Source organism: Cyanobium sp. Cruz CV13-4-11 (genome assembly GCF_024346055.1).
In the GTDB taxonomy this organism is placed as follows: domain Bacteria; phylum Cyanobacteriota; class Cyanobacteriia; order PCC-6307; family Cyanobiaceae; genus Cyanobium.
The window spans coordinates 108990-165114 of record NZ_JAGQCH010000002.1; the positions used below are offsets into that span (position 1 = coordinate 108990).

At 68.7% G+C, this 56125-nt stretch carries 55 protein-coding genes (2 of these 55 only partly in view); 30 read left to right on the forward strand and 25 right to left on the reverse strand.

Annotated elements, in window-relative coordinates; translation table 11 throughout:
• Positions 1 to 909: the 3' portion of a fatty acid desaturase gene (locus tag KBZ12_RS02550; RefSeq protein ID WP_254956153.1), read on the forward strand. It extends 195 nt beyond the left edge of the window; only the last 909 of its 1104 coding nucleotides appear in the window; its start codon lies off the left edge, out of view; its stop codon occupies positions 907 to 909.
• Here KBZ12_RS02550 and KBZ12_RS02555 read toward each other — a convergent pair.
• Positions 902 to 1591: a hypothetical protein gene (locus KBZ12_RS02555; protein WP_254956154.1), complete on the reverse strand. Its 690-nt coding sequence runs from the start codon at positions 1589 to 1591 to the stop codon at positions 902 to 904. The two genes, KBZ12_RS02550 and KBZ12_RS02555, sit on opposite strands and share 8 nt — an antisense overlap.
• Before the next feature lie 118 nt (positions 1592 to 1709).
• Between KBZ12_RS02555 and KBZ12_RS02560 the strand changes: the two genes are divergently transcribed.
• The gene (locus tag KBZ12_RS02560; protein WP_254956155.1) at positions 1710 to 2153 is read left to right on the forward strand and encodes a thioesterase family protein; all 444 of its coding nucleotides are present in this window, start codon (positions 1710 to 1712) and stop codon (positions 2151 to 2153) included.
• Here the strand turns inward: KBZ12_RS02560 and KBZ12_RS02565 are convergent.
• From KBZ12_RS02565 to menA, 5 genes are read right to left on the reverse strand one after another with little or no spacing between them, the layout of a single operon-like run.
• Positions 2150 to 2341: a hypothetical protein gene (locus tag KBZ12_RS02565; RefSeq protein WP_254956156.1), complete on the reverse strand. Its 192-nt coding sequence runs from the start codon at positions 2339 to 2341 to the stop codon at positions 2150 to 2152. The genes KBZ12_RS02560 and KBZ12_RS02565 overlap by 4 nt on opposite strands.
• Positions 2341 to 2607 (reverse strand): TM2 domain-containing protein, encoded by a 267-nt coding sequence (locus KBZ12_RS02570; protein ID WP_254956157.1) that lies wholly within the window; start codon positions 2605 to 2607, stop codon positions 2341 to 2343. The genes KBZ12_RS02565 and KBZ12_RS02570 overlap by 1 nt, the downstream gene beginning before the upstream one ends.
• Before the next feature lie 15 nt (positions 2608 to 2622).
• Complete coding sequence (locus KBZ12_RS02575; protein WP_254956158.1) at positions 2623 to 3876, reverse strand: AMP-binding protein; 1254 nt, start codon at positions 3874 to 3876, stop codon at positions 2623 to 2625.
• Positions 3877 to 3932: 56 nt separating this feature from the next.
• On the reverse strand, positions 3933 to 4931 hold the full coding sequence (locus KBZ12_RS02580) for an o-succinylbenzoate synthase (protein ID WP_254956159.1): 999 nt from the start codon (positions 4929 to 4931) through the stop codon (positions 3933 to 3935).
• Positions 4928 to 5917, reverse strand: coding sequence for a 2-carboxy-1,4-naphthoquinone phytyltransferase (gene menA, locus KBZ12_RS02585; protein ID WP_254956160.1), 990 nt, complete (start codon positions 5915 to 5917; stop codon positions 4928 to 4930). The genes KBZ12_RS02580 and menA overlap by 4 nt, the downstream gene beginning before the upstream one ends.
• Positions 5918 to 5991: 74 nt before the next feature.
• Here menA and KBZ12_RS02590 point away from each other — a divergent pair, with 74 nt between their 5' ends.
• Positions 5992 to 7398, forward strand: a complete 1407-nt coding sequence (locus KBZ12_RS02590; RefSeq protein ID WP_396100513.1) for an isochorismate synthase MenF — start codon at positions 5992 to 5994, stop codon at positions 7396 to 7398.
• Here KBZ12_RS02590 and gshB read toward each other — a convergent pair.
• Entirely contained in the window at positions 7373 to 8362 is a 990-nt protein-coding gene (gshB, locus tag KBZ12_RS02595; protein ID WP_254956162.1) for a glutathione synthase, read from the reverse strand. The two genes, KBZ12_RS02590 and gshB, sit on opposite strands and share 26 nt — an antisense overlap.
• A complete protein-coding gene (locus tag KBZ12_RS02600) occupies positions 8359 to 8613 on the reverse strand; it encodes a glutaredoxin domain-containing protein (protein ID WP_315859411.1) in 255 nt (84 codons plus the stop codon). The genes gshB and KBZ12_RS02600 overlap by 4 nt, the downstream gene beginning before the upstream one ends.
• Positions 8614 to 8774: 161 nt before the next feature.
• Here KBZ12_RS02600 and KBZ12_RS02605 point away from each other — a divergent pair, with 161 nt between their 5' ends.
• From KBZ12_RS02605 to KBZ12_RS02635, 7 genes are all read left to right on the forward strand, one after another.
• Positions 8775 to 9587 (forward strand): FUSC family protein, encoded by an 813-nt coding sequence (locus tag KBZ12_RS02605; RefSeq protein ID WP_254956164.1) that lies wholly within the window; start codon positions 8775 to 8777, stop codon positions 9585 to 9587.
• A gap of 32 nt (positions 9588 to 9619) precedes the next feature.
• Positions 9620 to 10745, forward strand: a protein-coding gene (prfB, locus tag KBZ12_RS02610; RefSeq protein WP_254956165.1) for a peptide chain release factor 2 whose coding sequence is annotated in 2 segments (ribosomal slippage) — positions 9620 to 9694 and positions 9696 to 10745 — 1125 coding nt in all. Because the reading frame shifts where the segments join, the coding sequence is not laid out codon by codon here.
• A gap of 22 nt (positions 10746 to 10767) precedes the next feature.
• Positions 10768 to 10965, forward strand: a complete 198-nt coding sequence (locus tag KBZ12_RS02615; RefSeq protein WP_254956166.1) for a DUF3285 domain-containing protein — start codon at positions 10768 to 10770, stop codon at positions 10963 to 10965.
• Positions 10962 to 11498, forward strand: a complete 537-nt coding sequence (ybeY, locus tag KBZ12_RS02620) for an rRNA maturation RNase YbeY (protein ID WP_254956167.1) — start codon at positions 10962 to 10964, stop codon at positions 11496 to 11498. Before KBZ12_RS02615 ends, ybeY begins: the two co-directional genes overlap by 4 nt.
• Before the next feature lie 68 nt (positions 11499 to 11566).
• Positions 11567 to 12028, forward strand: coding sequence for a diacylglycerol kinase family protein (locus tag KBZ12_RS02625; RefSeq protein ID WP_254956263.1), 462 nt, complete (start codon positions 11567 to 11569; stop codon positions 12026 to 12028).
• A gap of 9 nt (positions 12029 to 12037) precedes the next feature.
• Positions 12038 to 12634, forward strand: coding sequence for an aminodeoxychorismate/anthranilate synthase component II (locus tag KBZ12_RS02630; RefSeq protein WP_254956168.1), 597 nt, complete (start codon positions 12038 to 12040; stop codon positions 12632 to 12634).
• 43 nt (positions 12635 to 12677) lie between these two features.
• Positions 12678 to 13451 carry an MBL fold metallo-hydrolase gene (locus KBZ12_RS02635; protein ID WP_396100483.1) on the forward strand — a complete coding sequence of 258 codons (774 nt, stop codon included), beginning with the start codon at positions 12678 to 12680 and terminating at the stop codon, positions 13449 to 13451.
• Between the two features lie 4 nt (positions 13452 to 13455).
• On the opposite strand, the gene KBZ12_RS02640 is transcribed toward KBZ12_RS02635, so the two are convergent.
• Entirely contained in the window at positions 13456 to 14613 is a 1158-nt protein-coding gene (locus KBZ12_RS02640) for a histidinol-phosphate transaminase (protein ID WP_254956169.1), read from the reverse strand.
• 76 nt (positions 14614 to 14689) lie between these two features.
• Between KBZ12_RS02640 and speG the strand changes: the two genes are divergently transcribed.
• Entirely contained in the window at positions 14690 to 15265 is a 576-nt protein-coding gene (speG, locus tag KBZ12_RS02645; RefSeq protein ID WP_254956170.1) for a spermidine N1-acetyltransferase, read from the forward strand.
• On the opposite strand, the gene argS is transcribed toward speG, so the two are convergent.
• Positions 15216 to 17021 carry an arginine--tRNA ligase gene (gene argS / locus KBZ12_RS02650; protein WP_254956171.1) on the reverse strand — a complete coding sequence of 602 codons (1806 nt, stop codon included), beginning with the start codon at positions 17019 to 17021 and terminating at the stop codon, positions 15216 to 15218. The two genes, speG and argS, sit on opposite strands and share 50 nt — an antisense overlap.
• Positions 17022 to 17421: 400 nt before the next feature.
• On the opposite strand from argS, the gene KBZ12_RS02655 reads away from it, so the two are divergent.
• Positions 17422 to 17700, forward strand: coding sequence for a hypothetical protein (locus KBZ12_RS02655; RefSeq protein ID WP_254956173.1), 279 nt, complete (start codon positions 17422 to 17424; stop codon positions 17698 to 17700).
• Between the two features lie 49 nt (positions 17701 to 17749).
• Here the strand turns inward: KBZ12_RS02655 and grrM are convergent, their stop codons facing one another.
• The 8 genes from grrM to mnmE form a co-directional block, all read right to left on the reverse strand.
• Positions 17750 to 18925, reverse strand: coding sequence for a cyclophane-forming radical SAM/SPASM peptide maturase GrrM/OscB (gene grrM, locus KBZ12_RS02660; RefSeq protein ID WP_254956174.1), 1176 nt, complete (start codon positions 18923 to 18925; stop codon positions 17750 to 17752).
• A complete protein-coding gene (grrA, locus tag KBZ12_RS02665; protein WP_254956175.1) occupies positions 18922 to 19311 on the reverse strand; it encodes a GrrA/OscA1 family cyclophane-containing rSAM-modified RiPP in 390 nt (129 codons plus the stop codon). The genes grrM and grrA (KBZ12_RS02665) overlap by 4 nt, the downstream gene beginning before the upstream one ends.
• Before the next feature lie 73 nt (positions 19312 to 19384).
• Positions 19385 to 20347 carry an extracellular substrate binding-like orphan protein GrrP gene (grrP, locus tag KBZ12_RS02670; RefSeq protein WP_254956176.1) on the reverse strand — a complete coding sequence of 321 codons (963 nt, stop codon included), beginning with the start codon at positions 20345 to 20347 and terminating at the stop codon, positions 19385 to 19387.
• 89 nt (positions 20348 to 20436) lie between these two features.
• Positions 20437 to 20835, reverse strand: coding sequence for a GrrA/OscA1 family cyclophane-containing rSAM-modified RiPP (gene grrA, locus KBZ12_RS02675; protein WP_254956177.1), 399 nt, complete (start codon positions 20833 to 20835; stop codon positions 20437 to 20439).
• Between the two features lie 13 nt (positions 20836 to 20848).
• A complete protein-coding gene (grrP, locus tag KBZ12_RS02680) occupies positions 20849 to 21859 on the reverse strand; it encodes an extracellular substrate binding-like orphan protein GrrP (RefSeq protein ID WP_254956178.1) in 1011 nt (336 codons plus the stop codon).
• A 116-nt stretch (positions 21860 to 21975) separates the two neighbouring features.
• On the reverse strand, positions 21976 to 22851 hold the full coding sequence (gene nadC / locus KBZ12_RS02685; protein ID WP_254956179.1) for a carboxylating nicotinate-nucleotide diphosphorylase: 876 nt from the start codon (positions 22849 to 22851) through the stop codon (positions 21976 to 21978).
• Positions 22852 to 22862: 11 nt separating this feature from the next.
• Positions 22863 to 23600, reverse strand: coding sequence for a DUF4079 domain-containing protein (locus KBZ12_RS02690; protein WP_254956180.1), 738 nt, complete (start codon positions 23598 to 23600; stop codon positions 22863 to 22865).
• An 88-nt stretch (positions 23601 to 23688) separates the two neighbouring features.
• Positions 23689 to 25098 carry a tRNA uridine-5-carboxymethylaminomethyl(34) synthesis GTPase MnmE gene (mnmE, locus tag KBZ12_RS02695; RefSeq protein WP_254956181.1) on the reverse strand — a complete coding sequence of 470 codons (1410 nt, stop codon included), beginning with the start codon at positions 25096 to 25098 and terminating at the stop codon, positions 23689 to 23691.
• A gap of 8 nt (positions 25099 to 25106) precedes the next feature.
• Between mnmE and KBZ12_RS02700 the strand changes: the two genes are divergently transcribed.
• Entirely contained in the window at positions 25107 to 25592 is a 486-nt protein-coding gene (locus tag KBZ12_RS02700; protein WP_254956182.1) for a DUF2062 domain-containing protein, read from the forward strand.
• 15 nt (positions 25593 to 25607) lie between these two features.
• On the opposite strand, the gene KBZ12_RS02705 is transcribed toward KBZ12_RS02700, so the two are convergent.
• Both KBZ12_RS02705 and KBZ12_RS02710 read right to left on the reverse strand, forming a co-directional pair.
• Positions 25608 to 25796, reverse strand: coding sequence for a hypothetical protein (locus tag KBZ12_RS02705; RefSeq protein ID WP_254956183.1), 189 nt, complete (start codon positions 25794 to 25796; stop codon positions 25608 to 25610).
• 113 nt (positions 25797 to 25909) lie between these two features.
• Entirely contained in the window at positions 25910 to 27175 is a 1266-nt protein-coding gene (locus tag KBZ12_RS02710; protein WP_254956184.1) for a YdiU family protein, read from the reverse strand.
• Positions 27176 to 27580: 405 nt separating this feature from the next.
• Here KBZ12_RS02710 and KBZ12_RS02715 point away from each other — a divergent pair, with 405 nt between their 5' ends.
• From KBZ12_RS02715 to KBZ12_RS02740, 6 genes are all read left to right on the forward strand, one after another.
• Positions 27581 to 28792: a DUF1254 domain-containing protein gene (locus tag KBZ12_RS02715; RefSeq protein WP_254956185.1), complete on the forward strand. Its 1212-nt coding sequence runs from the start codon at positions 27581 to 27583 to the stop codon at positions 28790 to 28792.
• On the forward strand, positions 28723 to 29055 hold the full coding sequence (locus tag KBZ12_RS02720; RefSeq protein ID WP_254956265.1) for a DUF1214 domain-containing protein: 333 nt from the start codon (positions 28723 to 28725) through the stop codon (positions 29053 to 29055). Before KBZ12_RS02715 ends, KBZ12_RS02720 begins: the two co-directional genes overlap by 70 nt.
• A 174-nt stretch (positions 29056 to 29229) precedes the next feature.
• Positions 29230 to 30708 carry a DUF1254 domain-containing protein gene (locus KBZ12_RS02725; RefSeq protein WP_254956186.1) on the forward strand — a complete coding sequence of 493 codons (1479 nt, stop codon included), beginning with the start codon at positions 29230 to 29232 and terminating at the stop codon, positions 30706 to 30708.
• A 315-nt stretch (positions 30709 to 31023) separates the two neighbouring features.
• The gene (locus KBZ12_RS02730) at positions 31024 to 32226 is read left to right on the forward strand and encodes a DUF1254 domain-containing protein (protein ID WP_254956187.1); all 1203 of its coding nucleotides are present in this window, start codon (positions 31024 to 31026) and stop codon (positions 32224 to 32226) included.
• 302 nt (positions 32227 to 32528) lie between these two features.
• The gene (locus KBZ12_RS02735) at positions 32529 to 33599 is read left to right on the forward strand and encodes a glycosyltransferase family 4 protein (RefSeq protein WP_254956188.1); all 1071 of its coding nucleotides are present in this window, start codon (positions 32529 to 32531) and stop codon (positions 33597 to 33599) included.
• On the forward strand, positions 33592 to 35709 hold the full coding sequence (locus tag KBZ12_RS02740) for a glycogen debranching N-terminal domain-containing protein (protein ID WP_254956189.1): 2118 nt from the start codon (positions 33592 to 33594) through the stop codon (positions 35707 to 35709). The genes KBZ12_RS02735 and KBZ12_RS02740 overlap by 8 nt, the downstream gene beginning before the upstream one ends.
• A 37-nt stretch (positions 35710 to 35746) precedes the next feature.
• Here KBZ12_RS02740 and KBZ12_RS02745 read toward each other — a convergent pair whose 3' ends face one another.
• Positions 35747 to 38023, reverse strand: a complete 2277-nt coding sequence (locus KBZ12_RS02745) for a RelA/SpoT family protein (protein WP_396100516.1) — start codon at positions 38021 to 38023, stop codon at positions 35747 to 35749.
• 193 nt (positions 38024 to 38216) lie between these two features.
• Here KBZ12_RS02745 and KBZ12_RS02750 point away from each other — a divergent pair, with 193 nt between their 5' ends.
• Positions 38217 to 39827, forward strand: coding sequence for an ABC transporter ATP-binding protein (locus KBZ12_RS02750; RefSeq protein ID WP_254956191.1), 1611 nt, complete (start codon positions 38217 to 38219; stop codon positions 39825 to 39827).
• A 33-nt stretch (positions 39828 to 39860) separates the two neighbouring features.
• Here the strand turns inward: KBZ12_RS02750 and KBZ12_RS02755 are convergent, their stop codons facing one another.
• Positions 39861 to 40355, reverse strand: a complete 495-nt coding sequence (locus tag KBZ12_RS02755; protein WP_254956192.1) for a DoxX family protein — start codon at positions 40353 to 40355, stop codon at positions 39861 to 39863.
• Between the two features lie 143 nt (positions 40356 to 40498).
• On the opposite strand from KBZ12_RS02755, the gene glgX reads away from it, so the two are divergent.
• Positions 40499 to 42628 (forward strand): glycogen debranching protein GlgX, encoded by a 2130-nt coding sequence (gene glgX, locus KBZ12_RS02760; RefSeq protein WP_254956193.1) that lies wholly within the window; start codon positions 40499 to 40501, stop codon positions 42626 to 42628.
• Here the strand turns inward: glgX and KBZ12_RS02765 are convergent.
• Entirely contained in the window at positions 42567 to 43541 is a 975-nt protein-coding gene (locus KBZ12_RS02765) for a VOC family protein (protein ID WP_254956194.1), read from the reverse strand. The two genes, glgX and KBZ12_RS02765, sit on opposite strands and share 62 nt — an antisense overlap.
• Positions 43538 to 44434, reverse strand: a complete 897-nt coding sequence (locus tag KBZ12_RS02770) for a DMT family transporter (RefSeq protein ID WP_254956195.1) — start codon at positions 44432 to 44434, stop codon at positions 43538 to 43540. The genes KBZ12_RS02765 and KBZ12_RS02770 overlap by 4 nt, the downstream gene beginning before the upstream one ends.
• Before the next feature lie 239 nt (positions 44435 to 44673).
• Here KBZ12_RS02770 and KBZ12_RS02775 point away from each other — a divergent pair, with 239 nt between their 5' ends.
• Positions 44674 to 45480, forward strand: a complete 807-nt coding sequence (locus KBZ12_RS02775) for an SDR family NAD(P)-dependent oxidoreductase (protein ID WP_254956196.1) — start codon at positions 44674 to 44676, stop codon at positions 45478 to 45480.
• A gap of 4 nt (positions 45481 to 45484) precedes the next feature.
• Here the strand turns inward: KBZ12_RS02775 and KBZ12_RS02780 are convergent, their stop codons facing one another.
• Entirely contained in the window at positions 45485 to 46936 is a 1452-nt protein-coding gene (locus tag KBZ12_RS02780) for an NAD(P)/FAD-dependent oxidoreductase (RefSeq protein ID WP_254956197.1), read from the reverse strand.
• A 161-nt stretch (positions 46937 to 47097) separates the two neighbouring features.
• On the opposite strand from KBZ12_RS02780, the gene KBZ12_RS02785 reads away from it, so the two are divergent.
• The 8 genes in view from KBZ12_RS02785 to KBZ12_RS02820 are tightly spaced (at most 11 nt apart) and all read left to right on the forward strand, a layout consistent with a single transcriptional unit that may run on beyond the window.
• The gene (locus tag KBZ12_RS02785) at positions 47098 to 47595 is read left to right on the forward strand and encodes a DUF2231 domain-containing protein (protein WP_254956198.1); all 498 of its coding nucleotides are present in this window, start codon (positions 47098 to 47100) and stop codon (positions 47593 to 47595) included.
• Positions 47595 to 48218, forward strand: coding sequence for a DUF2231 domain-containing protein (locus KBZ12_RS02790; RefSeq protein ID WP_254956199.1), 624 nt, complete (start codon positions 47595 to 47597; stop codon positions 48216 to 48218). The genes KBZ12_RS02785 and KBZ12_RS02790 overlap by 1 nt, the downstream gene beginning before the upstream one ends.
• A gap of 11 nt (positions 48219 to 48229) precedes the next feature.
• Positions 48230 to 49168, forward strand: coding sequence for a cytochrome c oxidase subunit II (locus KBZ12_RS02795; protein WP_254956200.1), 939 nt, complete (start codon positions 48230 to 48232; stop codon positions 49166 to 49168).
• A 4-nt stretch (positions 49169 to 49172) separates the two neighbouring features.
• The gene (locus KBZ12_RS02800) at positions 49173 to 50843 is read left to right on the forward strand and encodes a cbb3-type cytochrome c oxidase subunit I (protein WP_254956201.1); all 1671 of its coding nucleotides are present in this window, start codon (positions 49173 to 49175) and stop codon (positions 50841 to 50843) included.
• Positions 50840 to 51451 carry a heme-copper oxidase subunit III gene (locus tag KBZ12_RS02805; protein WP_254956202.1) on the forward strand — a complete coding sequence of 204 codons (612 nt, stop codon included), beginning with the start codon at positions 50840 to 50842 and terminating at the stop codon, positions 51449 to 51451. The genes KBZ12_RS02800 and KBZ12_RS02805 overlap by 4 nt, the downstream gene beginning before the upstream one ends.
• A 3-nt stretch (positions 51452 to 51454) precedes the next feature.
• Positions 51455 to 52969, forward strand: coding sequence for a GMC oxidoreductase (locus KBZ12_RS02810; protein WP_254956203.1), 1515 nt, complete (start codon positions 51455 to 51457; stop codon positions 52967 to 52969).
• Positions 52966 to 55707, forward strand: a complete 2742-nt coding sequence (locus KBZ12_RS02815; RefSeq protein ID WP_254956204.1) for an MGH1-like glycoside hydrolase domain-containing protein — start codon at positions 52966 to 52968, stop codon at positions 55705 to 55707. Before KBZ12_RS02810 ends, KBZ12_RS02815 begins: the two co-directional genes overlap by 4 nt.
• A protein-coding gene (locus KBZ12_RS02820) for a GMC family oxidoreductase (RefSeq protein ID WP_254956205.1) crosses the window boundary here: on the forward strand, positions 55704 to 56125 show its 5' portion. It continues 1219 nt past the right edge of the window; 422 of the gene's 1641 nt are visible here — the first part of the coding sequence; its start codon is at positions 55704 to 55706; the stop codon falls past the right edge of the window. The genes KBZ12_RS02815 and KBZ12_RS02820 overlap by 4 nt, the downstream gene beginning before the upstream one ends.

Here is a 56125-nt window from a genome sequence, read left to right on the forward strand (position 1 = left end):
CATTGGCAGGGCCTGCTCATCTTTCTGCCCTTCGCCCTGGTGATGGGCAATGCCGTGGTGGTGCTGCTCTTCGCCACCCACGACGTGATGCACAGCAAGGCGATCCGTCAGCCCCAGCTGCGTCAGGCCATTCAATTGCTCGGGCTGGCGCTGCTGTGGATGCCGCCCACGCTGTGGAAAGCCGTCCACAACAGGGAGCATCACGGCAAGACGAACTCGGCGGAGGATCCGGATCGCAACTACACCCTCGATCAACCGCCCAGCTGGGGCAAGTGGATCCAGAACCTCTTCGTCCCCTCGCTGGAAGTTCACCCCTTCTGGTTGTGGGTGGGGATGACCTCGTCCTGGGGTGTCCATGCCTTCCGCAACCTGACCTCGGTGCTGCTGTTCAACGACGGATCCACCCGTTACCCCGTGGTCTCCTTTCAGGTGACTCGCCGGGAGCGTCGCCAGATCGCCATCGAACTGGCCGCCGTGGTGCTGGTCCATGTGGCCATCATCGGCTTCATCGGCCTGCGGCCGGTTCCGCTGCTGCTGGGCTATTTCCTGCCGATCTGGATCGGCTACAGCGTCATGATTGCCTACATCTACACCAATCACATGGCCTGCCAGATCACCGAGACGAACGACCCCCTGATCAACAGCATCTCACTGAAGATGCCAGGCATCGTCGATGCACTCCACCTCAACTTCTCCTACCACACCGAACACCACATTTTCCCGGGGATGAATCCGGCGTACTACCCCCAGGTGCGGGCTCTGCTGCTGGAGCACTATTCGGAACGCTTCAATCTCCTGGGCGCCCGCGAAGCCTGGCAGCTGCTGATGCGGACCCCTCGGCATTACGTCGATGCCACCACCTTCGCCAGCAGCTGCGGCACCATCACCCGGCCCTGCCCCCTCAGCTGAGCACGCCGCGGTGATAGGCGGCGTTCTGGATGTAGAAGGTGGCCACCGGCACCGCCACCAGGGAGGCCAGGCCGCAGGTGAAGATCGACACCACCAGCACCAGCAGCCAGGCCAGCAGCTCGATGCCCGCGAAGACGCGGCCCTGGGGGGATCCGTAGACAGCCTGGAACGAGGAGGAGAAGGCGTCGAGGATGGGACTGTCGGTGAGGAAGATCTTGTTGACGTAGATCGGCATCACCAGGGTGACGGCGATGCCCGGCAGGATGCAGAGAACGAAACCGACGACGGCCACCGCTGTGAACAGCACCCCCGCCAGGAGATAGCGGACCGGCCGGTGCAAGAGCACCCGCAGGGCAGCTTCGGTGTCGATGATCTCGCCGCTGGCGTAGTGCATCGCCGGGACCGCCACGAACAGCACCCCCACCAGGTTGGACAGGATTGTGAAGGGCAGCTGGACCAGGTTGCCGAGCACCGCCGCCAAGCTGGCCGCGGCCTCCGCACCACCGCCGCCGCCGCTGGAGAGACCCACCCCCAGAGCCGTGAGGGCCAGGGAGGCCACGAAGCCGATGACGGCGATGACGATCGTCACCACCCAGATCAGCAGGATGGTGGGGATGTGGGCCAGGAAGGCGGCCCAGGCCTTGGAGATGCTGGGCGGCTCGTAGGCGATCGCGGCGGCCAAGGGAGGCGTTCCGTACTGCGGGGAACCTAAGGGCGTTCCGGCAGGCCAGCAACGGCTTCGGACCTGCCGGGGGCAGAAGGGGGCGTCAGCATGGGTCGAGGAGCGCCCCTGAGGCTGCATGTCCCCATCCGACCCGGCCGACTGGCTGCTGCTCTGCCGCACGGTGCGCTTCGGTGACAGCGATGCCGCCGGGGTGATGCACTTCCACCAACTGCTGCGCTGGTGCCATGAGGCCTACGAGGAAAGCCTTGAGAGGTTTGGCGTGGTGGCCAGCGAGATCTTCCCCGGGCCGGGCCGGACCCCTGCCGTGGCCCTGCCGATCGTGCACGTCAGCGCCGACTACCGGCGCCCCCTGGCCTGCGGCGATCCCCTGGCGATCGAGCTGCGGCCCCTGCAGCGCGATGGCGGCAGCTTCGAGATTCGCTACCGCTTTCTGCACGACGGCCAGGAGGCCGCCACAGGCCTGACCCGGCACGTGGCCATTGGGGCCGCCAGCCGGCAGCGGACGGCCCTGCCGGACTGCATCGTGGAGTGGCTGGGGGCCAGCCGGCTGGGGACCTAGCGGCGGTTCAGCAGGGCCCAGACCAGGGCGGCCAGCTGCAGGGGCAGCAGCGCTCCCATCAGGGCCAGGGGGTGCAGGCCATCGTGCGGTGTGCCGCCCAGGGCCATGAAACTGATCAGCCCACCTCCCACCAGCAGGGCGAGGCCCAGCCGTGGCGGCCGCCGGCCGGCCGGGAGGGGGGCGGCCATCAGAACCACTCCCGGGTGGCGTCGATGTACTGGGCCTGGAATTCCTCCGTCGACTTGGTGAGGTAGATGACACCTTCGATCACCCCGATGATCCCCATCACCGAGGCGCCGAAGCCGCAGGTGAGCACCGTGACCAGCAGCATGATCAGCCCGGGTTTGCTGTAACCCAGAACGAATTTGTGGATGCCCAGCGATCCCAGGAAGATGGCCAGCAGCCCTGCCGCCAGCTTCTTGTTGCTGGCCTCGACCTGTTGGCTTTCGGTCATCGGTGCAGGTGCCATTCAGATGGCTTCTAGCGAGTCCAGCCACCGCTGCCAACGCCCCCGTTCCCATTTGCCCGCAGCGGTGGGCGCCAGCGACGGACAGAGATGCCAGTGTCGCGGCCTCTCGGCTGGGGCCCAGGCGGCCGTGATGGCCTGCAACGTCACCAGCAGCTCCTGGCCCTCGTCCCGGTGCAGCGGCCGCACCAGAGCCACAAGATGCTCCCCCCATTCCGGATCGGGCCGGGCCAGCAGCAGCAGCGCCTCCAGGCCCGCCCCGGCACCGGCCGCCTGCTCCTGCAGCCGTTCCTCCAGCCGCTCCGGGAAGACCGTCTCGCCGCCACTGAGCAAGGCCCCATCCAGGCGGCCCAGCACCTCCAGCCCCTCCGGGCCAAGCCGCCCGGCATCGCCGCTGCGCCACCAGCCGCCCGACTGCAGCGGCAGGGGCCGCAGCTGGCCCGCCTCCAGCCGGCCGGGGCTGAGGCGGCCGCAGCGCACTTCCACGGCGCCGCTGGCGCCATCGAGGCGCAGGGCCACGTCGCCCAGGGGCTCACCACAGCCCACCGCGCCGGCCAGGAACTGCTGCGGCGGCAGGGCACACACCATGGCGGCGGTTTCGGTGGCGCCGTAGCAGGGGGCCAGGGGCAGCCGGGCGCGGCGGGCGGCGGCCGCCAGCGGCGCCGGCAGGCCCGCCCCCCCGACCCAGATCACGGCGCAGCCGGCCAGCCAGGCCGTGCCCTCAGGGCTGGCCATCAGCCGGGCCAGCTGGGTGGGCACCAGCGAGAGCAGCACCGGGCGATCCCTCGGCAGGGGGAAGGCCTGGGGCAGGAGCTCCGGCCGGCGCAGCAGCGGTGGGGCCAGCGGGCGCCACTCGCCCCCCCAGTGGCGGGCCCGCACCAGGGGCAGCAGGCCGCTGACGTGGTGCAGCGGCAGGGGGTCGAGGTGCAGGCAGGCGGCCGGCTCCAGGCCCAGGGACACCACCCAGCTGGCCGTGGCCTCGGCGGAAGCCTGCAGGTGGGCCAGGGGTTGCAGGCACCAGTGCCGCCCGCCGGCGCTGCCACCACTGCCCACCACCACCGCCGCCCCGAACCGGGCCAGCGCCGCCATCTCCTGCGTGGGCCCCCCGAGGGCCTGGGCCAGGTCCCCCTGCTGGCCGGGCCCCGCCAGGGCCACCAGGCGCTGTTGGCCCCAGGCCTGCTCCAGCTGGGACATCGCCGCCCCGGGATCGGCCGGGGCGGGCTCCAGCAGCAGCGGCGCCCAGGGGGGATCGGCCACGCAGGCTCCGTGCGGAGTACCACGCTAAGGGCCACTCCAGGCCCCCCGCCAGGGGCTCAGGCCGCCGCCGCCCAGACCCGTTGCGGGTCGCGCTCGAACAGGGACCCGCTGGGCGACCAGTCCGGGGCCAGGCCGGGGGCCACCGGTGTCGGGCCCCGCCATTGCAGCGCCGCCAGGTGGGCCGTCCAGCGGGCGCCGATGCCGGTCTCGAAGCCGGTGCTGAGCATCAGCCGGGGCACCCCCCGGAGCAACTGGCCCAGCAGGGGCCGGGGATCGCCGTCCTGGGACGGGCGCCGCACCTGCCAGCCACCCCAGTGATGGCGCAGCTCCGGCCGCTGCCGCAGGGATTCATCCAGGGCCACCGGAATCCCCAGGGCCAGCTGCTCGAGGCCCTTCTGGTCGCCGGCGGCCAGGGGCTGCTCCAGCCACTCCAGCCGCGATTCCCGCGCCAGTCGGCCGGCCCAGGCGGCGGCGGTGGTCCGGTCCCAACCGCCGTTGGCATCCAGCCGCAGGCGCCCATCGGCCGGCAGGCGCTCCAGCAGCCGCTCCAGCCACTGCCGTTCCAGCCCATCGGCCGCCGCCGCCACCTTCCACTTGACGGTGAGCGGGGCCGCCGCGGCGGCACCCTGAAGCAGGACGAGGTCGGCGAGCATGGCCTCACCGGCGGGCAGCAGCCAGGCCGGTGGCGGAGCGGCGAGCCAGCCGCCGTCGGCCGCCACACCGACGATCCCGTCGCTCTCCGCCAGGGCGGCCCCCAGGGCGAAGGCCAGGGCGGGCGGCAGCGCCGGCAGCCGCCGTTCCAGGTCGCTGCGCTCCACGGCGGGGCCCAGGGCCGCCAGGGCCGCCGCCACGGCCGGCCTCTCGCCGGGATCCAGCGGCGCCGCCTCCCCCCAGCCGATGCTGCCGTCAGGGCCCTGGAGCCGCAGCAGCCAGCCCCGCTTGGATGCCAGCAGGCCGCTGGACGTCTGCAGCGGCCGGGGCAGCTGGAAGCTGAAGGGCCTGGTCTCCAGAGCCAGCCAGCCCTCAGGCCTCCCCCCGCCCACAGGAGCGCTCACCGGTTCGCCAGCGCCGCCAGCCAGGGGCCAAGGGCCAGGCCAGCGGCCAGCCCCAGGCCGTTGAGCGCCTGGAAGCGCAGGGCCAGGAACTTGCTGCCGACGATCCGTTCGGGCCGGTGGTGCTCGTCGCCCAGGAGCCGGATCAGGGCGCGGGCCGGCGGCAGGCCGATCGCCCCCAGCAGGGCCGTGGGCGGCCACCAGCCCAGCAGCACGGGCGCCCACTGCAGGGCCAGGGCGGTGGCCACGAACCAGGGCACCAGGCCGGCGGCCCGCTGGCTGCCGAGGCGCACCACCGGCGAGCGCTTGCCGTGGGCGGCGTCCTCGTCCACCTGGTGGAAATGGGAGCAGAACAGCACCAGGGTGGTGGCCAGGGCCGGTCCGCTGCCCAGCAGCAGGGCGGCCCCCCAGGGCACCCCACCGGCGCCCTCCCCGGCCGGGGCCAGGGCGAGCAGGGCGGCGGCCGTGGCGCAGGGGCCGAAGGCCAGCCAGCAGAGGGGTTCCCCCAGGCCGCGGTAGCCGAGGCGGAACGGGGGTCCCTGGTACAGGTAGCCCAGGCCACAGCAGAGCAGCACCAGCAGCAGCACCGCGGCGCTGCTGCGCAGGGCCACCAGGGCCATCAGCGCCAGCCCGAGCAGGAGGCAGCCGTTGGCCAGAGCGAGCACCCGGTCCCGCCGGCCGGTGAGGTTGACCACCGAATGGGGCTTGCCATGGGTGTCCACGCCCGTGTCGGCATCAAAGACGTCATTGGCCAGGTTCTCCCAGGCCAGCAGCAGCACCGCCGCCAGCAGGAACAGCAGCAGCTGATCGGGCCGCAGGGCCAGCCCCTGGCCGAGCCGCCAGCCGGCCGCCAGCAGCACCGGCATCACCGCCACGGCGTACATGGGCCACTTCACGGCGGCGCGCCAGAGGCGGCCGCGAGAAGAGGCCCCAGAGGCGGCGCCACCCCCCGCGGCGTAACGGCTTGCGACGACCTGTGGCTCAGACATGGGGGCCGCGGGCGTTGGGCGGGGAAAGGCCCATACATTTGAGCAGCCTTCCGCCCCGGTCCCACGGCCCCTTGGTGCAGGCCCCTGCCAGCTTTCCCGCGCTGCTCTCGGCAGCCACCGCCGCCAGCCGGCGTCTGGAGGAGGAGGGAGTGCTCAGCCTGGCCCTGCCGATGGGGCCCCTCGACCCCCTCGTGGCCCTGCCCCATCTGGGCGGCAGCGGCGACTTCCGTTTCCTCTGGGACGGCGCCCCGGGACTCAGCATCGCCGCCGCCGGCCTGTGCAATGGCCTGGAGCTGAGCGGTCCGCGCCGCTTCGAGCTGGCCCAGCGCTTCAGCAGCCTCAGCCTCAGCCGCCTGGCCCGGGAACCGGGTCCCTGCCCCGCCCTGGCCCGGCCCCGGGTGCTGCTGGCCTTCGCCTTCTTCGAGAGCCCCCTGCACCCCGGCACCGGCGCGGCGGGGGTGCAGGCGGTCCTGCCCAGCTGGCAGCTGAGCCGCCAGGGCCGCCACTGCTGGCTGCGGCTGCAGCGTGTCCTCGGTGGCGGCATCACGGCCCGCAGCGTGGCCGAGGAGCTCTGGGACACCCGCCAGCGACTCGAGGCCCTGGGCGGTTCCGGGCACCCCGGGGTCGGCCAGACCCCAGCGGTGGGCATCGCCCATGGCTCCTACTGGCAGACGGGCTACCGCTCCGCCCTGGATCGGGGACTGGAGCTGGTGGAGCGGGGCGAACTGCAGAAGCTGGTGCTGGCGGTACGCCAGCAGCTGGTGCTGGATGGGCCGCTGGATCCCCTCAGCCTCCTGGCCCACCTGCGCCGCAGCCAGCCCGGCAGCTGCCGCTTCCTCTGGCAGCGCTCGGACCGCGAAGCCCTGGTGGGGGCCTCACCGGAGCGGCTGCTCACCCTGCGGCAGGGACAGCTGCGCAGCGATGCCCTGGCCGGCACGGCCCCCCTGGGGGAGCCGGCCGACGACCTGCTGCAGTCGCGCAAGGACCGCCACGAGCATGAGCTGGTGGTGGAAACGATCACCGCCGTGCTGCAGAAGGCGGGCCTCGATCCACGCCGGCCGCGGCGGCCGCGCCTGGCCCGCCACGGCTCCCTGGTGCATCTGCACACCCCGATCACGGCCGCGCTGCGGGGCCAGGCCCCGCTGACCCTGGCGGAAGTCCTGCACCCCACCCCCGCGGTGGCGGGCCTGCCCCGGCGCGAGGCGATGGCCTGGTTGCGCAGCCTCGAGCCGTTCGAGCGGGGGCACTACGCCGCGCCGATCGGCTGGATCGACACCGAAGGCGACACGGATCTGCGGGTGGCCATCCGCAGCGGCACCCTGCGGGGCCAGCAGCTGGAGCTGACCGCCGGAGCTGGGCTGGTGCGCGGCTCCCACCCCGAGCGGGAGTTGCAGGAGGTGGCGCTCAAGCTGGGGGTGCTGCAGCAGCAGCTCAACCTGCCCCTGGCCGCCGCCTTCAGCCAGCCAGCAGGCGCTCGATGACCTGATCCGCCAGCGGGACGCGCCCCAGCCACTCCACCTCCCGCACCCCGGTGGGGCTGGTGACGTTGATCTCACTGAGCCGGCCGTCGATCACGTCGATGCCGACAAAGAACAGCCCCTCGGCCCGCAGCACGGGCGCCAGCTCGGCGCAGAGGCGCCGCTCGGTGTCGCTCAGGTCGGCGGCGACGGGGGCACCACCGAGAGCCAGGTTGCTGCGGAACTCCCCCGCCTTGGGCAGCCGGTTCACGGCCCCCATGGGCTCCCCATCCACCAGCAGGATCCGCTTGTCACCGGCGCTGACCCCGGGCAGAAAGGCCTGGACCATCACGGGCAGGGTTTCCTGCACGGTGACCAGCTCCAGCAACGACCGCAGGCCCGGGGCCGCCGCTAAGACCCGCACCACCCCCTGGCCGGCCCGCCCCGCCAGGGGCTTGAGCACCACCTCCTCATGGCCGGCGGCGAACGCGGCCAACTGCTCCACCCTGGCACTCACCATTGAGGGGGCCATCAGCTGGCTGAAGCGCAGGGCACCCAGCTTCTCGTTCCAGGACCGCAGGGCCGCCGAGCGGTTGAGCACCCGCACCCCGAAGGGCTCGGCCATCTCCAGCAGCTGGGTGGCGTAGAGGTAGGCCTCGTCGACGGGCGGATCCTTGCGCATCCAGATCCAGCGGAAGTGATCCAGGGGCATGTCCCTGGGCTCGCCGACCTCGACCCAGGGGTCCGGGACGGTCCAGCCGTCCGCTGTGGCGGCCATCGCCGCCAGTTGCAACGGTTGGGCCCAGGCCCGGGGCCGATGGGCCCCATCAACCGTGCCCGCGGAGGAAAGATCCGCCTGGGTGCAGACCCAGACCGCCAGGCCGGCCCTCTGGGCCGCCTGCATCAGGGCCACGCTGGAATCCTTGGCCGGCCGCAGGCGCGTGATCGGATCGACCACGAACAGCTGGGCCTCCCGATCGCCGGTCACGCGGCCAGACGCAGCAGGGCGGCCAGCACACCGCCTGCGTTCAGTCTGTGAAGCTCGGGGTAACCACCGATGGCAATGCCGTCGATGAAGATCTGGGGAACGCTGGTGCGACCTCCCGAGCGCTTCATCATCACTTCCTTGTTGATTTCATCGTCGTCAATGATGAACTCGTTATAGGTGACGCTGAGCCTGTCCAGAAGTCCCTTGGCCAGGATGCAATCGGAGGAGAAGCGATAGGTGTAGAGCTCCACCTTGGCAGGCGGCTTCACCTCCACATCTTGCCCGGATTCCTCTGGGGGGGGGAGTCCTGGGATCTCCATCCGGTCTCTCAGGGGCAAGCTTTCGCAGCTTAAGGGGACTGTCGATGCCCCACCAGATCCATTTGTGGCAAAAGGTCCTCTGGCCGTTCCCCATGCCGATCAGCCCAGGCCCGGCATCCTGGGGCCTGATACCCCGGCGGCGCATGGTCCGTCGGCTCCATGCACCCCCCTTCGCCCAGCAGATCCGCAACGCCCTGCAGGTGGGGTTCGCCGGGTTCCTCGCGGCCGGCATCCACGCCGCGGCCGGACCGGACGTCAACGCGGTGGACGGCTTCCATGTGGTCTACGGCGCCGCCCGGAGCCTGCTCCCCACACTGGAGGCATCGCGCGAGGCGGCCTGGGCGCGGATGGTGGGCACCGTGTTCGGAGGGGCCGTGGTGGTGCTGCTCACCCAGGCCCTGCACAACTGGCTCGCGATCGGGATCGGGTACGTCCTCATCCAGCTGCTGGGACGCCGGCTGGGGCTGAGTCCCGCCACCCTGATGGACGCGGTGATCATGACCGTCCTGATCCTGGCGGTTCCCGCCCACGAGCGGATGGGGGGCTGGTACGTCGTGGACAGGACCGGCTGGCACCTGCTCGGGCTGCTGCTGGGCATGGCCGTCGTACGCCTGTTCTGGTTCCGCTCACCGCTGGAGCGCCTGCAGGACAGTGAGCGAGGTCTGCTGGGCCGGATCGATGCCCTGCTGGCAGGACTGTCCCACGACGGGGCGGTGCTGCGGGCCCAGCAGCAGCTGCAGCACGGCAGCACGGTGATGAGCGCGGCGCTGCCGACCGCGGATCCGCCGCCCCAGGACGCCCGGAACCAGTTGCTGATCGTCAGTCGGTTGCTGCTGCTCTCGGACGCCCTGATCCGGCTGCCCGGGTCCCCGCAGCGCCCGGGGCCGCTGGATGCGGGGCGCTGATAGGGTCGATCCATCGCCGGATTCGCTTCCCCTTGCTGGATCTCACCGACTTCAAGCGCGACCTCTCTGAGCTCACCGACCGCCTGGGCCATGCCCAGGACTGTCTTTGACGTACCGGCCCTGAAAGCACGCCAGCGGGACCTGGAGCAGCTGGCCTCCCAGCCCGACTTCTGGGACGACCAGGCCACGGCGCAGAAGAAGATGCGTCAGTTGGATGACGTCAAGGCCCAGCTGGAGCAACTCTCCGCCTGGCGGGCCACCGTCAGCGACGGCCAGGCCACGCTCGAGCTCTATGACCTGGAACCCGACGAAGAGCTGCTGGCGGAGTCCAACACCTCCCTGCAGTCGCTGCGCGCCGACCTCGACCGCTGGGAACTGGAGCGCCTGCTCAACGGCCCCTACGACAAGGAAGGCGCCGTCATCTCGATCAATGCGGGTGCGGGCGGCACCGACGCCCAGGACTGGGCCCTGATGCTGATGCGGATGTACACCCGCTGGGCCGAGGACCACAGCATGAAGGTGACCGTGGACGAGCTCTCCGAAGGGGAGGAGGCCGGCATCAAGAGCTGCACGATCGAGATCGACGGTCGCTACGCCTACGGCTACCTGCGCAACGAGAAGGGCACCCACCGCCTGGTGCGGATCTCGCCCTTCAATGCCAACGACAAGCGCCAGACCAGCTTCGCCGGTGTGGAGGTGATGCCCAAGCTCGATGAGGACGTCAAGCTCGACATCCCCGAGAAGGACCTGGAGGTCACCACCTCCCGCTCCGGTGGCGCCGGCGGCCAGAACGTCAACAAGGTGGAGACGGCTGTGCGGATCCTGCACATCCCCACCGGCCTGGCGGTGCGCTGCACCCAGGAGCGCTCCCAGCTCCAGAACAAGGAGAAGGCCATGGCCCTGCTGATGGCCAAGCTGCTGGTGATCGCCCAGGAGCAGCGGGCCGCCGAGATCGCCGACATCCGCGGCGACATCGTGGAAGCGGCCTGGGGCAACCAGATTCGCAACTATGTCTTCCATCCCTACCAGATGGTGAAGGATCTACGCACCGCCCAGGAGACGACCGACGTGCAGGGGGTGATGGACGGGGATCTGGATCCCTTCATCCAGTCGCTGCTGCGCCAGGGTGTGGAGATCGCCGTCGACACGGCCGCCTGATCCCCCTGAGCCAGCGCCACCCATGCCCGAGCGCCCCAGCCCCGAGCCCACCCCCGCCGCCGAGGCCGTGGGCGAGAACCCGAGCTTCGTGAAGCTCGCCATGCGCAACATGGTGCGCAAGGGCCGCCAGAGCCTGCTCCATTTCGGCCTCACCGCCCTGGGGCTGAGCGGCTTCCTGCTGCTGATCGCCTGGCTGGGGCGGCCCAGCCTGCCCGGATGACCACCCCAGGGGCGGCGCCGGAGATCGACCTGGCCTTCAGCTTGGAGCCCGGAGCCGCCGCTGGGGCCACGTCCCCGGAGCCCCTGGCGGATCCCGCCATGGCCGAGGCGCTCTGGTGCTCCCACCTCGGCGCCTGGCTGGCCCAGCTGCTGCCGGAGCTGCCGGCCCAGCTGCGGGCACCCGGCTACAGCCTGGGTCTGGAGCTCACGGACGACGCCACGATCGCGGAGCTCAACCAGGCCTGGCGCCAGCAGAGTGGCCCCACCGACGTACTGGCCTTCGCCGCCCAGGAGGAGGCGCCGCCGGCCCCCGCGGGGGCGGAGCCGGACTGGCTGGAGCTGGGTGACATCGTCATTTCGCTCGACACGGCCCGGCGGCAGGCCGAGGCGGCGGGCCACGGCCTGGCGGAGGAGCTGCTGTTTCTGGCCAGCCACGGCCTGCTGCACCTGCTGGGCTGGGATCACCCCGATGACGACAGCCTGGCCGCGATGCTGGAGCGGCAGACGACGCTGCTGCTGGCGTCACCGTCCTGACAGGGGCTGTTCGCCGCGGCCATCGGCGGTAGGGTGCCGCTTGTCCCTCCAACGGCGGTGCGATGCCGATGCTCGTTCCCGAGGAACATCCGCCGGCCCTGCGGGACGTGACCAACGACGTCCAGCGGCGTGGCAGGCGCCTGCGGGTGGGGGCATGGAAAGTGGCCGGCGACCTGCCGGCGAGCTTCCGCTATGCCGCCCAGGGTCTGGCCTACGGCTTCGCCAGCCAGCGCAACTTCCGCATCCATGTCTTCACCGGCCTTTTGGTGTTCGGCATGGGGCTGTGGCTGCGGCTGGCCGCCGATCGCCTGGCCGTGCTGGTACTGACGGTGGCGGCGGTGCTGGTGCTGGAGCTGCTCAACACCGCCACCGAAGCGGTGGTGGATCTGGCCATCGGCCGCCAGTTCCACCCCCTGGCCCGCATCGCCAAGGACTGCGCCGCCGCCGCCGTGCTGGTGGCGGCCCTGTCGTCGCTGCTGATCGCCCTGCTGCTGCTGGTGCCCCCCCTGCTGATCCGCCTCGGCGTCTAGACCATCCCCATGCTTCTGGTTCTCGACAACTACGACAGCTTCACCTTCAACCTGGTGCAGTACCTGGGTGAACTGGCCGCCGATCACCCCCTGGCCGCCGAGGTGCGGGTGGAACGCAACGATGCCCTCGACCTGGAGCAGATCCGGGCGCTGGAACCGGCGGCGATCCTCATTTCTCCCGGCCCCGGCGATCCGGACCAGGCCGGGGTCTGTCAGGAGGTGCTGCGGGAGCTGGGACCCAGCTTGCCGGTGCTGGGGGTGTGCCTGGGTCACCAGTGCCTGGCCCAGGTGTTCGGGGGGCGGGTGGTGCGGGCCCGCGAGCTGATGCACGGCAAGACCTCACCGGTGCACCACCGGGGCGCCGGGGTGTTCGAAGGCCTGCCCGAACCCCTCACCGCCACCCGCTACCACAGCCTGATCGCCGAGCGGGAGACCCTGCCCGACTGCCTGGAGATCACCGCCTGGCTGGAGGACGGCACGATCATGGGCCTGCAGCACCGGCAGCATCGCCACCTGCAGGGGGTGCAGTTCCACCCGGAGAGCGTGCTCACCCAGGCCGGTCACCAGCTGCTGGCCAATTTCCTGCGCCAGGCCTCCCACTGCTAGTTTCGCGCCACATCCTGGGTCCGGTGGGGCCAGACGCGACGCCATGGTTCACCCCACCCGCAGGTCCGCCGCGTCCCAGCGCCGGACCACCACCACCGGCCTGCGCCTGGGGCTCAGTCTGGCCCTGGCGGCCGGACTCACCCTGCCGCTGCCGGCGATGGCCCAGAAGGGTGGCGGTGTCACGATCACCAGCCTGGGCCACAGCGCCCTGATGATCCAGGGCGGCGGTGCCCGGGTGCTGGTCAACCCCTTCCAGGCCGTGGGGTGCGCCGCCGGCCTCAGCGAGCCCCGGGTCAGCGCCGATGTGATCCTGGCCAGCAGCCTGTTGAAGGATGAGGGCGCCCAGGTGGCCAGCGGCAAGTTCCTGGTGAAGCCGGGCTCCTACCGGCTGGCCGGGCTGCAGATCGAAGGCATCGCCGCCCCCCACGACCGGGTCGGGGGCCGCCGCTTCGGCAACGCCACCCTCTGGCGCTGGCGCCAGGGCGGCCTCGACATCGCCCACCTCGGCGGCACCGCCGGCCGCCTCAGCCCCGCCGATCGCGTGCTGCTGGGCCGCCCGGACGTGCTGATCATCGGCGTCGGCGGAGGTGGCAAGGTCTACACGGGCCAGGAGGCCGCCGAAGTGGCCCGTGAGCTTCAGGCCCGCCGGGTGATTCCAGTGCAGTACAACGGCGGCAAGCCCCCGGCCAACTGCGATCAGGGATCGGTGGAGCCGTTCCTGAAGGCGATGGCGGGCGCCACGGTGCGGCGCAGCGGCCCCTCGCTCAGCCTGGTGCCGCCCCTGGGGGACGGGGTGGTGGTCGAGGTGCTGCGCTGAGCCCTCACCCCAGCCCGTCGATCAGGCGGTAGGCCTGCCAGAACCGGCCCATCTGCTCGCCGCTGCCGAGGCTGACCCGCAGGGATCCGTCGATCAGCGGCTTGCCGGCCATCGAGCGCACGAGGATGCCCGCCTGGCGCAGGTCGGCCTCCACCTCGGCTGCGGGGCGACGGGGCCAGAGCAGCAGGTAGTTGCCGCCGGCGGCGTGGTGGCGCACCCCCGCCTGCCGCAGCTGGCCCAGGAGCCGGTCGCGGGCCCGCAGCACCTCGGCCACGTAGGCGTCCACATAGGCCTGGTCGGCCAGGGCGGCCAGGGCCGCCGTCACCGCGAAGCTGTTGATGTCGTACGGGCCGCAGACCCGGCCCACCCGCTCCACCAACGCCGGTGCGCCGATGGCGAAGCCGATGCGCAGGCCCGCCAGGCCGGCCGTCTTGGCCAGGGAGCGCAGCACCAGCAGGTTGGGAACTGCGGCGAAGGGGTCGGCTGCCGCCCCGCCCGCCAGCAGCGGCGGCAGCACGCTGTCGCCGGTGAAGGCCTCGTAGAGCTCATCGACCACCACCAGGGTGTCCGGCGCCGCCGCCGCCAGCTCCAGGATCCGCTCGGGCGCCAGCCGGGTGCCGGTGGGGTTGTTGGGGTTGCAGATCAGCAGGATCCGCGGGGCACCAGTGGCTGATCCCGGAGGACCCAGGGCCGAGCGGATCTCCTCGAGGGGGAAATCGAAAGCGGGCAGGCGATAGGGGATCGCCTCGATCGCCATGCCCTGCATGCGGGCGCAGGGGGTGTAGTAGCCGAAGGTGGGGCTGGTGGTGAGCAGGCGATCACCGGGGGCAGCAAAGGCGTGGAAGATGGCATGGATGGCCCCGTCCACGCCGTTGAACAGGCCGATGTGGGCCGGCGTGAGGCCTCGGCCCCCCAGCGAGGCCACCACCGCCTCCCGCAGGCCGTCGTATTCGGGATAGATGGCGTAGTGATCGGCCGGGATGGCGCGGATCGCCTCCACCACCAGCGGGCTGGGGCCGATGGTGTTCTCGTTGAAGTCGAGCCGCAGCAGGCCACGGCGCCCCTCCAGGGGGGCGCTGTAGGCCGTGAGGGTTTCCACTTCGGGACGGGCCAGGGGGCCTGACGAAACGGCCGGTCTCTCGCCGGGGGTCGGGCTGCTCAAGGCGCCGGAATCGAATCGCTACGGAAGCCATCCTGCAGCGCAGCCCTACCGTTTGATCAGCTGCAGCTGGAATCCGGTGGCGAAAACGGAGCTGGCCCTGCGGGCCCTGGAACGGGGCGACCTGCGGTTCATCCACGACCAGGTGAACAACAGAAGCGTGATGGCCTACTGGTTCGAAGAACCCTACGAGTCCTTCGACGAACTGGAAGAGCTGTACAGCCGCCATATTCACGACAATGCCGAGCGTCGCTTTGTCGTCGAGAACAAGGACAAGGAACTGATCGGCCTGGTGGAGTTGATCGAGATTGATTACATTCATCGCCGGGCTGAATTCCAGATCATCGTGGCCCCTGCGCACCAGGGCAAAGGCTTTGCAAGGTTCTGCATCCACAAAGCCCTCGACTACTCCTTCACCATCCTGAACCTGCACAAGATCTACCTGTCCGTCGCCGTTGACAACGCCAAGGCGCTGCACCTGTATCAGCAATGCGGCTTCGCCGAAGAGGGCCACCTGGTCGGCGAGTTCTTCATCGAAGGCCAGTATCGCGACGTCAAACGCATGTACATCCTTCAGGAGGATTATCTGGCCAGATCAGCCGGCATCACATCCGCTCCAGGGTGGGAATGCCCAGCAGACCCAGGCCCTGCTTGAGGGTGTCGGCGGTGAGGCGGCAGAGCGCCAGCCGCGATCCGCGGGCGGGCTCCTCGGCCTTCAGCACGGGCACCTGGTCATAGAAGCGGTTGAACACCTGGGAGAGCTCGAACAGGTAGCTGCACAGCCGGTTTGGCAGCAGCTCCTGCTCCACCTCCAGGATCACGGCGTCGAACTGCAGCAGCTGGCGCACCAGCGCCCACTCCTGGGGTTCGCCGAACACCAGGGGCGCGGGGAAGGCAACGCCGGCGGCATCGGCACCGCCCTTGCGGGCGATCCCGGCGATCCGGACCACCGCATAGAGCAGATAGGGGGCGGTGTTGCCGCTGAGGGCCAGCATGCGATCAAAGCTGAACTGGTAGTTGGTGATCCGGTTGGTGGACAGATCGGCGTACTTCACCGCCGCCAGGCCGACGGTGGTCGCGACCTCGCTGATGAAGTCGCCGTCCTCCTGGCGCTCCTCCTCGGCCAGACGGCGGCGCAGGTCGGCTTCGCAGCGCTCCACCGCCTCATCCAGCAGCTCCTTGAGTCGCACGGTGTCGCCGGCGCGGGTTTTGAGCTTCTTGCCATCCTCCCCCTGCACCAGCCCGAAGGGCACGTGCTCCAGATGGCCGCCCTCCGGGATCCAGCCGGCACGGCGGGCCACCTGGAACACACCGGCGAAGTGGCTGGCCTGGCCGGCGTCGGTGACGTAGATCACCCGGCAGGCGCCGTCGCCGTCGGGGGCTGCGCCGAAGCGGTAGCGGATGGCCGCGAGATCCGTGGTGGCGTAGTTGAAGCCGCCGTCGCTCTTGCGCACGATCACCGGTGGGGCCTGGCTGGCCGTGCCGTCCTGGCCCTCCAGAAACACACATTGGGCACCGCCATCGCTCACCAGCAGGCCCGCGGCGGCCAGGTCGGCCACCACCGCCTCCAGGAAGGGGTTGTAGAAGGATTCGCCGCGCTCGTCGAGGCGGATGTCGAGGCGGTCGTAGAGGCGCTGAAACTCCCGGCGCGACTGGTCGCACAGCAGCTGCCAGGCCCGGCGGGACACCGGATCGCCGCTCTGCAGCTTCACCACCTCCTCGCGGGAGGTGGTCTGGAAGGTTTCGTCGCTGTCGAAGCGGGCCTTGGCCTGGCGGTAGAAGGCCACCAGGTCGCCCAGGTCGACGGCGTCGGCAGTGTCGAGGGCCTCGGGAGCCACCTGCTTGAGGTGGGTGATGAGCATGCCGAACTGGGTGCCCCAGTCGCCGACATGGTTGAGCCGCAGCACCGGATGGCCGCGGAACTCCAGCACCCGGGCCAGGGCATCGCCGATGATCGTGGAGCGCAGGTGCCCCACGTGCATCTCCTTGGCGATGTTGGGGCTGGAGAAATCCACCACCACCGGTGCGCCGCCGGGGGCCACGGGCTCCACCCCCAGGCGCGGATCGGCCAGCCGGCGGCCCACCTCGGCGGCGAGCACCTCAGGCCTCAGGGTGAGGTTAATGAAGCCGGGGCCTGCGATCTCCGGCGGCAGGCACAGGGCCGCGAAGCCGGGATCCGCCTCCAGCTGGGCCACGATCGCCGAGGCAATCGCCCGGGGCGCCAGCTTCAGGGGCCGGGCCAGGGCCAGGGCGCCATTGGCCTGAAAATCGCCGAACTCCGGTTTCGAGGCGGGCCCGAGCTGGGGATCCAGCGGCATACCGGCTTCCCGGGCGGCGGCGGCCGCCTCGGGGAATGCGCTCTCCAGGGCCCCCAGCAGATGGCTGTTCAGGGCGTGGGCGATGCGCAGCATGGAGCGGAACCGGTCGAACGGCAGGCGTGGAGACGATCATCCTCCCCAGCGGGGCGGAGGTCGGTCAGAAGATCATCCAGCTTCAGCCTGGAGGCTCCTTAGGGGGTCGCAGCAGGTGCTTGCCGCGTTCCCGGATCCGCTGCTTCCAGTGGGGCGGCAGGCTTTCCAGCCCTGCCAAGCCCACAGGCCGAAAGAAACAGGCACAATGAGTTGCCTTCCCATCGCGGGGGATTGGCCGGCCGAAGCAAGTCGATGTGTCAGGTCGCCCAAACCAACGGAAATCGCTTCTGCAGCTGATGTGCTGCGAGCGACGCGGGGGCGGCAAGGCGCAGCGCTGGAAGCACAGCCCTGCGCAGGGGGCCCAGAGGCTTGGAAGGGACCATGATCCCAGCAACAGTTCATGGTCAATGCCTCGGGCACACCCCTCACCGGCGCGCCACAGAACGCCACCACCGATGTAATCGACCCCATCATCGGCGGCCCTACGGCGACCTTCGATCAACTCCTGCCCGCGAATCCGACGTTCACCAACACGTCGTTCCTGGCCCTCGCTCAGCCTGCCTCCCTTGGCTCCTCCAACCCCACCAGCACCGATCTTCTGGCATCGTCATTCCCCGCCGCCGGCCTCGAAAGCTCACCAACCACCCCCTGGCTGGTCGCCACCCAGCCCCTCCTGTGACACCCTGCCCACGCGCCGGCCTCTGACCTGACGGCCCACAGGCAAACAATCAGGACACCAGCCCCAGCGCCTCCTCCAGGCCGGCGAGCACCACATCGGCCGTCAGCTTGATGCGGTAGCGGCAGGCTTGGGTTTCGGTGCAGGCGAACGTGCCGTGCTCCCAGTATTTGTTGCTGCCGGCGCCGCCGCCACAGAGGCCGAAGTAGGCACACTCCGCGCGGCAGCGGTCGGTGCCAGCGCGCATGTCCGCCAGGATGCGCTGGAACTTGGGGCTGGCGGCAATCGACACGAGGCTGTCGCTCTGGACATGGCCCAGCACGAAGTCGCCGTACGTGTCGGTCTGAACGGATAGCAGTTCGGGATCGAAGGTGGAAATCGCCCCGCGGGCATCCACGTTGACAATCGCGAACGGGTTGTTCATGTCGGTGCATTCCAGGCGCGCATCCGCCTGGGCCAGGCTGCAGATGCCCTCGAACTCCCGCACCCGCATCCGCTCGGGGTGCTCCTGCCACAGCTCCCAGAACCGCTGCAGGAACTGGCGATAGGCCGCCTCGGCATGGGGACGGCTGAGGGTGGACACCCGGTTCTCCCCCTCCGTCTCCTCCATGTTGAAGGCCACCTCGCTGATGCCGTTCTCGATGAAGAAGGCGAACAGCGCATCGGCATGGCCGAGGGACTCCTCGGTGATCACGGCGATCACCTGGAAGGGGATGCCGCGGCGGCGCAGGTGCTCGATACCCCGAAGGGTGGCGGCATGGGTCCCCAGACCGGTGCGGGTGCGGCGGTGGACGTCGTGGAGAAAGGCCGGCCCGTCCATGCTCACGCCCACGGAGATGCCGTTGCGCTCAAAGCAGTCGCACCAGGCTTCGTTGATCAGGGTGGCGTTGGTCTGCACTGACTGGTGGATGGTCAGGGGCTCCCCCTGCCAGCGCTCCTGGGCCCGCCGCACGCAGGCGCTGGCCGCGTCGTAGAAGGCGATCGGCACGGTGAGCGGTTCACCGGCGTGCCAGAGCAGGGTGAAATCGCCGCCCACATAGGGGCTCTCCAGCACCCGCTCCAGGGCCGCTTCCAGCAGCTCCAGCGGCAGACGGTGACGGTCGTCCCGGTTGGGCAGGTAGCAGTAGTCGCAGTCGAGGTTGCAGTAGGGGGTGGGCTGGACCACCAGCAGCTGCAACGGCCCGAAGCCTTCCGGGTTGCCCGGTGGTGGGGTACCGGTGGCGATCACCAGAAGTTGCGGAAGCCGCCGTTACGGAAGCCGCCGTTGCCCCAGCCGCCGTTGCGGAAGCCGCCATTGCCCCAGCCGCCGTTACGGAAGCCGCCGTTGCCCCAGCCGCCATTGCGGAAGCCGCCATTCCCCCAGCCGAAACGGGGCCCGCCCCCGTTCACAAAGACGTAGGCGAGGCGGCCATCGGGGGCTTTGGCCCGACCCTCCGCTGGCTCCGGGTCGGGCGACTCCGGCCCCATGGCCTGGGAGATGCGCCGCAGGCGGGCGTCGATCGACCCAGGCGCGGCCTCCAGAGGGGACGCTGCCTGGGCCAAAGCGCCGGCGGGGGCCAGGGCCGCCAGCAGGAGCAGGAAACCGAACAGACCGGAACGGGGGTGGTTCGTCATCGGAGGGCTGCCAGGACAGGAGGGAGGAGCGGGACGGGGCGATCAGGCCGCCGCAGGGCGGAGGTGCGGGAGGTCATCGGGGAGCCGCCGCTGAAGGGGCCGCCAGTTGGAAACCTTCGCGGGTCAGCAGCACGGATTCGAAGAAGGCGCGGACCCGCTCGGCGGGCACCACCAGCACACCGCTGGGGCCGACCCAGGGGGCGACGCTGGCGACGGCCTCGGGGCGGCCCTCCAGATAGCCCTGGAGCAGGCCCGCGATGGCCAGGTTGACCACGTTCAGCAGCCTGGAATTGTTCTCCGGCACGATGCAGCCGACGCCATAGCTCACATAGGGCTGCTCAGGCACCAGTGCCACGCCCGAGAGCTGGCGCTGGTGCCGCAGGCCGGCCAGCACGTTGGCATCGCCCAGCACCCCCGTCACCCGTTTCTGCTCCAGGGCCGTGACGGCCAGGGCCAGGGTGGGGAAGCTGACCGCCTTGGCGGCGGGCTGGAGCGAACCCAGCAGACCGGCCCCGAGGGACCCCTCCACCACCGCGATCGGTTGAGCGGCGAGGGAGGACGGCGAGCCGTCCAGGGTGCCGCTGCGGGTGAGCAGCCTCAGGCCGGAGAGGCCGATCGGCAGGGAGAAATCGACCAGCTTTTCCCGCTCCCAGCTGAAGGGCACACCACAGGCCAGGCCGGCCTTGCCGCTGGAAACGGCTCCCACCGTGACGGCGGTGTTGTCCACGGGCACGAAACGGATCCGGACGTCGTTGCCGAGCTCCGCCTTCAGCTGGCGGTCGATGCGGCGGGCCAGATCAATGGCGTACCCCTCCGGTTCCCCCTTCGGCCCGATCTGGACCAGGGGCGGGCTGTCGGCGGGACCCACCATCAGCACCTCGCCCGACTTGGCCGCCTGCTCGAGCACGGCGTCGGCGGCCCGCGCCGGGGCCAGGCCCCCCAGGGGCCAGAGGCAGGCCAGGGCCCCCAGGGCCAGGGCCCTGCTGCGGTGGGATCGGACGGAACCGGCGGGAACCCGCGCAGCAGGAGAAGCCATGGGCAGAACCGTGCACGTGCTGCACCTTAAGGGCGGCTTCCGGGCTTGCCCACGGCCGCGTTGGGGCTTGAAACGCCCCGGCCTGGGACCTACCAGTTTCGGAACGCCCCACCGCGCATGGCGCCCCCATTCACGAAGCCGCCCCCGCCCCTGGCATTGACGAAACCGCCGCCCCCGTTGCGGAAGCCACCGCCGCCGCCGTAATAGGGGTGGCCATTGACGAAGCCGCCCCGGGCTGCGTTGGCGAAGCCGCCCCGGCCGCCGTTGGCGAAGCCGTAGGCCAGCCGCTGATCGCCGACGGAGGTGCCGTCCGCCCCGCTCCCGTCAGCCTGTTCTCGGATCGCCGCGGTGATGCGCTGCAACCGTTGCTCGATCGAGACTCCGCTGGCCGAGGTGGGCTGCAGGGCCGCCTGGCCAGCAGCCGGAGCGGTCAGGGCCGCCAAGGCCAGGGAGAAACCGAGCAGGGCCGCGCGGGAGGTGATGGACATGGGGTGGATCTCCTTAACGGGCAGGTGAGGTGGGGGCGACCGCCGATGGGGTCGTTGCCGGCAGGGGCCTGACCCGTTCGTAGTTGAGCAGAACGGACTGGAAATAGGCCTTGATCAGCTCGGGAGGCAACTCCAGGATTCCCTTCGGACCGAGCCAGCGGTTGACGCTGGCCACGGCAGTCGGCTCATCATCGAGGTAGCCCTGCACCAGCCGGGCGATGGCCAGATTGACCAGATTGCGGAAGGTGGAATTGTCCTCCGGAACAATGCAACCCACGGCAAAGCGGGAGAAGGCCTCCGCGGGCACCAGGCTGTAACCCTTGCCGCCGAGGCTCTGGAGGGCACCGGCGAGCAACAGGGAATCGCCCCCCACGCCATCCACCTGGCCGGCCAGCAGCGCCCGCACCGCCGGCTCGATTCCGGCGAAGGGAACCCGCACCGCCGTCGGCTGCACGGCCGCGATGGTGGCGCTGCCCAGGGAGTCCTTCACCACGCCGATCCGCTTGCCCGCCATCGAGGCCGCTGAGCCGTCGAGCCCCCCCTGCCGGGTGAGCACGCGAATGCCCGAGAGGGCGAAGGGCATGGAGAAGTCGACGAACATCTCCCGCTCCCAGGTGAACTGGACCCCACAGGCCAGGTCCACATCGCCGCGGCTCACGTCACGGAACACCGCCAGCGGATCCGCATTGGCGGTGTAGACGATCTTCACCGGCCGGTTGAGATAGGTGGAGACCTCCGCCTCGATCAACCGGGCCACATCGAGGCTGTAACCCACCAGCGCCTTGCCGGCATCGAGGTAGGCGAAGGGCACCATGTCGGTGGGGCCGGCCATCGTGATCTCGCCGGTGCGCGCCGCCTGCTCGAGCACCGATTCGGCCCTGGCTGCCGTGGGGCCGCCCAGCGCCGCCACCAGCGCCAGCAGCAGGGAGGGTCCCGCCACGGCGCAGCGTCGGGCCCAGGCGGCGAGGCCGATCGGGGCGGCCTGTTGGGGAGGGGTTGGCTGCGGAAGGGCTGGAGACGGCACGGATCGCTGCGGCACGCGGGTCGGCTCGGGGGTCATCGGCGCCCACTCTGGCAACAGATCGGGGGCGGAGCCATCGGTGCCGGGGGAGTGCGGCGATTCTTCACCATGGTCCCGGCTCAGGCCAGCAGGGGGTCGAAGCGCATGCTCAGGTCCAGCCAGGGGCTGCGCGTCACCGGGGCGCTGGTGGAGATCAGATCGATGCCGGTGGCGGCGTAGGCCGCCAGCTGCTCGGGCCGCACCCCGGAGGCCTCCAGCACCACCATTGGCGCCAGGGCCCGCAGAAGGGGCACCAGGGCCGCCAGCGCCGCGGGGCTGAAGTCGTCGAGGAGCACCGCATCGGCCCCCGCCCGCACGGCGGCCTCGGCTTCGGCGGCGGTCTCGGCCTCCACGATCACCCGTGCCGGCCAGGGGGCCGAGGCCCGCACCGCCGCGATGGCCAGCCCCACGCCCCCCGACCAGGCCAGGTGGTTCTCCTTAAGCATGGCGGCATCGTCGAGACCGAGGCGGTGGTTGGTGCCGCCGCCGCAGCGCACGGCGTACTTCTCCAGCACCCGCAGGCCCGGGGTGGTCTTGCGGGTGTCGGCCAGTCGCACACCGGTGCCCGCCAGCACCTGCACCAGGGCGGCGGTGGCGCTGGCGATGCCCGAGAGGCGCATGGCCAGGTTGAGGGCCGTGCGCTCCGCCGCCACCAGGGCGGCCGCCGGCCCCTCCAGCTCCAGCAGCCGCTGGCCGGCGACCACCGGCTCCCCATCGCCCACCAGCAGCCGCACCGACGCCCGGGGATCCAGCAGCGCCAGCAGCGGCCCCACCAGCACCCCGCCGCAGAACACCCCGTCGGCGCGGGGGATCCAGTGGGCCCGGCCGGTGCGGCCGACCAGGGCCGGGGCCGTCAGATCGCCGCGGCCGATGTCCTCATCCAGCCAGCGGCGCAGCTGGTCCTCCAGCGCCGGGGTGAAGGAGAGCACCGGGGCCAGGGCCCCATCGGATGACATCACGGGGGGCCTCAGCTGCCGGCGGCGCCGACGGGGGGGGCGGACACCGGCGGCGGGGCGAAGGGCGGGCAGACCCGCTTCACCGGATCGCAGGCATAGATGGTGGGTTTCTGCCAGGCCAGGGGGATCTCCAGCAGGTCGCGGCTGCCGGTGATCCCCTGTGCCACGAACAGCACCGCCGCCAGGATCGAGGCGCCCAGGTGCAGCCGGCGCCAGCGCAGCTCCTTGAGGATCTCCGGACGGGCGGCCAGCGAGAAGATCATCAGCCCCACCACGGCCACCCCGGCCCAATAGTGGGACTGCCAGAACGCGGGGCTCAGCGGGTTGTCGCTGAGGCGCCACACCTCGGGCTGGGCGCCGAGGCCCAGCACCCCGGCCCAGGTGAGCAGGGCGAAGACAAGCCGGTAGCCCTTGGCCTTGACCCGCCAGAGGGCCAGCAGGGAGACCACGGTGCCCACCAGCACCAGCAGCAGTTGCAGGGCGCGGCCGCCACCGCCCGTGAAGCCCTCCGGCGGCTGCTTGGTGACGATCACCACCGTCAGGGCCACGAGCACCAGCAGCACCACGCCCGCCGAGAGCCACTGGCCCAGGTCGGCGTGGTCGCGACCGGTGGTGGGGGGCAGTTTCGCCTTCTCGACCCGGCGCTGCCGGGCCTGGACCCCGAGCCGCACCACCATGCCGATCAGGGGATAGATGAGCACCACCGCCAGGGCGGGGTGCAGGATCCAGAGCCAGTCGACCGTTTGCATCCGCCTGCTGGAGTGCGTTTGTCAAAGCATTGACGGCGGAGGTTAAGCGGTCAACCGGGATGGGCGTTTGTTGATGCCGCCGTGGCGCCTACTTGCCGATGCAGAAGCGGGAAAAGATCCGTTCCAGCACCGCCTCGCTCACCTCCTCGCCGGTGATGGCCCCGAGGCCGGCGATGGCGCCGCGCAGGTCGATGGTCCAGAAATCCCAGGGCAAGCCCTGGTCGGCAGCTTCCAGGCAGCGCGCCAGGCTGGAGGCCGCTGCCGCCGCCAGCTCCCGCTGGCGCCCGTTGAGGGCCACCTGCAAGCCCTGGAGCTCGCCGGCGCCGCAGAGACCCAGCAGGGCGGCCACCAGGCCGTCGCGGCCGGCGCCGGTGAGGGCGCTGATGCGCACCAGGGGCACCTCCGGCGGGGCGGACGGGACGACGGCAGGGGCGGCCCCCTCCGGCAGGGCATCGCACTTGTTGCCCACCAGCAGCAGGGGCACCCCCTCGGGCACCAGTGCCATCAGCGCCTGGTCGGCGGCCGACCAGCCGGCCAGCAGATCGAAGAGCAGCAGCACCGCATCGGCTCCCGCCAGGGCCTGGCGGCTGCGTTCGATGCCCAGCAGCTCCACCCGGTCGTCCGTGGGTCGGATCCCGGCGGTGTCGAGCAGGGTGAGGGGCACCCCATCGAGCACCAGGTCGCTTTCGAGCAGGTCGCGGGTGGTGCCCGGCAGGTCGGTGACGATGGCCCGCTCGCGGCGGCTGAGCAGGTTGAGCAGGCTGGATTTGCCCACGTTGGGCCGGCCGACGATGGCCACCCGCAGGCCCTCGCGCAGCAGCTCCCCCTGGCGGGATTCGGCCACCAGCCGCTCCAGCTCGCCCCGCACCGCCTCCAGTTCGGCCCGCACCAGCGTCCCGTCGAGGGGGGGCAGGTCCTCCTCGAAGTCGACCCGGGCCTCCAGCTCGGCCAGCTGGTCGAGCAGGCGCTCCCGCAGGCCGCCGATGCGGCGCTGCAGACCGCCGTCGATGCCCGCCATGGCCAGCTCGGCCGCCCGGCGGCTGCGGGCGGCGATCATCTCGACGATCGCCTCGGCGCGGGTGAGGTCGAGGCGGCCGTTGAGGAAGGCCCGCTGGCTGAACTCCCCGGCCCCGGCCAGGCGGGCGCCCGCGGCCAGCACCAGCTCCAGCACCCGCCGCACGGCGACCAGGCCCCCATGGCAGTGGAGCTCCACCACATCCTCGCGCGTGAAGCTGCGGGGGGCCCGCATCAGCAGCAGCAGGGCCTCATCCACCCGCCGGCCATCGGCCGGGTCCACCACATGGCCGTACAGGACCCGGTGGCTCCCCCAGGACTGGGCACCAGGGGCCACGAACAGGCGCCGACCGATCGCCTCGGCCGTCGGACCGGAGAGCCGCACGATCGCCACGCTGCCGGCCCCGGCGGCGACGGCGGTGGCGATGGCGGCGATGGTATCCCCGTTAGGGTTCGACCCATCTGTGCCCTCACCCCGCGTCACTGGATCGCATGGCACCGTTTCGCCCCCAGTCTCTATCCCTGCCGCGGCTGGTGCGGACCGTGCGACGAAAGCTGCGCCAGGCGATCGAATGGATCTGGCGCCAGGAGGGCAGCCACGGCCAGCGGGCCCGGGGGCTGGCGGCGGGGGTGTTCATGGGCTGCTTTCCGATCTTCGGCTTCCAGACCCTGCTGGGGGTGGCGCTGGCCAGCCTGGTGCGGGGCAACCACCTCCTGGCCGCCGCCGGAACCTGGATCAGCAATCCGATCACCGACGTGCCGATGATCTGGTTCAACTATCAGCTGGGCAGTCTGTTGCTGGGACCCGGCAAGGGCTGGCCAGGCGGTCCGCTGCTGCATCACGAGACCCTGCGCCAGCTCGGTTGGGATTTCACCTCCCGGCTGCTGCTCGGTTCGGCCGTTGTGGGCGTCGTGCTGGCTCCCCTCAGCGGCCTCCTGTGCCTGCGCTGGCTGCAACGCCGCCAGCGGGCCTCCTGAGGAAGGCGGACAGCCTCAGGACTCGGCCAGCCCCGGAAACACCATCAGGTCGATGTGGCCACCGGCGGGCTGGCGCCATTCGCGAAATTCCGCCGCCAGGGCCCTGTGCTCGTGGTCGAGCGATTGCGACTCCAGATCCTGCAGGCGCTGATGCACCAGATCGAGCGTGTTGTCGATGAGCTGGGCAGCCTGTTCGGAAGTCATGGCATCGCTGCGATGGAGAAAAGCCTGAGCTTCGAGGTGTTGTAGAAGACGCCGCCCTGGTGGGCTGTAGCCCCTGACACGGGCCATCTCCCCCGTCGGCGGACCCGCACCGATCACACCGTCTGCGCCAGCCACTGCTGCAGCGGCGTCCAGTCGTCCCCCGCATCAATAGCCGCCCAGAGGCGCTCGATCACCGGCCGAACCGGCGTTTCCGGCAGGTTCCAGCGCTGCAGGCAGGCGCTGATGGCCGCCCCGCCGGTGGTGCCGGAAGTGGCCGCCACGGCGTGGCTCCCATGCCACCAGGCGTCCCGCCAGGCGAGCCATTCGGCCCGCGGCGGGGCCGGGCCCTCGGGCACGAAGGGCGCCAGGTCGTCGGCCGTGGCCGGCAGCCCTCCCACCTGGATCCGTTCGGCTAGGGCGGTGAAAAAGCGGCCATAGGCCACGGGCCAGCCGGTCAGCAGCCGCAGGGTGGGGAGCACCGGATCGGGGAGGTCGGCCAGGGCCTCGGCCGGCACCGGCCCCGCGTCGAAGCCGAGGCGGCGGCGCAGGCAGCGGCGGTAGTGGACGTCGTAAACCTCGCCGAACGGCTCCAGCGCCGCCTCCAGGGGAGCCCGGGGCAGCAGCATCGCCAGGGGCTCCTGCAGCAGCCGCAGATTGTGCTGGCAGACGAGCGGCTGGCGGCCGTAGGCGTAGAGGCCGTTGTGGTCGAAGTAGGCGGCGGTGAAGCCCGGATCCCAGGCGTCCAGGAAGGCGAAGGGGCCGTAGTCGAAGCTCTCCCCCGCCAGCGACATGTTGTCGGTGTTGAGCACCCCGTGGGTGAACCCCGCCACCATCCATTCGGCCGCCAGGTGCGCCACCCGCTGGACCAGTTCGCCATAGAAGGCCAGCAGCAGTTGTTCGCCATCGCCGTGGATCGCCGGCAGATGGGGGTAGTGGATGGCCACCACATGGCGCAGCAACCGCTCCAGCTGGGCCGGCTGGCGCAGGAAGAGCAGTCGCTCGCAGGTGCCGAAGCGCAGATGGGTGCGGGCCAGGCGCACCATCACCGCACTGCGGGTGGGGGAGGGCTCATCGCCGCGCCAGAGATCTTCGCCGGTTTCGATCAGTGAGAGGGTGCGGCTGGTGGTGACCCCGAGGCGCTGCAGGGCCTCGCTGGCGATCACCTCCCGCACCCCTCCCTTGAGCGTGAGGCGCCCGTCTCCGCCGCGGCTCCAGGGGGTGGTGCCGGAGCCCTTGGTGCCCAGGTCCTGCAGCTGGCCGTAGCGATCGCGCAGCTGGCCGTAGAGAAATCCGCGGCCATCCCCCAGCAGGGGGTTGTAAATGCCGAACTGATAGCCGTGGTATCGCAGGCCCAGCAGGGGGTTGGGGCGGGCGGACATGGGCGATGCCGGGATCGCGCCGACCCTAGGGAGCAGGGCGGGGCCGGGCCGGGGCCGGGCAAAACGGCGGGTGCCCGTGGTGATGCCGCCGGGTCCTCCATGGCAGTGGCCTCCGGTTCATGGAGGTCCTGCGGCTGCGGATCCAGGGTCTCGACGTGGAGCGCAGGCCGATCACGGTGCAGAGCGGCAAAGCAGAGCAGCAAAGGGGAGAAGAAAGGCCTCTCACTGATCTGGCGGCGGGGTGGGGAAAGGTGGCTCTGCCCCACTCTCTGGCTCGCCACCAGGAGGTGCGGCGTGCGGAGCCCATCCCAGTTCCGCAGATGCGGCCAGACTGAGAAGACCCACCCACCAGAGCCAGGAGCCGTCGAGATGAGGTCGTCAAACCAACTAGGCACTGGCCTGGCCGTGGCAGCCATTGTTGCAAGCTTTGGCACCGCTGCGACAGCTCAGACCTTCAAGATGACAACGTCAGTTGCGCCTGGAGTTGCCACCCCTGACCGTCTCGAGACTTCTATCGGCACATTGAATCTCATCGATGGCTTTCCGAAGCCGGACACAATCGAGAAGATCTACGACAACCTGGATCGGTCCCGCGCCTTGCAGGCCTATCTGCTGGCCATCCCGATGGTGAATCAGGCCGGCAGGCGCGAATCGCTGCGCAAGTTCGGCCCCGTTAACACGACCAACGTGATCTGGGAGAACCTGGTAGATCCCAGGACGGTGGAACTCACGGCCAACGACAACACCGTCTACAGCTTCATTTGGCTTGACACCAGAAAGGGGCCATTGGTGCTCGAAGTTCCCCCCAAGGTGCTGGGTGCTGTCAATGACTTCTGGTATCGCTGGGTGGCCGACATCGGCATCACGGGAGCCGACAAAGGCGCGGGCGGCAAGTACCTGTTCCTGCCCCCTGGGTATCAGGGCACCATCCCGCAAGGCTATGGTGTTGTGAGACCAAGAACCTACGGCAACTGGCTGTTCTTCCGCTCCTTTTTAGTGGATGGTTCCACCAAACCAGGCGTGGAATCGGTCAAGGCGAATCTGAAGATCTACCAACTCTCCAATGCTGCCAACCCACCGGCGATCAAGTTTGCCAATGCCTCTGGTGTGCCGGCCAACTTCGTGGCTCCCGGGGACTACTCCTTCTGGGCACTCCTCAACCAGGTGATTCAGGAGGAGCCTTCCTCCGGCTCCGATCCCACGACGCTCGGACTCTTCGCTTCGATCGGAATTGTCAAAGGCAAGCCCTTCAACCCCAACGAGCGCTGGAAGAAGATTCTCGCCGACGCCGCCAACATCGGTGCCGTGACGGCACGAACCATTGCCCTCAAGATTCGGGAATCTGAAGCCTTCTTTTATCCAAATATCTCCTGGCGATTGCCGTTCTTTGGTGGTTATAAGTTCGAAGCCTCCCCTGGCGTGGCCAACCTTGATGGCTCCATTTTTATTATTACTTCGCAACCGGTGTCACGCCGGCCATGGAAGAAAAGATTGTTGGCAAGGGCTCCCAGTATCCCTGGGCCTCACTGGATTCAAAGGGCGACCGCCTGGATGGCAGCAAAACCTACAGGCTGCGCCTGCCGCCCAACATCCCAGTGGCAGATTTCTGGTCTGTGATCGTTTATGACACCCAGACGCGTTCCATGCTGCAGACAGACCAGAAAGCCCCGAGTGTCAGCAGCCAGGACCAGGGAATCAAAACCAATGCCGACGGCTCTGTTGATGTTTGGTTTGGGCCCAAGCCCCCTGTTGGCTTCGAGAACAACTGGGTTCAGACGATCCCTGGCAAGGGCTGGTTCACGCTTCTGCGCCTCTATGGACCGTTAGAAGCATGGTTCAATAAAACCTGGCGTCCAGGCCCAATCCAGTTGCAGCCGTGATGCAGCCATCCACGTCGAAGCCTTCACTCTGATTGAGCACCCAACAACGCCATTCACCTGGGCAGCCCCCGCATGGCTTTGGCGTCCTCCCCCAGCGTCTTGTGGCCAGGTGATGGCACGCGCTGGCTGGGCCATTGCCAAATGAGCAGTTATATTAACCACTGACTCAACGACATGAAGCCCTTGCTCATTCGGAATTCGCTGATCGCCGGCCTTGCCAGTCTCAGCCTCTTCAGTGGCGTGCAAGCCAAGCAGCCTGCAGCACCTGATGTCCAACAGACAAGACTTGGTGGTCTTCAGTGGGAGAATGGCTATCCCAGCAAGTCCACGGTTCAGAAGCTCTACGACGAGCTGGATTTCCAACGGGCTACCCAGGCTTACCTCTGGGCCTTGCCTGCGGTGGGCTTCAAGACGCTCTACGACGCCCAGGCAAAAACCTTCGGTGCCAGAAATGGCGATGTGGTGCTCTATCAGACCCTGAAGGACAAGGCGGGGATGCTCACGCCAAACATCACCACGCTCTATGCCTTCAGTTTCTGGGATCTCGGCAAGCAGGGTCCACTGGTGGTGGAGGTGCCTGCCGGCCTCACCGCCGGTGGGGTCATGGACATCTGGCAGCAGCCGATCACCGATATGGGCCAGACCGGCCCGGACAAGGGAGCCGGCGGTAAGTACCTCATCCTTCCACCGGGCAGCCCGGAGATCGCCGCTCCCGGGTTTCGGATCGTGCGCTCCCCCAGCAACCAGATCTGGTTCGGCACCCGCGGCCTCGATCCCGATAAGGCGGCTGCGGAAGCCACCGTGCGGCAGCATCGCCTCTATGGCTGGAACCAGCGGGCCAATCCCCCCGTGAGCGCCTACATCCCAGTGGCGGGACGACCCTGGCAATCGGCCCAACCGGCCACTCTCGACTACTGGCGTCTGCTCAGCGAGCTCTATGCCAACGAGCCCGTGGCGCCTCGCGACCGCATGATGTTCGGCATGCTGGCGCCCCTGGGGATCATGGCGGGACAGCCATTCAGCCCCGATGCGCGCCAGGCGAAGCTGCTGACCGAATCGGCCCAGGTGGGTGAGCTGATGGCCCGCACCATCGCCTTCGACAAGCGCACACCCGGCGCCACGGTGTATCCCGGCAAGCACTGGGAGTACGCCGTGCTGTTCGATCTCGATCAGGAATCCCCCGACAAGCGTCGGGTGCAGTTCGACGAACGCGCCTCCTGGTTCTACGAGGCCATCGGCATGTCCAGCGGCATGCAGGGTCGCCTCCTGGGCTTCGGCCAGGTCTACCTTGAAGCCTCCAAGGACAAGGCCGGGCGTTGGCTCGATGGCGGCAAGACCTACCGGATGCGTGTGCCTGCCAACCCGCCCGTGAAGCAGTTCTGGTCGGTCACTCTCTACGACAACGTCAGCCGCGGACCGTTGATCACTGACCAGGGGGCCGCCGACCTGAGCTCCCGCAAGCCGAACCTTGTCGCCAATGGCGACGGGTCGGTGGACGTGTTTTTCGCACCGGTGCAGCCGGCCGGGGCCAGCAACTGGATCAAAACCACCCCTGGCAAAGGCTGGTTCGCCTACTTCCGCTTTTACGGCCCCACCGAGCCCTATTTCAGCAAGGCCTGGCAACTCAACGACATCGAAGTGCTCAAGCCCTGAGGCCTCCTTTGGCCTGGACGCCTGCCCTCGCATCCCACAACCCACCCAACCAACACGATGGTCCCTACCCCCAGTCGGCCTGCTGTCGCCTTCATCGCCGCCGCCCTGATGGCCGCCCTACCGCTGACTCCCCATGGGGTCCTGGCGGCGCCACAGGCTTCGGCAACAGTTGCCAATTCCTCCGGCCGGCCCGCACCCCTCAGCACCGCCGAAGCCCGCGCCATCGCCAAGGAAGCCTGGCTCTACGCCTATGCCCCCCTGCAGGGTTACCAGACCCTCTGGAATCAAACTCAGAACAAGGCGTTTGCTGGCTATGTGGGTGGTTTCAATCAGTTCCGCCACTACGCCCGCTCTGCCACCCCTGACGACACAGACATCGTCACCCCCAACAACGACACACCCTATTCGTGGGCCTGGCTGGATCTGCGCGCCGAGCCAATCGTGCTGTCGCTTCCGGCCGTGCCGGCGCCGCGTTACTACGTGAATCAGTGGTTTGATCTCTACACCCACAACTTCGCCTACACCGGCGTTCGCGCCACCGGACGTGGGGCCGGCACTTATCTCTTTGCAGGTCCCCGCTGGAATGGCACCGTGCCGAAGGGCATCACCAAAGTGTTTCGCGCTGAAACCGATTTCATCGGTACTCTCACCCGCACCCAACTCAACGGACCGGCTGACATACCTGCGCTGCAGGCGGTGCAGGCCCAGTACATCCTCACTCCCCTATCCCGTTTCACTGGGACTGGGGCCCCACCCGCCGCACCGCCGGTGGCCTGGCCCGCCTGGGATACCACCAAAGCAGAGGGAATCGGCTTCATCGCCTACCTCAATGCCCTGCTGCCGTTCATGCCCACCGTCCCATCGGAGCGCGAGATGATGGCCCGCTTTGCCCGGATCGGCATCGGTCCGGGGCTTCCGTTTAATCCAGCCCGCCTTGATCCGGCGATTCGCACCGCCATTGAGGAGGGGGTTGCCAGCGCCGCCAAGGATCTCAAAGCGAAGGCCCTGACCCAAACAAGCTCCCAGGGGTTCTTCGGCACCAGACAGGAACTGGGGTCTGATTACCTCACGTTCCGCTCGATGGGAGCCATGCTGGGGATCTATGGCAATAGCAGTGAAGAGGCCTTCTATGCCAGCCAGCAGACCGGAGCCGACGGCAAGGTGCTCGATGGGCGCAGGCGATGGGTGATGCGATTCGAGCCGGGCCAGCTGCCACCGGTGACGGAGTTCTGGTCGGTGACGATGTACAAGTTGCCCGAACGGCTACTTGTGAAGAATCCCATTCAACGCTATTCGATTGGTGATCGCACATCAGGCCTGAAGCTGGGAGCTGATGGATCCCTGGAGATTTACATCCAAAGCGAAAAGCCAGGAACGGATAAAGTCTCGAATTGGCTGCCCGCTCCTGCTGGGCCCTTTTTCTTTGTGGCGCGTTTGTATGGTCCCAAGGGCCCAGTCCTGCAGGGGAAATGGACGCTGCCACGCTTGACAGAAGTCCGGGGGAAAGAAAGCCCTTAGGCCATTCCTACAGGTTTCTGCCAAGCGACGCCATGCTGCACTGTCCATCGATCCTGCGACAGTTGCGCAACGATGGAGCCACCCATCGGCTTTGGCGCCAGGTTGTTCTCCCTGGGGATGGCGGACTTCTACCGGATATTTCCATTGAGCGCTAAATAGGAGGTAATTGATTCTCTCAACTGCGAAGACTCCCCTGGACCCATCGGAGCAGCGGCCTGCAGCAGATATGCAGTGGCAGCTTCCATCCAAAGATTTCTGCATAAGGTAAAAGGTGTGGAAGACTCGAAGGTGAAGGTAAAGAGATGAGGATCGCGCAGATTGCCACCCTTCATGAGAGAGTTCCGCCCGTCGGCTATGGAGGAACGGAACGGGTTGTTCACTATCTCACCGAAGAGCTGGTGCGACGGGGCCATGACGTGGTTCTGTTTGCCAGCGGCGACTCTCTGACCAGCGCCAAGCTCTGCGCCTGTGTCCCTCAGGCCCTGCGTCTGAGCGGTCAGGTGTCTGACGCCAGCGTGCACAACGTGATCCAGCTCGACCGTGTGCTCGAGAAGCTCGATAACTTCGACATCCTCCATTTCCACAACGGTCACACCCATTTCCCCTTGTCCAATCTGCTGGGCGTTCCCCATCTGAACACCCTGCATGGCCCCTTACATGCGCCCGAGCAGAAGCTCCTCTACACCCACTTCCATCAGGTGCCCCTGGTCTCGATCTCCGAAACCCAGCGCCAGCCCGTGCCCGGGGCCAACTGGCTGGGCAACGTCTACCACGGACTGCCCAACGACCTCTATCGCTACCAGGCCACACCCAGGCCCTATCTGGCCTTCATCGGCCGCATCTCCCCGGAGAAACGGCTGGATCGCGCCATCGCCATCGCCACGGCCGTGGGCCTGCCCCTGAAGGTGGCCGCCAAGATCGATCCAGTCGACACTCCCTACTATCACGAACACATCGAGCCCCTGTTGCGGAACAATCCACTGGTGGAATTCATCGGTGAAGTGGATGACGCCGGCAAGCAGGATTTGCTGGGCCATGCCCTTGCCCTGCTGTTTCCGATCGACTGGCCCGAACCGTTCGGTCTGGTGATGATCGAGGCCAACGCCTGCGGCACTCCGGTGATCGCCTGGCGTAACGGCTCGACCCCGGAAGTGATCCGCCACGGGATCAACGGCTTCCTGGTGGACTCGCTGGAGGAGGCCATCGCCGCTATCGGGGCGCTGGAACGGCTGGACCGTGCACGGGTCCGCAGCCACTTCGAAGTCAGCTTTTCGGTCAGTCGCCAGGCCGAGGACTACGAACAGCTCTACCGCCACCAGATCCAGGCCAGCCGCTGCCACAGCCCTGCCCACCGCTCGCCGGTGCATGCCTGATCCGCTGCATCCCTTCGTTCTCAAGAACGAGGAAACCTTCGCGATCCTGGATTCCCGTGGCGAGATCAGCCCGGACGGCCAGCCCGATGTCGGCATCTTCCATCGCGGCACCCGCCACGTCAGCCGGCTGCAACTGTTGCTGTGGGGACGACCACCCCTGGTGCTGAGCTCCACAGAGCGTGGGGCTGTGGGGGTGCTCGTGAGCCATCTCAGCAACAACGATGGCGGTGACGGCGGCTCCGCCGCGATGACGATCCACCTGGAGCGCAGCACCGTCCTGACCGCCACCGCCTGCCTGCAGCAGTTCTGCTTCACCAGCTATGGGGACCGGCCCGTCACGATGCCGCTGACCCTGAGGCTCGATGCGGACTTCCGCGACATCTTTGAGGTAAGGGGGTACACCCGATCGGAGCGGGGCCGTACGGCCCGTCGCGGCATTGACGGCGCCCTGGAACTCATCTACCGGGGCCTGGATGGGGAAGATCGGCTGACGGTGCTGCGCCTGAGTGATCCCGTTGAGGACGTGGGCGAGGAGCACATCGGGCTGCAGGTGACCCTGGAGCCCAGGCAGACCCGACGGATCTTCCTGGTGCTGGATTTCCACCCCGTCGCGCAGCCACCTGGGGCGGAAGAGCACTTCACCACCGCCATGGCGGCCACCATCCAGCGCTTCCGGGACGCCCGGCGCAGCGCCGCTTCAGTGGTCAGTGACAACCCGGCCTTCAACAGCTGGCTGATGCGCTCCTTTTCCGATGTGCACCTGCTGGCCAGCCAGGTGGAGGATGGGCTTTACCCCTACGCCGGGGTGCCCTGGTTCAGCTGCCCCTTCGGCCGGGACGGCCTGATCACGGCGCGGCAGATGCTGATGGTGGAGCCGAGGCTCGCCCGGGGCGTGCTGGGCTACCTGGCCTGCAGCCAGGCGGTTGGCGATAATCCTTCCCACGACGAGGAACCCGGCAAGATCCTGCACGAATCGCGGCTTGGCGAAATGGCCGCACTCGGCGAAGTGCCGTTCTCGAGGTATTACGGGGCCGTCGACTCCACGCCCCTGTTTCTGATGCTGGCGGGGGATTATCTCCACCGCAGTGATGATCAGGACTTCATCTTCGGCCTGCTGCCGGAGCTGGAGGCGGCGATGGCCTGGATCCACAGGGCCGAGGCCGGCAGCTTCGATGGCTTCCTGCGCTACCTGCGGGTGGCCGAGAACGGGCTGCGCAATCAGGGCTGGAAGGATTCAGACGATTCCATCCATCACGCCGATGGCCATCTGGCGGAGGGCTCGATCGCCCTTTGCGAAGTGCAGGCCTACGCCTACGGAGCCCGCCGTTCGCTCGCCATGATCTATCACCGCCTGGGCCGGGGCACGGAGGCCGAGACGCTGCTCGAGGAGGCCGCCGCCCTGCGTCACCGTTTCCACCAGGCCTTCTGGTCCCCCTCGATCGATTCCTATGCCCTGGCCATTGATGGCCAGGGCCAGGCCTGCCAGGTGCGGACGTCCAATGCCGGCCACTGCCTCTGGGCCGGCATCGCCACCACGGAAGCGGCAGCAGCTGTGGCCCGCCAGCTGATGGCCCCCACCAGTTTCAACGGCTGGGGCATCCGCACCCTGGATGAACGGGAGCACCGCTACAACCCGATGAGTTATCACAACGGCTCCGTCTGGCCCCATGACAACGCCCTGATCGGCATGGGTCTGGCCCGTTATGGCCACCGTTCCGAGGCTCTGCAGATCCTCTCCGGCCTGTTCGAGACCGCCAGTGCGGTGCCCATGTTCCAGTTGCCGGAACTCTTCTGCGGGTTCCCGCGCCGGGAGGAGGAAGGCCCCACCTTCTACCCAGTGGCCTGCAGCCCCCAGGCCTGGGCCAGCGCCAGTGTGTTCGGCCTGCTGGAGGCGATCACTGGCATGTCGATCGAGCGGGAGCATGGCAGCAGCCGGGTGCAGGTACGCCTGCACAATCCCTGCCTGCCGAGGGGGCTCAACCTGCTGGACATCAACGGACTCCGTCATGGCGACGAGGAGATCAACCTGCAGTTCCACCGCAGCGAGCACGATGTGGGCGTGCTGGTGCGAAGCCGGACGCCTGGGGTGGACGTGTTGATCATGAAGTGAGACCCAGGCCAGGAACCGACTGCAACCGCCTGCCGGCTCAGCCGATGCCGGTGCGGCAGAGGTCGAGAACGTCGGCCATCGAGCGGATCTGGTCCATGCTGGTGCGCAGCTGGGCGGCACTGAGCAGCTCGACCCGCAGGTCGATGCGGGCCGGCTTGCCGGCACTGGTGCGCACCCGGGCATCACTGACGTTGATGCGGTGGTCGGAGAGGCGCATCAGGATGTCCTTCAGGACACCCACGCGATCGAGCACCTCGATGCGCAGGCGCACCGGGTAGCGCCGCTGCTGCGCTTCCCCGAGCGGGTTCCAGCGCACCGGCAGCCGCCGTTCCACCGGCACCTGGGGCACGTTGGCGCAGTCCTGGCGGTGGATGGTGATGCCATGGTTGCCCAGGGCCACGGTGCCGACGATTCCCTCGCCAGGCAGGGGACTGCAGCAACCGCCGAGGCGGTACTCGAGGCCCTCCAGCCCCAGGATCGGGCTGTTGGAGGGATGCCCATGGGGGGCCTGGCGCGGCTGGGCCGCCGCCACACCGGCGGCCACCTCCTCATTGGTGGGAGCGGGGGTGGCGGCGGCGGTGCTCAGGCGCACCTCCTCCCGCAGGCGGTTGAGCACCTGCTGCAGGGTGACGCCCCCGAACCCCAGGGCAGCCAGAAGATCCTCCGTACCCACCAGGTTGCAGCGCTTCGCCACCCGGGCGATCGCCTCCCCGTTGAGCAGGGCATCAAAGCCGTCGCGGCCCAGTTCCCGCTCGAGCATCTCAGTGCCCCGCAGGATGTTGTCGTCGCGGTGGCTGCGCTTGTACCAACCCCGGATGCGGTTGCGGGCCGTGGGGGTGGCCACGAAGTTGAGCCAGTCGAGGCTCGGGTGGGCGTTCTTGGCCGTGATCACCTGCACGAAGTCGCCGTTCTGCAACGGCGTGGCCAGGGGGCAGAGGCGGTCGTTGATGCGGACGCCCTGGCAGTGGTTGCCCACCTCCGAGTGGATGCGGAAGGCGAAGTCGACGGCGGTGGAGCCCTTGCGCAGCCCCACCACATCCCCCTTGGGGGTGAACACGAACACCTCTTCATCAAAGAGGTCCTCCTTGATCGAGGCCAGGAAGTCGCTGCTGTCCTCGCCGCCGTCATCCTTCTGCCAGTCGACCAGCTGCCGCAGCCAGTTGAAGCGCTCCGTGTCGCCCGCCGCCGGCGAGCCCCCCTCCTTGTACTTCCAGTGGGCGGCGATGCCATACTCGGCCACCTGGTGCATGTCGGTGGTGCGGATCTGCACCTCGATCGGCCGGTGGCGGCCGATCACGGCAGTGTGCAGCGACTGGTAGCCGTTGGGCTTGGGCAGGCCGATGTAGTCCTTGAAGCGACCGGGGATCGGCCGGAAGATGTCGTGCACCACCGCCAGCGCCCGGTAGCAGCTCTCCACGCCCGGACAGAGGATCCGCAGGGCCGCCACGTCGTAGATCTCGTGGAAGGCCTTCTGCTGGCGCTGCATCTTGCTCCAGATGCCATAGAGGTGCTTGGGCCGGCCACTCACCTCGCAGTCCTGCAGACCCGCGGCCACCAGCCGGTCCCGCAGCAGCTGCACCGTGGCCCCCAGCCGTTCCTCCCGTTCGCTGCGCTTGGTGGCGACCTGCTGCTGCACATCCCGATAGGACTCGGGCTCCAGCACCTTGAAGGCCAGATCCTCCAGTTCCCACTTGAAGCGGCCGATGCCCAGCCGGTTGGCCAGGGGGGCGTAGATGTCGCGGGTTTCCCGGGCGATGCGCTGCTGCTTCTCGGGCTTGAGGGCCCCGAGGGTGCGCATGTTGTGCAGGCGGTCGGCCAGCTTCACCAGCACCACCCGGATGTCGCTGGCCATGGCCAGAAACATGCGCCTCAGGTTCTCCGCCTGGGCTTCGGTGCGGTTGGTGAAATGGATGCCACCCAGCTTGGTGACCCCCTCCACCAGGGCGCGCACCTCCTCGCCGAAGCGGGCCTCGATCTCCTCGGGCGTGACCTGGGTGTCCTCCACCACGTCGTGGAGGAAGCCGGCGGCGATCACCGCCGCGCTGGCGCCGATGTCACGCAGCAGACCGGCGACGGCGATCGGGTGGACGATGTAGGGCTCGCCGCTGGCCCGGAACTGGCCGTCGTGGAGCTGGTAGGCAAAGTCGAAGGCCGTGGCCACCAGGGCCTCCGGATCGACCGGGCGCGACTCGACTCCGGCGGGCTGCCGTTGCTGCAGGCTCTGGCGTAGCCAGGCCGGCAGGGGGACGCCGTAGGTGCGCTCGGGTGCTTCGGGGGACTTGGAAGCGGGCGGCCCCTGGGCGGGAGTCTGCAGCGAAACTGTGGCGTCGAGCGCCACATCTGCATCAGAAGCTGGGACCGAGGCGTAGGCCACCGGAGGGGAACCTGGATCCGGCGCCACTCTCAGCATCACACCCTGCAGGGTCCCCCCATGGTATGGGGCATTCGTCACGAACCAGGGGATTTGCGCATTCGGCCATCCAGACTGGACACCGCCGGCCCCGTCCATGGCCCCCAGAGCTGGATCCATCCCAACGGCGCCGGTGCTGCGGATCGGTGCCCTGCAGGTGCGCTACCCCGGCAGCGGGCAGCCCACCCTCGATGGGCTCGACCTGACGCTATCGGCCGGCGAGCGGCTCGCCCTGGTGGGCCCCTCGGGCTGCGGCAAGAGCACCGTCGCCCGGGCCGTGCTGCAGCTCCTGCCCCCCGGCAGCGTCTGCGAGGGGGAGCTGCTGCTGAGGGGCCAGGACCCCCGCCAGCTCCGGCGCGCCGCCCTGCGCCGGCTGCGGGGCGAGGCGGTGGGTCTGGTGTTCCAGGACCCGATGACCCGGCTCAACCCGTTGCTCACCATCGGCGAGCACCTGCGCGACACCCTGGCCGCCCACCGCGGCGGCGGCCGCCAGCGGGCCCGGGAGCTTCTGACCCGGGTGGGCATCGACCCGGAGCGCTACGGCAGCTTCCCCCACGAATTCAGCGGCGGCATGCGCCAGCGGCTGGCCATCGCCCTGGCCCTGGCCCTCCAGCCGCCCCTGGTGATCGCCGATGAACCCACCACCAGCCTCGATGTGGCCGTGGCCGCTCAGGTGATGGCCCAGCTGAGCGATCTCTGCACCGAAACCGGCAGCGCCCTGCTGTTGATCAGCCACGACCTGGCCATGGCCGGCCGCTGGTGCGATCGCATCGCCGTGCTCGACCAGGGGCGTCTGGTGGAGGAGGCCCCCAGCCGCCAGCTGCTCACGGCACCCGCCTCCCCGCTGGCCCAACGGCTGGTGGGGGCCGCCCGGCTTCGGGAGGGCAGCCACAGCGAAGCCCCTGCCGCCGCACCGGTGCTACTGGAGGTGGAGGAACTGCGCAGCTGGCACCCGCTGCCTTCCCTTCCCTGGCAGCCGCGCTGGATCAAGGCGGTGGATGGCATCAGCCTCACCCTGCACGAGGGCGAGACCATCGGCGTGGTGGGGGCTTCGGGCTGTGGCAAGAGCAGCCTCTGCCGCGCCCTGATGGGGCTGGCACCGGTGCGGGGCGGGGCGGTGCGGCTCCAGGGGGTCGATCTGCGCCAGCTGCGGGGCCGCTCCCTGCACCGTGCCCGGCGCCGCCTGCAGATGGTGTTCCAGGACCCCCTGGCCTGCCTCAACCCCCAGATGACGGTGGGGGAGGCGGTGGCCGACCCCCTGCTGATCCATGGGCTGGCCAGCCGCCCGGAGGCCCGCCGCCGCGCCCGGCAGCAGCTGGCCCTGGTGGGGCTGGATCCACCCGAGTCCTTCGAAGACCGGCTGCCCCGCCAGCTCTCGGGCGGTCAGCAGCAGCGGGTGGCGATCGCCCGCGCCCTGATCCTGGAGCCCCAGGTGCTGCTCTGCGACGAGAGCGTCAGCATGCTGGATGCCGAGGTGCAGGCCGAGGTGCTGGCCCTGCTGCGCCGCCTGCAGGAGCAGCTCGGCCTGGGCCTGCTGTTCATCACCCACGACCTCTCGGTGGCCGGCGGCTTCTGCCACCGGGTGCTCGTGCTCGACGGCGGCCGGGTCGTGGAGGAGGGCCCCAGTGCCGCGCTGCTGAACCATCCCCAGGCCGCCATCACCCGCCTCCTGGTGGAGGCCTGTCCGCGCCTGCCCGCCTTGTCTTGATCCACCCGCCTGAGCCGTCCTGATCTGGAAAGCTCAGAGGATCGCGCGCAGCAGGTCGGCGATCAGCAGGTCGTCGAGGGAGAAGAGGCCGCCACCGGAGGTGATCAGCACCAGGCACATCACCACATACATCGCCGCCTTCTCCCAGCTGGGCGGTTCACCGACACCCATCGGTCCGGCGTAGTCACCCGGGGGGATCTGGTAGGGATCCGGAGCGATGAACGGGAAACCGGAGACCAGCTCCAGCACCATGGCGTAGGCCATCGACACCAGAATCGCCAGGGCCGCCAGGGGGGTGAGCAGGCCCGGGATCAGGGCGATCCCGGCGCCCCACATCGAGGCCGCCGACAGAAAGCAGAGCCATTCCGGCGTCTTCATCGCCGTGGACCAGGTCTTGAGGTTGCGCAGCTTCGGCCAGCCGTGGCGGATGAAGGCCACCCCCACGAACAGCCGCAGCGCCAGCAGCCCGGCAGCGGCCACCACCGAAGGGCCGCTGGGCACGAGCAGGGTGACGATCTCGAGATCCATCGGCGGGCGGAACGGCGGGACGGCGTGCCGGCTCACCGTAAGCAGGGTCGACGGACGGCGCCGCGGCGGGGCCGGGCGAAACCGGGGGTCCTGGCCATCATGCGGTTGGCGGGCCCCCTGTCCCCTCCACCCCTGCCGACGCCATGACCTCATGCACGGCGGCCCCGCCGTCCCCGGGAAGCTCTGCCCCCCTGGGCGCCTCGGTCAGCGAGGGCGGTGTCAACTTCAGCCTCTATGCCCGGCGGGCGATGGCGGTGGAGCTGTGCCTGTTCGCGCGCGTCGACGATGCCGTGCCCAGCCACCGCCTCCGTCTCGATCCCGACCGGCACCACACCGGCGACTACTGGCACTGCCGGCTGGAGGGGATCGGGCCGGGCCAGCACTACGGCTGGCGGGTCGAGGGACCCCGGCAGCCGCAGCTGGGGCTGCGCTTCGATCCGGCCAACCTGCTGCTCGATCCCCACGGGCTGGCCCTGGCGATGCCTCCGGGCTACGGCCGCGCCCCCGGCCGCAGCAGCGCCGGCGACTGGGGCACCGCCATGAAGAGCGTGGTGGCCGACCCGCACGCCTACGACTGGGAGGGGGATCGCCCGCTGCACCGGCCCTCGCGTGAGACGGTGATCTACGAGCTGCATGTGCGCGGTTTCACCGCCCACCCCAGCGCCGGCCTGCCGCCGGAGCAGGCGGGCACCTACCGGGGCCTGATCAGCCGCATCCCCTACCTCCAGGACCTGGGCATCACGGCGGTGGAGCTGCTGCCGGTGTTCGCCTTCGATCCCCTGGCGGCCCCCAGCGGCCATCGCAACTACTGGGGCTATCAGCCGGTGTCGTTCTTCGCACCCCACCCCGGCTACGCCTGCAGCAGCGATCCGCTGGCGGTGATCGATGAGTTCCGCGACCTGGTCAAGGCCCTACACCGGGCCGGTATCGAGGTGATTCTCGATGTGGTGTTCAACCACACCGCCGAAAGCGACGCCGAGGGACCGGCCTTCTGCTTCCGGGGGCTGGCGGACGGCGACTACTACCTCCAGAACGGTGATGGCACCTACATCGACGACACCGGCTGCGGCAACACCTTCAACGCCAACCATCCGGTGGTGCGGCGCCTGATCCGCGAGAGCCTGCGCCACTGGGTGCGGCATCTGCATGTCGATGGCTTCCGTTTCGATCTGGCCTCGGTGCTGGACCGGGACCAGACCGGCCAGCCCACGCCCCTGTCACCGATCCTCTGGGACATCGACACCGATCCGGTGCTGGCCGGCACCAAATTGATCGCCGAGGCCTGGGATGCCGCCGGCCTGTATCAGGTGGGCAGCTTCGTCGGCGACAACTGGCAGGAGTGGAACGGACGCTTCCGTGACGACGTGCGCCGCTTCCTCAAGGGGGATGGGGGCCTGGCCCGCAGCGTCAGCCAGCGCCTGATCGGCAGCCCCGACATCTACGGCCACAAGCAGCGGGAGGCCGAGGCCAGCGTCAACTTCATCACCTGCCACGACGGATTCACCCTGGCCGATCTGGTCAGCTACAACGGCAAACACAACGAAGCGAACGGCGAAAACAACCGCGACGGCAGCGACGACAACGCCAGCTGGAACTGCGGCATTGAGGGGCCCACGCAGGATGCCGATGTCCTGGCCCTGCGCGCCCGACAGAGTCGCAACCTGTTGACGCTGCTGCTGCTGGCCACCGGCACGCCGATGCTGGCCATGGGGGACGAGATGGGCCGCAGCCAGCAGGGCAACAACAACGCCTACGCCCAGGACAACCCAATCAGCTGGGTCGATTGGTCGCTGCTGGAGCGCCATGCCGACCTGCATCGCTTCGTGCGGGAACTGGTGACCTACCGCCAGCGCCGGGATGTGGTGGTCAACGCCCGCAGCCTCAGCCTCGGCGAACTGGTGCAACGCCATCAGGTGAGCTGGCATGGGGTCGAACCGAACCAGCCCGACTGGAGCGACAGCTCCCATGCCTTCGCCGTGACCATCACCAGCGTCGGCCAACGGTTCCGCTGGCACGCCATGGTCAACGCCTGGTGGGAGAAGCTGACCTTCCGGCTGCCCGCCGCCGATGCCGGCCACAACACCTGGCAGCGCTGGATCGACACCTCCCGAGCCAGCCCGGAGGATGTGGTGCCATGGATGGGCGCGCCGGCCCTGGAGGCGGACACCTACACCCTGGGGCCCCGCTCGGTCGTGGTGCTGATCGTGGAGCTCAGTCCTGCAGCAGCTGCAGCTGATGGCCATCCGGATCAGCCAGCTGCAGGGCCCGCGTAGCCCCGATCCAGCCAGCCTGATCGCCCAGTTCGACGATCCCCGGCGAGATCAGGCGCCCGCCGAAGGACTCGGCCCGCTTGGCGATTGCCTCCAGATCCGCCACGCGCAGCCGCAACTGCCAGTGGGCCAGATCCTGAATGCCCTGATCGGTGGGCATGGCGAGCCCGCCGGTGGGTTCGCGGTAATCAAGGCACTCCACACCGGCGCCCGTGGGGCAGCGATGGCCGGTGATGTGCACCCGCGTCCCGTCCAGTCCGTCAAGCCCGTCCTGTTCCAGCCCGCTGTTGACGCCGTCGCCACCGGCACTCAGGCCCAGCAGCTCGCGATAGAAACGGCAGCTGGCGGCGGTGTCGGCGATGCCGATGGCACTGTGGTCGATGCCCAGCACCGGTCCGGGGGCGTCGCCATGCCAGCGGGCCTCCCCCTTGTCCGGCGGGAACTGCAGCAGCTCCAGGGGATGGCCGTCCGGATCGCGGAACTTGAAGGCGACGATGCCGGCGGCGGCCGCGTTCCAGTCCGGCAGCCGCTGGGGCGCCGAGGAGATCGCCGTGATGCGGCCGGCGGCGAAGGCCGGCTGCAGCCCCGCCAGGGCCGCCTCCATGCTGTTGACCACCAGGCAGGCGTGCTGGAACCAGCGGTCGTTGCTGCGGGAACCGGCCGGGATCGGCCGCCCCGGACGGGCGCCGGGCCCCGGCGTGAGCACCTCAGTGAGCTCCAGCACCTCCGTGCCGATCGCCAGCCGCAGCACCCTGAGCCTGGCTCCGGGAAGGCCCACCAACCGGGCGTAGGGGCCGCCCTCCAGCTCCACGGCCTCCCCCAGGCGCCGGAAGCCCAGGCAGGTCTCGAAGAAGGCGGCGCTGGCCTCGACATTGGCCGTGGTGAACCCGAGGCTGTCGATGTGGGGAAGGGTCATGGGAGCGCCATCGGGTGGGTGCCGGTGGAGGGCTCCGGCCCGGGGGCCGGTGGGGGCGGGTTCTGCCCCACCAGGCTGAGCACCCCACCGACGCAGATCAGCACGGTTCCCACCACCACACCGGCGTTCGGGATCTGGCCGAACCAGATCCAGCCGATCAGGCCGGCGAAAACCACCGAGGAATACTGGAATGCCCCGATCGCACTGGGATCGGCATAGCTGTAGGCGCGGATCAGCAGAAACTGGAAGCTCAGCAGGCAGAGGGCCGAGGCCAGCACCCACAGGAACTGATCCGGCGTGATGGCGTGGAATCGCCCCACCATCATCAGGCTGGAGACGAGGCCGCCGATGGTCAGGAAATAGACGAGCTGCGTCAACGCCGACTCGCTTCTGCCCAGGGCCTTCACCGCCAGGAACTCGATGGCACAGACAAATCCTGCCGCCAGGCCGAGAAGATCACCGGGTTTGTCAAGGAGGCTGGCATTCGGCTGGACGACGATCACCATCCCGGCGAATCCCACCGCCAGGGCCTTCCAGAGGCTGGGGGGAATGCGCTGCCTGAGCACCAGCCAGGCCAGCAACGGGATGAACATCGGCGTCGTGTTCAGCAGCACATTGGCATTGACAAGATTCACCAGCTGGGCCGCCGACATGAACAGAAGAAAACCGCCCATCCCCATGCCGCCACGAAGCAGGTGAAGGGGAAACACACGGGTCGGCAGATCACGGCCGCCGCGCACGGCCAGCAGGGGAATCAGCAGGACCAGTGCCAGAACGAACGTGAGCCAGGTGAACATCAGGGCATCCATGGTGCCGCCCACCGCCCGCGCAAACGCGCTCTGGAACGTGTTAGCCAGGAAGGCTGCCACCAGCAGGGCCGCGCCCCGGGTCACCGAAGGACGGACCGGCCCATTCCCATTGCTGTCCGGCCCCTGCAACGCATCGCCGTCCATCGGGCTGGTTCCACTCGCTTCCGCCACAGACTAGGGGCCATCAGGTGTGGCGCCACGGTCACCGCATCCCGGTGGTGAGTTGCCGATGCTGACGGCAACGATTCACTGGGCCATTTCGGTGGTCGTCCCTAGGATGAAAGCGTGGAGATCCCTCCCCATTCCTTTCCCGGCGCCACCCGATGACGAGCTCCAACCCCCTGGCCGGCAAGGCCCTCTCCACCCTGCTGCAGGGCAAGGTCGCCATCGTCACCGGTGGCAACAGCGGCATCGGCAAATCGATCGTGGAGTATCTCGCCGAACTCGGCGCCAAGGTGGTGATTGATTACCGCTCCCACCCCGAAGCCACCGAAGAGCTCGAGCGTGAAATCGGCGCCTATGGCGGCAGCAGCTTCGGGGTACAGGCCGATGTGGGCAAGCTCGATGACCTGCAGCGCCTGGTGGACACCACCGTGAAGAAATACGGTCGGCTCGATGTGATGATCAACAACGCCGGCATCGAAACCCGCACCTCGATCCTCACCACCACCCCGGACAACTTCGACAAGGTGCTGGATGTCAACCTGCGGGGCGTCTTCTTCGCCACCCAGTTCGCCGCCAAGCAGATGATCGCCCAGGGCGGCGGCGGCCGCATCATCAACATCTCCTCGGTGCATGAGGACTGGCCGATGCCCGACAACACCCCCTACTGCTGCGCCAAGGGCGGCGTGCGCATGCTCACCCGCACCGCGGCCCTGGAGCTGGCGCCCCACGGCATCACCATCGTCAATGTGGGCCCCGGCGCCGTGGCCACGCCGATCAACGACTCCACCATGAACAATCCCGAGCTGCTGGCCAAGCTCAACGCCGCCATCCCGATGGGCCGCATGGCTCAGCCCGAGGAGATCGCCAAGGTGGTGGGCTTCCTGGCCAGCGACGCCGCCAGCTACATCACGGCCACCACGATCTTTGCCGACGGTGGCCTGATGCACAGCAGCCCCGGCCTCTGAGCCTTCAGGCCGCCGCCGGCTGCTCCGCCGAGGCCGCCGGGGGATTCTGCGCCGAGGCCGCAGCGGGATCCTGGGCCCGTTCGGCCCGCTCCAGCCCCACCTCCACCCCCAGGTGCTGGTCGGGCCGGCCGGTGATCAGCAGGCTGGCCCGCTGCTGGGTGGCGATCACCCACAGCCACTTGGTCAGCAGGGTGAGGCGGTTCTCATTGGCGGGCATGAAGGCGAGGTGGGCCAGGCCCCAGAGCAGCCAGCCGACGGGGCCGGTGAACTTGAGGCCCCGCAGGTCAGCGACGGCGCAGAGGGGACCGATCACGGCCATGCTGCCGAAGTCGAACCAGCGGAACGTGGCCTGGCGCCGACCCGCCAGCTGGGCCAGCAGGTCCTGGGCGACCCAGCCCCCCATCTGCACCGCCGGGCCGGCCATGCCCGGCAGGGGTTTGCCGTCGGCCGTGTGGGCATAGGAGCAGAGATCGCCCACCACCCGGATCTCGGGATGGCCGGCGATCGAGAAGTCCGGCTCGACCACCACCCGCCCGCCGCGGTCGACCGTGCAACCGGTGCGCTCCGCCAGCAGCTTGCCGAGATGGGAGGCCCGCACCCCCGCGCTCCAGCAGATGGTGGCCGCCTCCAGCACCCGCTCGCTGGGCGTTCCCGGCGCCGGCGCCTTGAAGGCGACCGTGAGCCGGCCCGCCTCGATGCTCTGGACCCGGCCGCCCAGCACCAGTTCGACACCGCAGGAAGCGAGGTAATCGCCGGCCGCTTTGGACAGCGACGGATCCATGGCCCGCAGCAGCCGATCGCCGGGGTCGACGAGCACGACGCGGCAGAGCCCGGGATCCAGCTGGCGGAAGTCGCGCTGGGCCGCGTGGCGCATCAGCTCGTTGATCGAGCCGGCCAGTTCGCAGCCGGAGGGGCCGCCGCCGACCACCACCACCGACTGGAGAAAGCGGCAACGTTCCGGATCCGGGGTCTGCTCGGCCTCCTCCAGGGCCGTCAGCACCCGCCGCCGGATCTCATCGGCGTGCTCAAGGATCTTCATCGGCGGTGCCAGTTCGCGCCACTCCTCATGGCCGAAGTAGGTGCTGCCGGAGCCGGTGGCCAGGATCAGGCTGTCGTAACGCAGGCGACGATCGTTGAAGACCACCTCCCGGGAGGCGGCATCGAGATCGACCACCTCACCCAGCAGCACCTGCACGTTGGCCGCCTTGGCGAGCAGCAGCCGCAGGGGCGTCGCCACGTCGCCCTCGGACACCAGGCCGGAGGCCACCTGATACAGCAGGGGCTGAAAAAGGTTGAAATTCCGCTTATCCACCAGGGTGACCCGCACCGGCTGGCCGGCCAACCGGTGGGCCGCCTTGAGGCCGGCGAAACCGCCGCCCACGATCACCACATGGGGCCAACTCTTCATCACGGCTTCGCTCGGCTCCAGCTCGAGGAAGAAGCGTTCCTTCGCCATCGATGTGGTCCGCGGGTTGCCTGAAAGGTAGGGAGGATCCCAGGAACGGCGAGCTCCCGGTCGCGTCGGGATATCGTCACAATCCTGCAATAAAAGCTCACAGAGCCAGGACAGCTCTCGGGGTCCGGCCATGGTGAAGGGGCACAGCGTGGCCGGTGCCCATGCAGCAACTGCTGCCAACCCTCAATGACCACAACCTGCCCTGGATGGACACCCTCCATCCGATCGTGGTCCACTTCGTCATCGCCATGGCGGTGATCAGCGTGGTCTTCGATCTGATCGGCGTTGTGCTGCGGCGGCCGAATCTGTTTGAAGTCAGCTTCTGGAATCTGCTGTTCGCCACGGGGGCCATCTTCGTGGCGATCATCTTCGGCCAGGTGGAAGCGGGCCTGGCTGAGCCCTATGGCGCCTCGCGCTCGATCCTCAACCTGCACAGCACCCTGGGATGGTCGTTGGCCGGCATCCTCTCGGTGCTCACCGGCTGGCGCTATGTGCTGCGCAACCGGGACCCCGAGACCCTGCCGCTGCCTTTCCTGGCCGCCGGTGGGGTGCTGGCCGCGCTGGTGGTGGTGCAGGTCACCCTGGGCAACCAGCTGATCTGGGTGTACGGCCTGCACACGGTGCCGGTGGTGGCCGCCGGACGGGCCGGGCTGATCTGATGGCCTTCTCCCTGCTCCCCGCCGAGGCCCCGATCCAGCAGCTGGGTGACTGGCTGGGGCCCAACGACCTGCCCTACAGCCTGCCGATCCATCCGAATCTGGTCCACTTCACGATCGGGCTGTTCGTGATCGCCATCGCCTTCGACATCGTCGGCGCCCTCTACCCGCTCGAAAAGCGGGTGTTCCGCTTCCTGGCCCTGCCGATCACCCGGGCCGGCTTCCACGACGTGGGCTGGTACAACCTGCTGGCCTGCGCCATCGTCAGTTTCTTCACCGTGGCGGCGGGCTTCTTCGAGATGCTGCTGGCGGTGCCCCTGCCGGGCGTCACCAGCAGCATCGGGCTCCAGAGCATGGAAACCATGCTCTGGCATGGCGTGGGCGGGGTGGCGATCCTGCTGGCGATCATTGCCATGACCGTCTGGCGCGGCTACCAGCGCTTTCTCTGGCGCCGGGACATGGGCCGGCAGGTGCAGTGGCTCTACCTGCTGGTGGGCCTGGGTCTGTTCCTGGTGATCGGCCTGCACGGCACCCTCGGTGCCGAACTGGCGGCCGAATTCGGCGTCCACATCACCGCCGACCAGCTCCTGGCCAGCGGAGCCGATCTCCGCACCGCCCTTCCCTAGGGCCCCCTCCCATGACCTCCTCCTCTCCGCGCCGTCCCGGCCCCGTGGTCCTCGCCGCCCTGGCCATCTGGATCGGCCTGCTGGTGGCCATCAGCCTGTGGGTGGCCCGTGCGTCCTATGGCTGGCTGCCGGTGCAGGCCTCCAATGCCGCCCCTCTGGTGGATGGCCTGTTCAGCTTCGAAACCGGCATCGGCACCTTCGTGTTCCTGGGGGTGATCTCCGTGATGGCCTGGGTGATGCTCGTGCACCGGGCCGAGAAGTACGACGAAAGCGACGCCGAGCCGATCGAGGGCAACACCCGTCTCGAGGTGATCTGGACCGCCATCCCCCTGGTGCTGGTGATGGCCATCGCCTGGTACGCCATCCAGGTGAACACCGAGCTCGGCGTGCTCGGGCCGATGGAGCACGTCCATCTGAGCGCACCCCTGCCCATGGCGATGGGCGCCTCGAAGGGCCAGGGGCCGGCAGAGGAGGTGGAGGTGATCGCCCGGCAGTGGTCGTGGGAGTTCCGCTTTCCCGGCCAGCACGTCTCCAGCACGGAACTGCACCTGGAGCTGGATCGGCCGGTCACCTTCCACCTGGTCTCCGAGGACGTGCTGCACGGCTTCTTCATCCCGGCCTTCCGGCTCAAGCAGGATGTGATCCCGGGCCGGGCGATCGACTTCAGCCTCACCCCCACCCGCATCGGGCGCTACCGCCTGCGGGATTCCCAGTTCAGCGGCACCTGGTTCGCCGCCAACCAGGCCGATGTGGTGGTCGAGACCGCCGAAGACCATGCCGCCTGGCTGAAGCAGGCCGCCGCCGCCCCCCTGCAGCCCGGCCTCAGCGTCGCGGCCGACGAGTACGCCGACCGTCAGACCAATCCCCGCGGCGGCTGGCCCACGGTGGTGCCGGCCCCCCCGCCCCAGGTGAACGCTCCCGGTTCCAGCTCCCTTCCCCACGACGCCTGAGGCCATGACCAGCACAACCCTCTCCCCCGAACCGCCCGCCTCCTGGCGGCGTTACTTCGGCTTCAGCACCGATGCCAAGGTGATCGGCATCCAGTACATCGTGGTGTCCTTCTTCTTCTTCCTGGTGGGTGGCCTGCTGGCCATGATCATGCGGGGCGAGCTGATCACACCCGAGGCTGACCTGGTGGATCGCACCGTGTACAACGGTCTCTACACGATGCACGGAACGATCATGCTGTTCCTGTTCATCTTTCCGGTGCTCAACGGGCTCAACAACCTGCTGATTCCCACCATGATCGGCGCCCCCGACATGGCCTTCCCCCGGCTCAACACCGCCGCCTTCTGGCTGGTGCCGGTGTTCGGCATCCTGCTGATCGCCAGCTTTTTCGTGCCCAGCGGCCCGGCCACCTCCGGCTGGTGGTCCTATCCGCCGGTGAGTCTCCAGAACCCCCTCGGCCACCTGATCAACGGCGAGTTCCTCTGGGTGCTGGCGGTGGCCCTCTCCGGCATCTCCTCGATCATGGGGGCGGTGAACTTCGTCACCACGATCCTGCGGATGCGGGCGCCGGGCATGGGCTACTTCCGCATGCCCGTGTTCTGCTGGACGGCCCTGGCCGCCCAGACCCTGCAGCTGATCGGCCTGCCCGCCCTCACCGGCGGCGCCGTGATGCTGCTGCTGGATCTGAGTGTTGGCACCTCGTTCTACCGGCAGGAAGGGGGCGGCGACCCGGTGCTCTATCAGCACTTCTTCTGGTTCTATTCCCACCCGGCGGTGTATGTGATCATCCTGCCGGTGTTCGGCATCTTTTCGGAGCTGTTCCCCGTCTATTCCCGCAAGCCCCTGTTCGGCTACGTCTACGTGTGCCTGGCGTCCTTCATCATCGTTGGCTTGGGGCTGATCGTCTGGGTGCACCACATGTTCCCCAGTGGCGTGACCCAGTGGATGCGCAACCTGTTCATGGTCACCACGATGCTGATCGCCGTGCCCACCGGGGTGAAGGTGTTCGCCTGGCTGGGCACGATGTGGAACGGCAAGATCCGGCTCACCACCCCGATGCTGTTCTGCCTCGGCGGCCTGTTCAACTTCGTCTTCGCCGGCATCACCGGCATCATGCTGGCCACCGTGCCCATCGACATTCATGTCAGCAACACCTACTTCGTGGTGGGGCACTTCCACTACGTGATCTATGGCGCGGCCGTCATGGGTGTGTTCGCCGCGATCTACCACTGGTTCCCCAAGTTCACCGGCCGCATGCCCTACGAGGGCCTCGGCAAGCTGCACTTCCTGCTCACCTTCGTGGGCGCCAACCTCAACTTTCTGCCCATGCACCCCCTCGGCCTGATGGGCATGCCCCGGCGGGTCTCCTCCTACGACCCGGAGTTCGCCTTCTGGAACGTGCTGGCCAGCCTGGGGGCCTTCCTGCTGGGGGTCTCGATCATCCCCTTCCTGCTCAACATGATCAGCTCCTGGGCCCGGGGTCCCAGGGCGCCGCACAACCCCTGGAACGCCATCGGCCTGGAGTGGCTGCTGCCGTCGCCCCCGGCGGAGGACAACTTCGGCGAGCACGTGCCCACCGTGATCAGCCGCCCCTACGGCTACGGCACGGGTGAGCCGCTGGTGGAGCACCAGGCCGAGATCGAGCGGGCGCTCACCCTTCAGGAGGCCAACCGATGAGCAGCACCCCCGCCACCCCCGGCGACGCCGCGGCCGCGACCCACGCCCACGGCGAGGGCCAGCACGCCAACCACAACCTCACCGGCTTCATCATCTTTCTGTGCTCCGAAAGCGTCATCTTTCTGGCGTTCTTCAGTGGCTACGCCCTCCTGCGCCTCTCCGCCCTCGACTGGCTGCCCGCCGGCGTGGACGGGCTCGAATGGCGCCTGCCGCTGATCAACACGGTGGTGCTGGTCTCCAGCTCCTTCACGATGGTGGTGGCCGAGCATTTCAAAGGCAAGGGGAAGATCTGGCTGTTCCGGGGCTTCTGGCTGCTGACCATGGCCATGGGGGCCTATTTCCTCTACGGCCAGGCGGTGGAGTGGCGCGGCCTCAGCTTCGGCTTCACCTCCGGCACCTTCGGCGGCACCTTCTATCTGCTCACCGGCTTCCACGGCCTGCATGTGCTCACCGGCATCCTGCTGATGGGCCTGATGCTGGCCAAATCCTTCGTCCCCGGCAATTACGACGGCGGTGAAGAAGGCGTCATCGCCACGTCCCTGTTCTGGCACTTCGTGGATGTGATCTGGATCATCCTGTTCGTGCTGCTCTACGTCTGGAGAGCCTGAACCATGATCATCGACGACACCCACTACGACGTGATCCTGATCGGCAGCGGCGCCGGTGGTGGCACCCTGGCCGCCGCCCTCGCCGACGGGGGCCACACGGTGCTGTTGCTGGAGCGGGGGGGCGTGATGCCCCAGGCCGATCAGAACGTCGCCGAGGTGGGGCTGTTCCGCAAGCCGCGCTACCACCCCGAGGAGAAGTGGTTCGGCACCGACGGTGATCCCTTCTCCCCCCAGATGGTGCACGCCGTCGGCGGTAACACCAAGATCTGGGGTGGGGTGCTTGAACGCATGCGCGAAGCGGAGTTCACGGGCGTGGCGCTCCAGGAGGGGCCGTCCCGGGACTGGGAGCTGCGCTACGACGACCTGGCCCCCTGGTACGAGCGGGCCGAAGCGCTCTACCGGGTCCATGGGGTGGCCGGTGCCGATCCCACCGCCCCGGCGATGCAGGGCCCCTATCCCGCCGCGCCGCGGCCGGTGGAGCCATTCCTGGTGGAACTGCGCACCGCCCTGGAGCGCCAGGGGCTCCATCCCTACGACCTGCCCCTGAGCTGGTCCGAATCGGCGGTCGATCCCACCGGGGATGCCGAACTGTTCGGCGTGGATCCGGCGCGCGGCTCCAGCACCGTGACGGTGAGGGAGAACGCCCGGGTGCTGCAGCTGCACGTCAACCCGTCGGGCCAGGAAGTGCGCGGCGTTGAGGTGGAGATCGACCACCAGCGCTGGCTGTTCCGCAGCCACCAGGTGGTGCTGGCCGCCGGGGCCATCGGCACGCCGGAGATCCTGCTGCGTTCCGCCACCGACCACCACGCCCGCGGCCTGGCCAACGGCTCCGACCAGGTGGGCCGCAACCTGATGAAGCCCCAGCTCACCTCGATCCTGCAGCTGGCGGCCGCCCCCAACTCGGGCCGCTACGGCCGCGGCCATGGCATCACCGACTTCTACTGGGGCGACAAGAACGTCGACTTCCCGCTCGGTTCGATCCAGAGCGGCGGCGGGGTGCTCCAGGACGCCCTGTTCGCCGAGTCACCGCCGGTGCTCTCCCTGGTGACCCGCCTGCTGCCGGACTTCGGCCTCGAGCAACTGGCCGCCCGCTCGATCACCTGGTGGGCGATGAGCGCCGTGCGGCCCGATCCCCACAACCGGGTCGCCCTGCGGGGCCAGCAGCTGCAGGTCCACTACACGGCCAACAACCGCGAAGCCCACGACCGCCTCGTCTACCGCTGGATCGACAGCCTCAAGGCCGTCGAAGCCGACCCCCTGACAGTGGTCACCAAGGCGGCTCCCACCCATCCCCGCGGCGAGGCGCCCCTGCCGGTGATCGGCGGCGCCTGCGGCACCTGCCGCATGGGTTCGGATCCGGCCACCTCGGTGGTGAACCTGGAGGGCCGCAGCCATGAAGTCCACAACCTCTGGATCGTCGACGCCAGCGTCTTGCCGTCCTGCCCCTCGGTGGGCATCGGCCTGACCGTGATCGCCAACGCCCTGCGCATCGGCGAAGCACTGAAGGCATCCCTGTGACAAACGCCTCTCCCTCTGTCGCTCTGATCGACGCGATCAGCCCCTCCGAAACCCGGCGCATCGCCGAGCGCGATCACGGTGGGGCGCCCTGGAGCCTGTGGGGCAGCTATCTGAGCGAGCGCCAGTGGGGCACGGTGCGCGAGGACTATTCCGCCGACGGGGACGCCTGGACCTCCTTCCCCCACGACCATGCCCGCTCCCGCGTCTACCGCTGGGGTGAGGACGGCCTGCTGGGCCTCTGCGACGACCAGTGCCGCCTCTGTTTTTCCCTGGCCCTCTGGAACGGCGCCGATCCGATCCTCAAGGAGCGACCCTTCGGACTCGGCAACCCCGAAGGCAACCACGGCGAAGACCTCAAGGACTACTTCTTTCATCTCGCCAACACCCCCACCCACAGCTTCATGCGGGGGCTGTATAAGTATCCGCAACGGGCCTTCCCCTACGCCGATCTGCTGGCCGAGAACGGCCGCCGGGGGCGCGATCAGCCCGAGTACGAACTGGTCGACACCGGCATCTTCAATGACAGCCGCTACTTCGATGTCGTCATTGAGTACGCCAAGGCGGGGCCGGAGAATCTGCTGATCCGGATCAAGGCCATCAACCGCGGCCCCGACGCCGCACCCCTGACGCTGCTGCCCAGCCTGTGGCTGCGCAACACCTGGCGCTGGGGCTATCCCGATGAAGTCGAGCACCAGATCAGCCTGGCCGACACAACCGCCAACGACCCCGGCCGCGACTCCATCGTCAGCGATGTCATCCCCCATCTCGGGGTCTATCAGCTCGACTGCGCCGAACCCGGTCACTGGATCTTCACCGACAACGAAACCAACAGCCAACGGCTCTGGGGCCAGCCCAACGCCACGCCGTTCCAGAAAGACGGCTTCCACCGCCATGTGATCGATGGCGAAGCCGGCGCGGTCAATCCGGCCTGCCACGGCAGCAAGGCGGGCCGCCTGTTGGAGCGCACCCTGGCCCCGGGCGAGGCATGGCTGGTGGAACTGCGCCTGCACCGCATCGATGGCCCAACGGACGAAGGCAAAGCGACAGACGCCACCGCTCCAGGTTCCGACGCCTTCAAGGCGATCTTCGCCCAACGCGAGCAGGAGTGGCTGGAGTACTTCGAGCAGCACGTGCCGGGCCTGTCCGAGGACGACCGCCGCATCCATCTGGCCGGCGCCGCCGGCCTGCTGTGGTGCAAGAAGTACTACGGCTGGAGTGTGCTGCGCTGGCTGGATGGGGACCCGACCGGCACCCCTCCCCCGGCCGCGCGGCGGCACACCCAGAACGCCTACTGGAAACGGCTGCACGCCCACGACATCATCTCGATGCCGGACTGCTGGGAGTACCCCTACTTCTGCCAGTGGGACCTGATGTTCCATTCGGTGGCCTTCGCCGTCTTCGATCCGGCGACGGCCAAGGAGCAGTGCATGCTGCTGCGCAAGCCCCACTACACCGCCCCCAACGCCCAGACCCCGGCCTATGAATGGGCCCTCTCCGATCCCAACCCGCCGATCGGCGCCTGGGCGGCGATGCGCATCTACCAGATCGATCGCAAACAGACCGACACCCCTGACCTGGGATTTCTGCGGGCGGCCCTGCGCAAGCTGATCCTGGAATACGGCTGGTGGGCCAACCGCAACGACCGCTCCGGCGACAACGTCTTTGAGGGGGGCTTCCTCGGTCTCGACAACATCGCCGTGTTCGATCGACGTTTCCCCCTGGCCGACGGCAGCATCATCGAGCAGTGCGACGGCACCGCCTGGATGGCCTCGCTCAGCCTCAACCTGCTGCAGATCGCCGTGGAGCTGAGCCACGAGGAACCGGAATACGCCGACATCTGCGAGCGCTTCGTCGTTGATTTCGTGCAGTTAGCGATCGGCCTCAACAATCCGGCCGGCCGCGACTATGTCAACTGGGACGAGGAGGACGGCTTCTATTACGACGTCATCAAACGGCCCGACGGCAGCACCGACTACCTGCGCACCCGCTCGCTCTCGGGCCTGGTGCCGCTGCTGGCGGTGCAGAGCTTCGACGTCGACACCGTGCAACGCCTGCCGATGCTGGACGTGACCAACACCCTGGCCTGGTTCACCCATGAGCGCACCACCCCCTCCTGGACGGTGCACAACCTGGGGATCTGGAACAACGACCGGGTGCTGTTCACCCTGGTGCCCAGGGAGCGACTGCAGCGCATCTGCGAGCGGCTGTTCGATGAGGAGGAGTTTCTCTCCCCCAACGGCATCCGCTCCCTCTCCAAGGTGTACGAAAAGCACCCCTACTCCTACACCGAAGGCAGCCAGAGCCAGACGCTCGCCTACAGCCCGGCCGACAGTCCGGTGGCGATGTTCGGGGGCAACTCCAACTGGCGCGGTCCGGTGTGGATGCCGATGAACTTCCTGCTGATCGAATCGCTGCAGAAGTTCGCCCATTTCTATGGCGACAGCTTCAAGGTCGAGTTTCCGACCCGCTCCGGCAACTGGATCACCCTCTGGCAGGCCTCCCTGGAGCTGGAGAGGCGACTGGTGGGCATCTTCCGCCGCAACAGCGAAGGCCGCCGGCCGTTCAACGGGGACGTGGAGATGTTCCAGAACGATCCCCACTGGCGCGATCTGATCCTGTTCAACGAATACTTCCACGGCGACAACGGCAGCGGCGTCGGCGCCTCCCACCAGACCGGCTGGAGCGCGATGGCCTGCAAGATGATCAACCAGCTCAACCGCTATCCCATCCAGCCATGAGCCTCACGTCCCCCAGCGTCACAATCGCCGGTCCGAGCCTGCACAGCTCGCCCCTGCCCGAAGCAACCCAGCTGCAGGTGGCCAACGGCGCCCACTTCGATGTGGTGATCATCGGCAGCGGCGCCGGCGGCGGCACCCTGGCCCGCCACCTGGCGCCCACGGGCCTGAAGGTGCTGGTGCTGGAGCGGGGCGACTGGCTGCCCCAGGAACCCCAGAACTGGGAGGCCGAGGCGGTGTTCCAGCAGGGCCGCTACGTGTCCACCGATCCGTGGCTCGACAAGCACGGCAAGGCCTTCCAGCCCGGCAGCCATTACTTCGTCGGCGGCGCCACCAAGATGTATGGCGCCGCCCATTTCCGCCTGCGCCAGCAGGATTTCGAGGAGCTCGCCCACTTCGATGGCACCTCGCCGGCCTGGCC

What these genes read in the sequence shown, in the direction of transcription:
- KBZ12_RS02775 (WP_254956196.1), top strand. Translation starts at nt 44,674, where the DNA reads ATGACGAGCTCCAACCCCCTGGCCGGCAAGGCCCTCTCCACCCTGCTG.
- KBZ12_RS02805 (WP_254956202.1), top strand. Translation starts at nt 50,840, where the DNA reads ATGAGCAGCACCCCCGCCACCCCCGGCGACGCCGCGGCCGCGACCCAC.
- grrA (WP_254956175.1), bottom strand. Translation starts at nt 19,311, where the DNA reads ATGACGAACCACCCCCGTTCCGGTCTGTTCGGTTTCCTGCTCCTGCTG.
- argS (WP_254956171.1), bottom strand. Translation starts at nt 17,021, where the DNA reads ATGCTGCGCATCGCCCACGCCCTGAACAGCCATCTGCTGGGGGCCCTG.
- glgX (WP_254956193.1), top strand. Translation starts at nt 40,499, where the DNA reads ATGACCTCATGCACGGCGGCCCCGCCGTCCCCGGGAAGCTCTGCCCCC.
- grrP (WP_254956176.1), bottom strand. Translation starts at nt 20,347, where the DNA reads ATGGCTTCTCCTGCTGCGCGGGTTCCCGCCGGTTCCGTCCGATCCCAC.
- nadC (WP_254956179.1), bottom strand. Translation starts at nt 22,851, where the DNA reads ATGTCATCCGATGGGGCCCTGGCCCCGGTGCTCTCCTTCACCCCGGCG.
- KBZ12_RS02755 (WP_254956192.1), bottom strand. Translation starts at nt 40,355, where the DNA reads ATGGATCTCGAGATCGTCACCCTGCTCGTGCCCAGCGGCCCTTCGGTG.
- KBZ12_RS02735 (WP_254956188.1), top strand. Translation starts at nt 32,529, where the DNA reads ATGAGGATCGCGCAGATTGCCACCCTTCATGAGAGAGTTCCGCCCGTC.
- KBZ12_RS02795 (WP_254956200.1), top strand. Translation starts at nt 48,230, where the DNA reads ATGACCTCCTCCTCTCCGCGCCGTCCCGGCCCCGTGGTCCTCGCCGCC.
- menA (WP_254956160.1), bottom strand. Translation starts at nt 5,917, where the DNA reads ATGTCTGAGCCACAGGTCGTCGCAAGCCGTTACGCCGCGGGGGGTGGC.
- KBZ12_RS02765 (WP_254956194.1), bottom strand. Translation starts at nt 43,541, where the DNA reads ATGACCCTTCCCCACATCGACAGCCTCGGGTTCACCACGGCCAATGTC.
- KBZ12_RS02785 (WP_254956198.1), top strand. Translation starts at nt 47,098, where the DNA reads ATGCAGCAACTGCTGCCAACCCTCAATGACCACAACCTGCCCTGGATG.
- KBZ12_RS02560 (WP_254956155.1), top strand. Translation starts at nt 1,710, where the DNA reads ATGTCCCCATCCGACCCGGCCGACTGGCTGCTGCTCTGCCGCACGGTG.
- KBZ12_RS02705 (WP_254956183.1), bottom strand. Translation starts at nt 25,796, where the DNA reads ATGACTTCCGAACAGGCTGCCCAGCTCATCGACAACACGCTCGATCTG.
- KBZ12_RS02800 (WP_254956201.1), top strand. Translation starts at nt 49,173, where the DNA reads ATGACCAGCACAACCCTCTCCCCCGAACCGCCCGCCTCCTGGCGGCGT.
- KBZ12_RS02605 (WP_254956164.1), top strand. Translation starts at nt 8,775, where the DNA reads ATGCCGATCAGCCCAGGCCCGGCATCCTGGGGCCTGATACCCCGGCGG.
- KBZ12_RS02700 (WP_254956182.1), top strand. Translation starts at nt 25,107, where the DNA reads ATGGCACCGTTTCGCCCCCAGTCTCTATCCCTGCCGCGGCTGGTGCGG.
- KBZ12_RS02810 (WP_254956203.1), top strand. Translation starts at nt 51,455, where the DNA reads ATGATCATCGACGACACCCACTACGACGTGATCCTGATCGGCAGCGGC.
- KBZ12_RS02625 (WP_254956263.1), top strand. Translation starts at nt 11,567, where the DNA reads ATGCTCGTTCCCGAGGAACATCCGCCGGCCCTGCGGGACGTGACCAAC.
- KBZ12_RS02655 (WP_254956173.1), top strand. Translation starts at nt 17,422, where the DNA reads ATGGTCAATGCCTCGGGCACACCCCTCACCGGCGCGCCACAGAACGCC.
- KBZ12_RS02570 (WP_254956157.1), bottom strand. Translation starts at nt 2,607, where the DNA reads ATGACCGAAAGCCAACAGGTCGAGGCCAGCAACAAGAAGCTGGCGGCA.
- KBZ12_RS02710 (WP_254956184.1), bottom strand. Translation starts at nt 27,175, where the DNA reads ATGTCCGCCCGCCCCAACCCCCTGCTGGGCCTGCGATACCACGGCTAT.
- grrA (WP_254956177.1), bottom strand. Translation starts at nt 20,835, where the DNA reads ATGTCCATCACCTCCCGCGCGGCCCTGCTCGGTTTCTCCCTGGCCTTG.
- KBZ12_RS02740 (WP_254956189.1), top strand. Translation starts at nt 33,592, where the DNA reads ATGCCTGATCCGCTGCATCCCTTCGTTCTCAAGAACGAGGAAACCTTC.
- KBZ12_RS02635 (WP_396100483.1), top strand. Translation starts at nt 12,678, where the DNA reads ATGGTTCACCCCACCCGCAGGTCCGCCGCGTCCCAGCGCCGGACCACC.
- KBZ12_RS02630 (WP_254956168.1), top strand. Translation starts at nt 12,038, where the DNA reads ATGCTTCTGGTTCTCGACAACTACGACAGCTTCACCTTCAACCTGGTG.
- KBZ12_RS02725 (WP_254956186.1), top strand. Translation starts at nt 29,230, where the DNA reads ATGAAGCCCTTGCTCATTCGGAATTCGCTGATCGCCGGCCTTGCCAGT.
- KBZ12_RS02780 (WP_254956197.1), bottom strand. Translation starts at nt 46,936, where the DNA reads ATGGCGAAGGAACGCTTCTTCCTCGAGCTGGAGCCGAGCGAAGCCGTG.
- KBZ12_RS02565 (WP_254956156.1), bottom strand. Translation starts at nt 2,341, where the DNA reads ATGGCCGCCCCCCTCCCGGCCGGCCGGCGGCCGCCACGGCTGGGCCTC.
- KBZ12_RS02790 (WP_254956199.1), top strand. Translation starts at nt 47,595, where the DNA reads ATGGCCTTCTCCCTGCTCCCCGCCGAGGCCCCGATCCAGCAGCTGGGT.
- ybeY (WP_254956167.1), top strand. Translation starts at nt 10,962, where the DNA reads ATGACCACCCCAGGGGCGGCGCCGGAGATCGACCTGGCCTTCAGCTTG.
- KBZ12_RS02615 (WP_254956166.1), top strand. Translation starts at nt 10,768, where the DNA reads ATGCCCGAGCGCCCCAGCCCCGAGCCCACCCCCGCCGCCGAGGCCGTG.
- KBZ12_RS02750 (WP_254956191.1), top strand. Translation starts at nt 38,217, where the DNA reads ATGGCCCCCAGAGCTGGATCCATCCCAACGGCGCCGGTGCTGCGGATC.
- KBZ12_RS02690 (WP_254956180.1), bottom strand. Translation starts at nt 23,600, where the DNA reads ATGCAAACGGTCGACTGGCTCTGGATCCTGCACCCCGCCCTGGCGGTG.